General features: G+C 61.5%; 34 protein-coding genes and 7 pseudogenes (1 of these 41 running past the window's edge). 32 read left to right on the top strand and 9 right to left on the bottom strand.

The window, feature by feature from the left end; genetic code table 11:
• The 4 genes and pseudogenes from M0D64_RS07835 to M0D64_RS07820 all read left to right on the top strand — a co-directional run.
• A pseudogene (locus tag M0D64_RS07835) lies at nt 1-314 on the top strand (RND transporter); the annotation flags it as partial.
• An 11-nt stretch (nt 315-325) separates the two neighbouring features.
• Nucleotides 326-1744: a paraquat-inducible protein A gene (locus M0D64_RS07830; protein WP_266257222.1), complete on the top strand. Its 1419-nt coding sequence runs from the start codon at nt 326-328 to the stop codon at nt 1742-1744.
• The gene (locus tag M0D64_RS07825) at nt 1731-3326 is read left to right on the top strand and encodes an intermembrane transport protein PqiB (protein WP_154563401.1); all 1596 of its coding nucleotides are present in this window, start codon (nt 1731-1733) and stop codon (nt 3324-3326) included. The genes M0D64_RS07830 and M0D64_RS07825 overlap by 14 nt, the downstream gene beginning before the upstream one ends.
• Nucleotides 3323-4027: a membrane integrity-associated transporter subunit PqiC gene (locus tag M0D64_RS07820; RefSeq protein WP_266257221.1), complete on the top strand. Its 705-nt coding sequence runs from the start codon at nt 3323-3325 to the stop codon at nt 4025-4027. Before M0D64_RS07825 ends, M0D64_RS07820 begins: the two co-directional genes overlap by 4 nt.
• A gap of 20 nt (nt 4028-4047) precedes the next feature.
• Here the strand turns inward: M0D64_RS07820 and M0D64_RS07815 are convergent, their stop codons facing one another.
• A complete protein-coding gene (locus tag M0D64_RS07815; protein WP_154563397.1) occupies nt 4048-4803 on the bottom strand; it encodes a TetR/AcrR family transcriptional regulator in 756 nt (251 codons plus the stop codon).
• Between the two features lie 349 nt (nt 4804-5152).
• On the opposite strand from M0D64_RS07815, the gene M0D64_RS07810 reads away from it, so the two are divergent.
• From M0D64_RS07810 to M0D64_RS07780, 7 genes are all read left to right on the top strand, one after another.
• A complete protein-coding gene (locus tag M0D64_RS07810) occupies nt 5153-6223 on the top strand; it encodes a VOC family protein (protein WP_266257239.1) in 1071 nt (356 codons plus the stop codon).
• Nucleotides 6224-6257: 34 nt separating this feature from the next.
• Entirely contained in the window at nt 6258-7214 is a 957-nt protein-coding gene (locus M0D64_RS07805; protein WP_266257219.1) for a fumarylacetoacetate hydrolase family protein, read from the top strand.
• Entirely contained in the window at nt 7211-9232 is a 2022-nt protein-coding gene (locus M0D64_RS07800; protein ID WP_266257218.1) for an acyl-CoA synthetase, read from the top strand. The genes M0D64_RS07805 and M0D64_RS07800 overlap by 4 nt, the downstream gene beginning before the upstream one ends.
• 510 nt (nt 9233-9742) lie before the next feature.
• Nucleotides 9743-10483 (top strand): OmpW family protein, encoded by a 741-nt coding sequence (locus M0D64_RS07795; protein ID WP_154563391.1) that lies wholly within the window; start codon nt 9743-9745, stop codon nt 10481-10483.
• 264 nt (nt 10484-10747) lie between these two features.
• Nucleotides 10748-13726 carry a molybdopterin-dependent oxidoreductase gene (locus M0D64_RS07790; RefSeq protein WP_154563446.1) on the top strand — a complete coding sequence of 993 codons (2979 nt, stop codon included), beginning with the start codon at nt 10748-10750 and terminating at the stop codon, nt 13724-13726.
• A gap of 10 nt (nt 13727-13736) precedes the next feature.
• On the top strand, nt 13737-14600 hold the full coding sequence (locus M0D64_RS07785) for a 4Fe-4S dicluster domain-containing protein (protein WP_266257217.1): 864 nt from the start codon (nt 13737-13739) through the stop codon (nt 14598-14600).
• Between the two features lie 2 nt (nt 14601-14602).
• Entirely contained in the window at nt 14603-15646 is a 1044-nt protein-coding gene (locus M0D64_RS07780) for an alcohol dehydrogenase catalytic domain-containing protein (protein ID WP_266257216.1), read from the top strand.
• Nucleotides 15647-15730: 84 nt separating this feature from the next.
• Here M0D64_RS07780 and M0D64_RS07775 read toward each other — a convergent pair.
• From M0D64_RS07775 to M0D64_RS07760, 4 genes and pseudogenes are all read right to left on the bottom strand, one after another.
• Nucleotides 15731-16174 (bottom strand): annotated as a pseudogene (locus M0D64_RS07775) (DDE-type integrase/transposase/recombinase); the annotation flags it as partial.
• Between the two features lie 387 nt (nt 16175-16561).
• Nucleotides 16562-16861, bottom strand: coding sequence for a hypothetical protein (locus tag M0D64_RS07770; protein ID WP_266257215.1), 300 nt, complete (start codon nt 16859-16861; stop codon nt 16562-16564).
• Between the two features lie 79 nt (nt 16862-16940).
• Complete coding sequence (locus M0D64_RS07765) at nt 16941-17327, bottom strand: MAPEG family protein (RefSeq protein ID WP_266257214.1); 387 nt, start codon at nt 17325-17327, stop codon at nt 16941-16943.
• Nucleotides 17328-17352: 25 nt separating this feature from the next.
• A complete protein-coding gene (locus tag M0D64_RS07760) occupies nt 17353-18483 on the bottom strand; it encodes an IS630 family transposase (protein ID WP_266257213.1) in 1131 nt (376 codons plus the stop codon).
• Between the two features lie 682 nt (nt 18484-19165).
• Between M0D64_RS07760 and M0D64_RS07755 the strand changes: the two genes are divergently transcribed.
• From M0D64_RS07755 to M0D64_RS07730, 6 genes and pseudogenes are all read left to right on the top strand, one after another.
• Nucleotides 19166-19705 (top strand): hypothetical protein, encoded by a 540-nt coding sequence (locus M0D64_RS07755; protein ID WP_233464970.1) that lies wholly within the window; start codon nt 19166-19168, stop codon nt 19703-19705.
• 153 nt (nt 19706-19858) lie between these two features.
• Nucleotides 19859-20464 (top strand): annotated as a pseudogene (locus tag M0D64_RS07750) (TetR/AcrR family transcriptional regulator); the annotation flags it as partial.
• 252 nt (nt 20465-20716) lie between these two features.
• Complete coding sequence (locus tag M0D64_RS07745; RefSeq protein ID WP_154563379.1) at nt 20717-20920, top strand: hypothetical protein; 204 nt, start codon at nt 20717-20719, stop codon at nt 20918-20920.
• Between the two features lie 298 nt (nt 20921-21218).
• Nucleotides 21219-21773 carry a hypothetical protein gene (locus tag M0D64_RS07740; protein ID WP_154563377.1) on the top strand — a complete coding sequence of 185 codons (555 nt, stop codon included), beginning with the start codon at nt 21219-21221 and terminating at the stop codon, nt 21771-21773.
• 64 nt (nt 21774-21837) lie between these two features.
• Complete coding sequence (locus tag M0D64_RS07735; RefSeq protein WP_154563375.1) at nt 21838-22656, top strand: SDR family oxidoreductase; 819 nt, start codon at nt 21838-21840, stop codon at nt 22654-22656.
• A 9-nt stretch (nt 22657-22665) separates the two neighbouring features.
• The gene (locus M0D64_RS07730; protein ID WP_154563373.1) at nt 22666-23478 is read left to right on the top strand and encodes a crotonase/enoyl-CoA hydratase family protein; all 813 of its coding nucleotides are present in this window, start codon (nt 22666-22668) and stop codon (nt 23476-23478) included.
• Nucleotides 23479-23767: 289 nt separating this feature from the next.
• Here the strand turns inward: M0D64_RS07730 and M0D64_RS07725 are convergent, their stop codons facing one another.
• Nucleotides 23768-24070 carry a hypothetical protein gene (locus M0D64_RS07725; RefSeq protein WP_154563371.1) on the bottom strand — a complete coding sequence of 101 codons (303 nt, stop codon included), beginning with the start codon at nt 24068-24070 and terminating at the stop codon, nt 23768-23770.
• 143 nt (nt 24071-24213) lie between these two features.
• Nucleotides 24214-24944 (bottom strand): annotated as a pseudogene (locus M0D64_RS07720) (IS6 family transposase).
• 463 nt (nt 24945-25407) lie between these two features.
• Here M0D64_RS07720 and M0D64_RS07715 point away from each other — a divergent pair.
• From M0D64_RS07715 to M0D64_RS07680, 8 genes are all read left to right on the top strand, one after another.
• A complete protein-coding gene (locus tag M0D64_RS07715) occupies nt 25408-27090 on the top strand; it encodes an efflux transporter outer membrane subunit (RefSeq protein WP_266257212.1) in 1683 nt (560 codons plus the stop codon).
• Nucleotides 27087-28178: an efflux RND transporter periplasmic adaptor subunit gene (locus tag M0D64_RS07710; protein ID WP_168435821.1), complete on the top strand. Its 1092-nt coding sequence runs from the start codon at nt 27087-27089 to the stop codon at nt 28176-28178. Before M0D64_RS07715 ends, M0D64_RS07710 begins: the two co-directional genes overlap by 4 nt.
• Before the next feature lie 17 nt (nt 28179-28195).
• Entirely contained in the window at nt 28196-31252 is a 3057-nt protein-coding gene (locus tag M0D64_RS07705; protein WP_266257211.1) for an efflux RND transporter permease subunit, read from the top strand.
• 549 nt (nt 31253-31801) lie between these two features.
• Nucleotides 31802-32827, top strand: coding sequence for an alcohol dehydrogenase AdhP (gene adhP / locus M0D64_RS07700; protein ID WP_266257210.1), 1026 nt, complete (start codon nt 31802-31804; stop codon nt 32825-32827).
• Between the two features lie 59 nt (nt 32828-32886).
• On the top strand, nt 32887-33723 hold the full coding sequence (gene ppk2 / locus M0D64_RS07695) for a polyphosphate kinase 2 (RefSeq protein ID WP_154563434.1): 837 nt from the start codon (nt 32887-32889) through the stop codon (nt 33721-33723).
• 183 nt (nt 33724-33906) lie between these two features.
• Nucleotides 33907-34773 carry a TrkA family potassium uptake protein gene (locus M0D64_RS07690; protein ID WP_266257209.1) on the top strand — a complete coding sequence of 289 codons (867 nt, stop codon included), beginning with the start codon at nt 33907-33909 and terminating at the stop codon, nt 34771-34773.
• Between the two features lie 196 nt (nt 34774-34969).
• On the top strand, nt 34970-35107 hold the full coding sequence (locus M0D64_RS07685; RefSeq protein ID WP_266257208.1) for a hypothetical protein: 138 nt from the start codon (nt 34970-34972) through the stop codon (nt 35105-35107).
• Between the two features lie 24 nt (nt 35108-35131).
• Complete coding sequence (locus M0D64_RS07680) at nt 35132-36853, top strand: SulP family inorganic anion transporter (RefSeq protein ID WP_266257207.1); 1722 nt, start codon at nt 35132-35134, stop codon at nt 36851-36853.
• Nucleotides 36854-37084: 231 nt separating this feature from the next.
• On the opposite strand, the pseudogene M0D64_RS07675 reads toward M0D64_RS07680, so the two are convergent.
• Nucleotides 37085-37338: pseudogene (locus M0D64_RS07675) on the bottom strand (PDDEXK nuclease domain-containing protein); the annotation flags it as partial.
• A gap of 141 nt (nt 37339-37479) precedes the next feature.
• Here M0D64_RS07675 and M0D64_RS07670 point away from each other — a divergent pair.
• Nucleotides 37480-38296: pseudogene (locus M0D64_RS07670) on the top strand (IS5 family transposase).
• Between the two features lie 10 nt (nt 38297-38306).
• Here the strand turns inward: M0D64_RS07670 and M0D64_RS07665 are convergent.
• Nucleotides 38307-38569, bottom strand: a pseudogene (locus M0D64_RS07665) (transposase); the annotation flags it as partial.
• Between the two features lie 365 nt (nt 38570-38934).
• Here M0D64_RS07665 and M0D64_RS07660 point away from each other — a divergent pair.
• The 6 genes in view from M0D64_RS07660 to M0D64_RS07635 are tightly spaced (at most 31 nt apart) and all read left to right on the top strand, a layout consistent with a single transcriptional unit that may run on beyond the window.
• Complete coding sequence (locus tag M0D64_RS07660; RefSeq protein ID WP_266257206.1) at nt 38935-41271, top strand: DUF3141 domain-containing protein; 2337 nt, start codon at nt 38935-38937, stop codon at nt 41269-41271.
• Nucleotides 41272-41302: 31 nt separating this feature from the next.
• Complete coding sequence (locus tag M0D64_RS07655) at nt 41303-42241, top strand: phosphate acetyltransferase (RefSeq protein WP_266257205.1); 939 nt, start codon at nt 41303-41305, stop codon at nt 42239-42241.
• A gap of 4 nt (nt 42242-42245) precedes the next feature.
• Nucleotides 42246-43424: an acetate/propionate family kinase gene (locus M0D64_RS07650; protein WP_266257204.1), complete on the top strand. Its 1179-nt coding sequence runs from the start codon at nt 42246-42248 to the stop codon at nt 43422-43424.
• A gap of 12 nt (nt 43425-43436) precedes the next feature.
• Nucleotides 43437-44228 carry an enoyl-ACP reductase FabI gene (gene fabI / locus M0D64_RS07645; RefSeq protein WP_266257203.1) on the top strand — a complete coding sequence of 264 codons (792 nt, stop codon included), beginning with the start codon at nt 43437-43439 and terminating at the stop codon, nt 44226-44228.
• Between the two features lie 23 nt (nt 44229-44251).
• Nucleotides 44252-44506 (top strand): RNA-binding protein, encoded by a 255-nt coding sequence (locus tag M0D64_RS07640; protein ID WP_154563353.1) that lies wholly within the window; start codon nt 44252-44254, stop codon nt 44504-44506.
• On the top strand, nt 44503-44948 hold the start of the coding sequence (locus M0D64_RS07635) for a hypothetical protein (protein WP_266257202.1). The gene runs 604 nt beyond the window's last position; 446 of the gene's 1050 nt are visible here — the first part of the coding sequence; it begins with the start codon at nt 44503-44505; its stop codon lies off the right edge, out of view. Before M0D64_RS07640 ends, M0D64_RS07635 begins: the two co-directional genes overlap by 4 nt.

The raw sequence follows: 44948 nt of genomic DNA, 5'->3' as shown, positions 1-44948 counted from the left end.
ACTACAAGTCGACAGTTCTGTCGGCATTCCAGGATGTCGCCGATTCGCTTGCCGCGCTGGATAACGACGCACAGTCGCTGGCGTCTACCGAACGAGCGGCACAGGCAGCCCGTGCGGCATTCGACGAAACCGCGTCGCGCGCCCGCCTCGGTTCCTTGCCGTCAACGGCACAGCATGCCAGCGAGCAGCGATTTCTCAATGCACAGCTGGGCGCCGTCCGCGCCGGGAGCCAGCGCATGACCGATACCGCCGCACTGTTCCAGGCGATGGGCGAATTGCCGTCCGCTCAGCAGCACGTGACGTCAAAAGAGTGACGCGTCCCAACATGGAACATCGGAACCTGATTGTCTGCCACGAGTGTGATCTGCTTTTCCGCAAGCCGCCGCGTCTGGGTGGGCTGGTTGCGCGCTGTAAGCGGTGCGGTGCGGGTTTCAAAGGAATGCATCGCAGTGGTCTGTCGCTCGAGGCCATTTGCGCTTTGACCGTCGCGGCATTGATTACTTTCGTTATTGCGCAGGCGTTCCCGGTATTAAGACTGGAAACGAACGGGATTACCTCGCAGACCACGCTGTTCGGTGCAGTGCAATCGTTGTGGGCCGGACACATGCGTGTTGTCGCATGCATGGTGTTCTGCTCGTCCATGCTGTTTCCGCTGACGGAGTTACTCGCCTTTCTTTACGTGCTGGTTCCTGTTCGGATGGGCAAACGGCCATCTGGCTTCAACCAGATGGTTCGCCTCATTCAATTCGTTCGACCGTGGGGAATGATCGAGGTATTCATGCTCGGGGTGCTCATCACGATCGTGAAAATGGTGAGCATCGCGCAGGTGATTCCTGGACCGGGCCTGTTTGCATTCGGCGCATTGACCGTGATGTTGGCCATCGTTGCTGCGTTCGACCCTGCCGTGTTGTGGGAGGTTTGCGACGAAATGAAGGTATTTCGGCCCGCGGACGTTCCCCGGCCAAGCGTCAGTGGCGGCCGCTTTGAGCCGGGTGACGCCTCCGGCTCGCCGGAAACAGGAGCCACGGGTTGGCTCACGGCAAGACATGCAGGACTTCTGGCGTGTCATACCTGCGGCCTGGTTCAGACGGCGATCGCACATCAGCCGCACCAGCACTGTTCTCGATGTGACTCGCCGCTGCACGAGCGCCGTCCGGAGAGTGTGACGCGTTCGCTGAGTCTGCTTGTCGCCGCAGCGATCGCCTATATTCCGGCGAATCTTTTGCCGATCATGCATGCGTCGTCGCTCGGCCGTTCGGAGGACGACACGATTCTCGGCGGTGTCGGCTACTTCTGGAGTTCGGGAGACTGGCCGCTCGCGGTCGTTATCTTCGTGGCGAGCGTCATGGTGCCGATGCTCAAACTCACGGTTCTCGCGCTGCTGACCTTGACTGCCCGGCGGGATTCGGACTGGCGGCCGCTCGAACGCGCGAGGCTGTTTCGTATCGTCGAGCGTGTTGGCCGGTGGTCGATGCTCGATGTCTTCGTTGTTGCACTCACGGTTGCCCTGGTGCACTTCGGCTCCTTCGCCTTCATTACCGCGGGTCCGGGCGCGCTCGCTTTCGGGGCCGTCGTGATCCTCACCATGCTGGCATCGCATCAGTTCGACCCGCGGCTCACCTGGGACAACGTCCGTTGCGCACAGCCGCATCCTGACGATGCCGAGTCCGCACGGGTTCATAGCTCTGTCGCATCCATAAACTCAAATCAGCAAACACTATCCACTAGCGATGCATCTTCCTGATCTACCCCCTCCCGACATCAAACCGCGAAAACGCTGGCTTCCCTCCCTGATCTGGTTAGTTCCGCTGATCTCGGCGTTGATCGGCATTGCGCTAGTGGCCCGATCCGTTTCAGAAAAAGGGCCGACGGTCACGGTTTCGTTCAATAACGCAGACGGAATGGAGGCAGGCAAAACGAAGGTCAAGTACAAGGATGTCGAAATCGGCTCCGTGCAGGCCATTACGCTAACGAAAAATCTCCAGCAAGTGATGGTGAAAATTCAACTCACCAGGGAGGCGGAAAAATTCGCAACACAAGGTACGCGTTTCTGGGTAGTTCGCCCGCGCGTGGGGGCCAACGGCATTTCGGGCCTCGGTACCTTGCTTTCCGGCGCGTACATCGGCGTGGACATCGGGCAATCGTCAGAAAAACGGACGGAGTTTGTCGGACTCGAGAATCCTCCCATCGTCACCAGCGGCCAACCGGGGCACCAGTATACGTTGCGAGGGGATTCGCTGGGGTCGGTCGATATCGGTGCACCTGTCTTTTACCGTCGTGTGCAGGTGGGCCAGGTGGTCGGCTTTTCACTCGACCCGCACGGCTCGGGCGTGATCGTGAACGTCTTTGTCAATGCGCCGTTCGACCAGTATGTCGGGACGAACACCCGGTGGTGGCATGCGAGCGGTGTCGATCTTCGGCTCGACTCGAGCGGGCTCAAGATCAACACACAGTCGCTGGCGACAGTGGTTGTGGGAGGTCTCGCGTTTCAGTCACCGCCGGGTCAGGACGCCGGACAACAGGCCGTTGACAAGGCGGTATTTCGACTCGCGGCGGACGAGTCGGACGCGATGCGCGAGCCGGACGGACAACCCCTCAATGTGGTGATGCGATTCAACCAGTCGCTGCGCGGATTGTCCGTTGGTGCACCTGTGGACCTGCGCGGAATCGCGTTGGGGCAGGTGACGGAGATCGGTATTGAATACAGCGAAATGGACAAGAGTTTCAGCATGAAGGTCTCGATGGCACTTTATCCCGACAGGCTCAGCCGGCGCAGCAGCGAGGCGCTACCGGCCCCCAACACGCCAGGCGGGCATGAGCTGCTTCAGCACCTCGTGATGGAAGGGTTGCGTGGCCAGTTGCGAACCGGCAACCTCCTGACCGGTCAGTTGTACGTCGCGCTGGACATGTTCCCGAAAGCCCCGCGGGCGACCGTGGATGTGCATCAGAATCCGATCGAGCTGCCGACCGTGCCGAACACGCTCGACGAACTGCAGGTGCAGATTGCGGACATTGCCAGGAAACTGAATCAGGTCCCGTTCGACAAGATTGGCGCCAACCTCAATGGCGCGCTGGAAAACGCTAACAAGCTGTTCGGTCATTTGGATACGGAGGTCGTTCCACAGGCTCGGGACACGTTGGCGGCAGCGCAGCGGACTTTCGGCACCGCTGAGGTGACGCTTCAGCAGGCGGCGCCGTTGCAATCGGACGTCCAGGATGCGATGCAGGAACTGACCCGTACCCTGCAGTCTCTCAATGCGCTCGCGGACTATCTGGAACGCCATCCCCAGGCACTTCTGTTCGGCAAGAAAGGAGACCGGCCTTGATTTTCCTTCAGTCTTTTTCGTTGCGCGCTTTCGTTCGTGTGGCCGCGGGCATCAGTCTCGCCGTTCTGGCGGCGTGTGGTTCTCCGCCAAGCCGGTTCTACACGCTTGCCTCCGGCGGCGGTTCGGCCACGGCGAATCGCACGGTAAGCCCCGCCGTTCTGATCGACATGCGCCCCGTTACCGTGCCTTCCGCGCTGGCGAGGAGCCAGCTCGTCGTTCAGGTGAACGCCACTCAGGTCAAGGTGCTGGAGGACGATCGCTGGGCGTCGCCGCTGCCGGATGAAATCCGCACCGCAGTGCTGGCAACGGTGACCCGGCAATCGGGCGCGGTCGACGTGCACGGGATGGCGCGCACGGACGAGGTTCCGCTGTACCGCATTTCGGTGCAAGTGCAGCGCTTTGAGACGTGGCCTGGGTCGCACGTACTGATTGAAGCTGTATGGAGCATACAGCCGTCAAATGGTCAGGAAACGATGACCTGCCACAGCATAGCCAGCCAGCCGGTCTCGCTTGGCTATGATGCAATCGCGGATGGTGACCGGCAGGCATTGCAACGAATCGCCACGGAGATTGCGCGGGGCCTCCGCGAGCTTGCCAGGAGGTCGGAATTGCACGGGAGCCCGCAAGCGGTGACCCGTCCGGTATCCTGCCCGCAAATGGTCTACGCTGAGGCGGGGATCGGGGTGACCCGAAGCCCCTGACGGTCCTTTTCGCGTCCGCCTTATTCCGCCTCGACTTCTGCCTCGATGAGCGGCAATGCTCGCGTCGAAATCTTCTCGGCCTCCGCGCGCTTGAGCCCGAGTGTTTGCAGAAGCGTTGCTGCCGTACGCTCGGCGAAATGCTCTCCGCTGAAGCCGAGCTCGTCGAGCAGGTCTGCCGCCGGCGCGCCCGGCGCGACGAAATTCAGCTCGGCCGCAATTGCCGCGAGCACCGTGCCGCCCACCGAAAGAAAGCCGATGAAGGGGTCAGCGACCACAAAGCGCTTGGCGGCGATGCCGTTTCCGATATCCCGCAGCAGCCGCTGGCCCAGCCCACGGCTCAGGATGTGCGCCGAAAAACCTTCCCGTATCAGGAAGCGTCCCCAAACGGGATCGCGCCGCGCACGCATCAGGGTATGGCGCACCGAGACGGCAATCACCTCGGCCGGGTCGGACAGGCCGCCGGTGAGGCGATCGAGCATGTCGGCGAATTCCTCGAACACGTTGCTGACGAGCGTCGCGTAGATGGCTTCTTTCGACTCGAAGTGGTTATAGAACGAGCCGTAGCCGGTGTCGGCGGCCTCAGTGATTTCGTTGATCGCCACGCCCTCCATGCCCTTTTCCGCCATGAGCCGGAGGGCAGCGTCGAGCAGGCGGGCGCGTGTCTCGCGCTTGCGGCGCGCTCCGCGCGGCTCGCGCTCCTCGGGAACGGCGACCGGAGGAACGGGGGCCGCACGGGTGGAGCGCTTGGGCACGGGCCGGTTTAAAGAGTTCGCCATAACGAGTTCCAGTCTTTGGTCATATCCAAGTATAGATGGAAATGTTTCTATTGACAAAATGATCATCGATGACTTTAATGTCACAAAGGCGCATGCTGACGCCCGATAAACAAATAGACAGATGGAGCGACAGTGGAGACAGGAGCAATGAACACCACCGGGCCGTCCGGCCCGCACAACCCGGTTCAGCCGTCGGCACATGAGGTCGACCGCGCTGAGCCCGTTCGGCAGCGTGAATCTGCCCGGCAGCCTGGATGGCGGTCCGATGCCCGTCACGTCGAATCTCATCGGCGCACGCCGGCTATCGAAGCCGAATACGCCATTCAAACCGTTTGATTTCCGTCCTGCCATGAAACTGACTACCGTACAGCCGGCCCGTCACCCCAATCCCACGGCGAAAGCCTCGGCATTGACCTACCTGATATTCGATCGGCCGGATCTTGTGAAAGCCGAGGAATTTCTCAATGATTTCGGTCTCCGAACTGTGTCGCGGACAGAAGAGCTTGTCCTATTGCGAGGAACGGGTGCTTCGCATTTTTGCTATGTGATCCAAAAGGCGCCGAAATCCCGGTTCGTTGGCCTCGGGCTGCAGGTCGACACCAAGGCCGCGCTCGATGCGCTTGCGGGGCTGCCTGGGGCATCTGCGGTCGAACGATCGCCCTTGCCGGGCGGCGGCTATACCGTACGATTGACTGATCCTTCCGGTTTTCGCGTCGATGCGATATGGGATCAGGCGCCGGCTTCGGCGCTATCTCATCGGCCACCGTTGCCGTTCAATTCCGTGGACGCGGCCGTGCGCATTAACGGAACGCAGCGGCCGCCCGAATGCGCGCCGGAAATCATCCGGCTCGGACATGTGGTGCTCGAACTCGTCGACTATCAGGAAACCTGCGCGTGGTATACGCAGCACTTCGGCTTTATTCCAAGCGATGTGCAGGTACTTCCGGATGGTTCGCCCGTCGTTGCATTCATGCGGCTCGATCTGGGCGGCAGGCCGGCCGATCACCATACGCTCGCGCTCGCACAAGGTTTCGTGCCGACCTACAGCCATAGCGCGTACGAAGTCGTCGACGCTGACGCGATTGGCATGGGGCAGCGCGTGTTGCGCGACAAGGGTTGGACGCACGCGTGGGGCATCGGCCGGCATATCCTGGGCAGCCAGATTTTCGACTACTGGCAGGATCCGTGGGGCGACAAGCATGAACACTATTGCGACGGCGATCTTTTTACAGCCGACACGCCCGCGGGCGTGCATGCGGTGAGTCGCGAAGCGATGGCGCAGTGGGGACCGGCAATGCCGCGCAGCTTCACCAAACCAAAATTCACGCCCGCGAGCATCGTGGCGCTCGTCAAAAACCTGCGCCGCAGCCCCGACCTGACGTTCGCCAAGCTGCGCAGGCTGGCAAAGATTTTCGCCTGAACCAATCCCTTCCATAAAATCCGGAGATCGATAAATGGCACTTCACGTTCTGCATTACCTGCATCACGGCCACGCCCAGTGGGGCGTGGTCGCTAATGGCGCTATCACGCCGATTCCCGGCGAATTCAGGTCGACCGCTGAGTTTATCGAGGCCAACCCGATCGAACGGCTGTTCCTGCCACGCGGTCTGACGATTCCCGAATCGGAAGTGCAATGGTTGTCGCCCGTGACTGCCAATCAGCAGTTCATCTGCCAGGGCGCAAATTATCGCCAGCATATGATCGAGTCCGGGATGGACCCGGATGTGAAGAAATTCAACATGATCTTCACGAAGGCGACGAGCTGCATTGTTCCGGCCGACTCGCCTGTGGTTAAGCCAAACGGGGTGCAGTTCCTCGACTACGAGATCGAACTCGGTCTCGTCCTCAAACGCGACATTACGTCCCGCGAATCTGTCACCGAAGAGAATCTGCATGACTACATCGCAGGCGCCGTGATCGTCAACGACTATTCCGCGCGCGATATCCAGATTCCGCAAATGCAGTTCTACAAGGGCAAAAGCTATCGCACGTTTGGCCCCGTCGGCCCTTATCTTTGCCTCCTGGAGAAACAGGATATTCCGAAGCTAAAGGAACTCGTGCTGACGCTGACGGTAAACGGAACGGTCCGCCAGAATGACTCCACGGCGGGCCTCGTCTACGGCCCGGTAGAGACCTTAACGGAGCTTTCCGCCGTTCACGACCTGCACGCCGGCGATTTGCTCGCCACCGGGACACCTTCCGGTTGTGCGCTGAGCATCCCGTCGCCCGAAAAGCAGCGCGCCGCGGCGCAACTGCCCGAAGCAGAAAAGTGGCGCCTTTTTCTGAAGATGCAGGAGGACAGGCCGCAATACCTGCGGGCGGGGGACCTCGTGGAGGCGCATATCGTCAGCTGCGACGGCGCCATCAATCTGGGCGTGCAGCGGAACGTTGTTGTTGACGAGGCAGCATGACAGGCGTCGCGAACATGGACGATGTCCAGGCCATCGAAACGCAAAGTCAGTTGACGGACCTGCCGTCGAGTACCTACGAGATGATCTGCCGGGGCGCCGCCATCAATCCATCGGCACCCGCGCTTTCGTTCATTGCAACGGCCGACGAGTACCGGAACGGCGAGTGCTGGACCTATGGCCAACTGGTGCGCGACATCACGCGAACCGCGAACATGTTTTCGCGGCTGGGAGTGCGACGCGACTCAGTTGTCGCCTATGTACTGCCCAACCTCCCGGAGGCACACTTCGTGATCTGGGGCGCTGAGGCGGCGGGAATCGTCTGCGCGATCAATCCGCTGCTTGAGGGGGAGGCTATCGGCGAACTGCTCAACGCTTCGGGGGCCAGCGTGCTCGTCACACTGGCGCCATTTCCAGGCACTGATCTTTGGCAAAAAGTGCAAGCGGTGCTGCATAAAGTGCCTTCCCTGAAGGATCTTGTGCTCGTCAATCTGGCCGACCGGATGCCGCGCGAAAAGCGTTCCGCGGCCCGGACGCTGCACCGTGACGAGTGTTCAAGATTGCATGGGCCTGGCGGCATTCACAGTGCCGTTCCTTCACATGTGGGCATTCACGATTTCAGCACCGCGATTGCCAAGGAAGACGAGGCGCTCGGCAGCGTGCATGGGATGGGTGTCGACGATCTATCGTCCTTCTTCTGCACGGGCGGCACCACCGGACTGCCGAAGATTGCGATTCGACGGCACGGCAATGAGGTGGCCAATGCGTGGAACGCGGGTCAATTCTTCGGCGAAAGCATTGGGCCGGGGAAAACGATTTTTTGCGGATTGCCGCTTTTCCACGTCAACGCCGTACTGGTGACAGGTCTGCTGGCGTTCTCGCGTGGTGCCCACGTCGTGCTCGGCACACCGCAAGGTTATCGGGGCGAGGGCGTAGTCAAGCGTTTCTGGGAAATTGTCGAGCATTACCGCATCAATTTCTTCAGCGGTGTCCCGACACTCTATGGGTCTCTGCTGGACGTTCCGGTTGGCGAGCACGATATCAGTTCGCTCGAGTATGGGCTGTGCGGCGCCGCCCCCATGCCGGTGGAACTGCTCCGCACATTCCAGGAGCGTACCGGCGTAAGAATCCTGGAGGGCTACGGCCTCACGGAAGGTACCTGCGTCAGCAGCGTCAATCCTCCGCTTGGCGAGCGTAGGGTCGGTTCGATTGGGCTTCGTCTGCCCGGTCAGGCAATGAAAGCGGTGGTGGTCGACGAAACCGGCCGCTATGTACGGGATTGCGTTGCGGATGAGGTCGGCCAACTGGTTATCTCCGGGCCAAACGTGTTCGTTGGCTATACCCGCCCGGAGCAGAACAGCGGCCTCTGGATGGAAGGCGGTGACGGCACGCGCTGGCTCAACACCGGCGATCTCGGACGGTGCGACCCCGACGGTTACTTCTGGCTCACCGGCCGGCAGAAGGAACTGATCATCCGCGGGGGGCACAACATCGACCCGGCGGCAATCGAAGAACCACTGCATCGGCATCCCGCAGTCCAGATCGCCGCAGCGATAGGGCGCCCGGATATGCACGCCGGTGAGTTGCCGGTTGCCTATGTTCAGTTGAAACCAGGCACCACCGCAACCGAAGCAGAATTGGCCGAGTTTCTGCGCCACGAGATAAACGAACGTGCCGCGTTGCCGAAGGGCATACGGATCGTGGATGCGATACCTCTGACGGGCGTTGGCAAGATCTTCAAGCCCGCACTGAAGCGGCGCGAAATGACGGACGCCCTGCAGTCGGCACTCGCGGAAGCAGGCGTCGAGGATGCAACCGTTAGCCTGATTGATGACACCTCGCGCGGCATTTCGCTTCACGTCGAACTTTCCAACCCCGCGCTCAAAGCATTGGCGACTTCCGTGCTCGGGCGCTTTCCGTTCGCATTTTCGATCTCGGCCGCCGCCGCGAGGCCCTCACGGGCAGAGCAACCGACTGTGATGGACCCGGCAGCGATAGATGCGCGCGGCAGGCCAGCGTAACACGAACCGCGAGATCAAAAGGGCGCGTTCAGTCATGCGCGCGGAATAAAGGTTAATCACCCGTACGCACGCGTCCCGATGCGTATTTCCAATGCCTGACGGTGCTATGAGTTTAGGATATCTAATTTGTGGAAGAACAGGATGAGCGTTGTATCAGAAAGGTCTTTGCGTTCGCAGGTTGAAAAATGGCTCGGGTCGACTTCTTCGACGCCGGTTCGGGTTACCCGGCTCGGCCGCGCGCGCTCGAATCAGAGACCCTGTGTTCGTATCGAGCTACTGCTACCGACAGGCCCAGTTGGATTCTTCTTCTTCCGGCACCGCGACGGCGCGTGGTGCGTGTTCCCGCCTGAGACGGAGCGCTTCGCGATGCACGCTTACTAGAGTGCAGGGCGATTGGGGCTTGCGGCATCCGTGACGATACGAAAGGCAGGAAAACTATCAATTGATCAGTTCCAAAGGCAACACCACTGATTCATAAAAATTTCCAGACAAAGAGACAGGAGAAGACACATGAGAAATTGCAAACGCGCGATCAGTTCGGTTGGTATGGCAGCTTGCGTCTGCTCGGCTGGGCTTATCGACAATGCCAATGCACAGTCGGCCGGAAGCGTGACACTGTCGACAGGATGGCTTCACGTTGCGCCACAGGGCGACGCAACACCACTGACCGTGGAAAGCATTGGCGGCGTAGCGGTGAATCGGCAGGTGGCTGGTAGCGGGGCGCACGCCAGCTCAACCGATACGGTGGGGATTACCACTGAGTACTACGTCACCGACAACATTGGTATCGCCATGCTGTTTGGACTGCCACTGAAGGTAAATCTGGTCGGCGATGGCACGCTGCAGAAGTATGGCAACCTCGGTTCGACGAGACCGATGCCGCCCGCCATCGAACTTCGATACCACCTGTTTTCAGCCGAATCGAAATTCCGTCCGTTCGTCGGACTCGGCGTGAACTATACGTGGTTCACCCAGGTTCGGACAACCAATAGCCAGTTTGTCACTGATAGCCTTGGTCCAGGCGGCTCGGCACGTGCGACACTCAGTTCATCGTGGAATCCGGTATTCGAGATCGGGGCAAATTACGCGATTACAAAACACTGGTCGGTCGGAACCTCTCTCGGCTACGTTCCGGTGAAGACCCACCTTACGTTATACGGGCAGACCGCAACGGGAACGCAGATCGTTTCGAAATCGACGCTCCGACTCAATCCGATTAACGTCTTCCTGAACGTCGCCTATACGTTCTAGCGCGTGCAGGTCCTCAATGCGTCAATCAAGAGGTTTGAACGCTCATTGAAGAAATGGACGTTTTTTTTCGGCACCCGGACCTGGCTGCGGTCGGCAACTTCACTGTCGAGTACGACATGTGGTGACACACGCTGATGCATTGGAGCCCGGCGTTGCCGGGTCTCTGCGCCACAGCCCGGCATGACTGCGCTGCTGCTCGGGGAAGCGGTCGGTCATGCAGTCATGCCACCGCTTGCGCAACAAAGCTTCTCTTTGGATCGAATAATGAAACGACAGGTCCTCAAGACCATTCTTTTTGCCTTGCCCAAGCTCCTTGAGCTGACGGCACGCCGGTTTCCCGCCTATCGTGATCGCCTGAAGGAGCGCGATCTCGTCGTCTCGATTGGGCTCATGGACGGAAGCATCAATCGGGTCATCGAGTTCAAGAATGGCCACATTCGGTCGCGTGCCGGCAATCATCGGCGATCCGACGTGCGCATGGCCTTCAAGGATGTCGCTACCGCGCTGAAGTTCTTTTCCTCCAAGCCGGACCAGGGCGAGATTATCCACGCTGCCAAGAACTTCAAGGTGGTCACCGAGGGCGAAGACGAACTGCTGGTTTGGGTCATGCAAACCCTGAGCATGATGCAGACCGTCGGTTTGCCGATGGGCACGCCGATGCGCGACGGCACCCGCCGCTACACCACCTGCACAAACGGCGGGCCGCTGTTCGTCTACGTCAAGGGTGGCCGCGTCATTCGGGTGACGCCCATCGACCTGGACAGCACCGATGCGCCAAGCTGGGTAATCGAAGCGCGCGGACGCCGCTTCAGGCCGCCACGGCGTGGATTGGTTGCGCCCCACGCGTTGACGCTCAAGTCGCTCGTCTATTCGGACAAGCGCATCCTTCATCCCATGAAGCGGGTCGATTTCGACCCTGACGGCGAACGCAATCCCCAGAACCGGGGCAAGTCCGGCTATGTGCGTATCAGTTGGGACGAGGCGCTGGACATTGTCGCCAAAGAAATCAACCGGCAGAAGCGCGTTCACGGTCCGGGTTCGATTACCTTCCCGCTGTCGTCCCACCACCAGTGGGGCAATGTGGGCTATTACCTCAGCGCGCTGACGCGCTTTGCCAACCTGATCGGCTTCACCCGGGTCGCCGCGAATCCGGACAGCTGGGAGGGCTGGTACTGGGGCGCCATGCATCATTTCGGCAACTCGATGCGCATCGGCGTGCCATCCGGCTATGGGGGTGTCGAGGATTGCCTCAAGGAAGCGGACATGATCGTCTTCTGGTCCTGCGATCCCGAAAGCACCAACGGCGCCTATGCGGGATTCGAGGGGACGCCGCGGCGCCTGTGGGCCAAAGAACTCGGCATCGAGTTCGTTCATATCGACCCGCACTGCAACCCCACCGCGCAATTGCTCGGCGGGCGCTGGATCCCGGTCCGACCGCAAACCGACGCTGCGCTCGCAACCGCCATCATGTACGTGTGGGCCGTGGAAAACCTGTACGACAAGGATTACGTCGGCACCCGCACGACCGGGTTCGACGAGTGGAAAGCCTACCTTCTCGGCGAAACCGACGGCGTTCCCAAGACGCCCGAGTGGCAGGAAAGCGAGACCGGCGTGCCCGCCAAGGACGTCCGCGCGCTTGCGCGCCGATGGGGGAACAGGAAGGTCCATCTGGCTGTCGGGATGACCGGTGCGGGATTTGGTGGCGCGGGCCGAGGCGCAACGGGAGCGCAATGGGCGCGCTGCATGATCATGATGATGGGGATGCAGGGCTGGGGTAAGCCAGGCGTGAATTTCGGCTGCCTTGAAGTCGGTGTCCCTCACGACCTCCATTTTTATTTCCCCGGCTACGCGGACGGCGGCATTTCCGGCGACCTGGCGTGGACCGCCAATGCGGTGAACAATTACCAGCGCATGCCGCACATCCTGACCATGAATCCCGTCAAGCAGATGGTCCCGCGGCAGCAACTGCCCGACGCCATCATCAACGGTCATGCCACGGGCTACCTGTGGGACGGCATGTCGCAGGAAGCCCAGTTCGCGCCGTTCACCTATCCCATGCCCGGGTATTCGCCGATCCACATGATCTACCGTTACGGCGGGTCCGCCTTCAGCACGGTGACGAATTCCGGACGCTGGGCCGACGCCTACCGACACTCGAGCATCGAGTTCGTGGTCAACCAGTCCATCTGGATGGAGGGTGAGGCTCAATTTGCCGACATCATCCTGCCTGCATGCACTTCTCTGGAGCGCTGGGACATCGGGGAATGGTCGAATTCCGGCGGCTACGCCCATCATGGGTACAGCACGGTCAATCATCGCATCATGACGCTGCAGCACAAGTGCATCGAGCCTATGGGCGAGTCCCGTTCCGACTACGACATCTTCACCGCGATCCTGACCCGGTTGGGCCTGGGCGCTGTGTTCACCGAGGGATGCAGCGAGCTTGACTGGGTCAAGCGGGTCTTCGACTCGTCGGATCTGCCCGATCACATTTCGTGGCGCGAGTTCTGCCGCAAGGGCTATTTTGTCGTGCCGCCCGAAAAGCCCGAGTTGCGCCATCCGGTGGACATGCGCTGGTTTGCGGAGGGCCGGCGAAAGGACCTGCAGGAACCACATCCGCTGCCGTCGCAGTTCGCTGAAAAATTCGGCACGGGCCTGCAGACGCCGAGCGGCAAGCTGGAGTTCGTGCCCGAGTTGCTGAAGCGGCATACGGCGGACAATCCCGAGCGGCCGCCGCTCAACCGCTATATCCCCTCCTGGGAGGGGCTGCGTTCGGAGCTGGCCCAGCGTTATCCGCTGCAGTTGATTGCCACTCACAGTCGTTACAGCTTCCATACCCATTGCGACGGCAAGAATTCCTCGGTTAACAGCATCGAGGACCATCGCGCGCTAATCGGCGGGCACCGCTTCTGGCTGCTGAGGCTTGGTCGGGCAGACGCGGCCATTCGAGGCATTGTCCATCGCGACCTTGTCAAGGTTTACAACGACCGGGGCGCAGTGATCTGCGCGGCCGACGTCTCACCGCTGGTCAACGCGGGAGTGGTCAAGTCGTACGAGGCGAGCGCCGAATTCAAACTGATTGAAATCGATGGCGAGCGCGTCGAAATCGGCGGTTGCATGAATATGCTGACCCCCGACCGGCCTCAAACCGCCGGCACGAGCAGCATGAGCCCTAACTCCTGTCTGGTGCAGGTCGAAAAATGGAGAAGTGCCGAGGCGTTCATGCTCGGTCGCGCAGCATGAGGAACATGGAATGAGCAAGTGGAATATGGTTATCAAGGTTGGGCGTTGCGAGAACTGCCAGAACTGCGTCATTGCCGCGCGCGACGAGCACGTCGGCAACGACTTCCCCGGTTATGCCGCGCCCGCCGCGGCCGATGCCGAGAGCCCCGTGCGCATCCTGCGCCGTGTTCAGGGCGACTCACATATGGTCGAGACCACGTATCTGCCGGTCATGTGCAATCACTGCGACGAAGCGCCGTGCATGCGTGTCGGCGGTAGCGCGATCCGCAAGCGCGCCGACGGCATCGTCATTATTGACCCGGACAAGGCGCGGGGCCGGAAGGACATCGTGAAGTCGTGCCCGTACAAGGCGATCGTCTGGAATGAAGAGCTTCAACTGCCACAGACCTGGATCTTCGATGCCCATCTGCTCGATCAGGGGTGGCCCCGGCCGCGTTGCCAGCAGTCCTGTCCCACCGATGTCTTCGAGACGGTCAAGCTGGATGACGCAGCGATGGCCGAGAAGGCCCGGCGCGAGGGGCTCAAGGTATTGCGGCCCAACCTCGGCACGAAGCCACGCGTGTGGTACAGCGACTTTGAGCGCTGGGAAACCTGCTTCATTGGCGGAAGCATCAGCGCGCAGATGGGCGAAGTGGTCGAGTGCATCACGGATGCGGTCGTCGCTCTGTACGTGGGCAATCAGAAGGTGGCCGAAACCGTCTCGGACAGCTTCGGTGATTTCCGGTTCGGTGGCCTTGTCAAGGGAAGCGGCCTCTACCGGGTCGAAATCCGTCATGACCTCGGCAACGCCTGGCGCAATTGCGTACTGGACGAAAGCGTTTACCTGGGCGACATCAGGCTCGCCCAGTCGACAAACGGCGTGGGAGTCGCGTGATCATGAGCACTGCAACGAAGCTGCTTTGCCTGGGACCGGAGGACCCGATCCGACTGGAGACACGAAAGACCGCGATGCCCCGACCGGGAAAAGGCGAGGTTCTGGTCCGGGTCGAGGCGACGTCGGTCAATCCCATCGACGTCAAGCGCGCCGAGGGGTACGGCCGGCGTCTCCTGAGCCTCAAGGGAGCAGGAACGTTTCCTTTGGTCCTCGGCAACGATTTTGCTGGAGAGATCGTTTCCGTTGGCGCTGGTGTCAGCGCGTGGCAACCAGGCGACCGGGTCATGGGATTGGTGCCGACTGGCAAGAAGGGCGGTGCGCATGCCACGCACCTGACGGTGGACGCTCGCCTGGTGCGGCCGGCGGTCCGCGGGCTTGCTTCCAAGGCTCTGGCGGCTTTTCCCTATACTTTTACCACGCTCTGGCTGGCGCTACGTGGTGCGGGAATCAGCGAAGGCAATGCAACGGGCAAGAACGTGCTGGTGCACGGTGCATCGGGGGGCCTCGGCCAATTGGCGCTTCAGGTCCTGGGAGCATGGGGAGCATCAGTCACCGCTATCTGCAGCACGGCAAATATTGACCTCTGCCGGAATCTCGGCGCGACGGCAGTCTGGGACAGAACCCACCGCCGTCTGGAGGAACTGCCTGATCATTTCGACGCCGGCGTGAATTTCGGCGCCTGGGAGGATGAGGCAACCCTTCTGTGCCGCCTCCGGCAAGGAGCCCTGGGATACGCCACGACCGTTCATCCCCTCCTGGGGAACATCGACCGTTGCGGTCTTCTGTCGGGAGCCTGGCGTTCACGCCAGGACTGGCGGCATATGCAATCGCTGGCCGACGCAAGGGGCGCACGCTACCGCTGGATCATCTTCCAACCGGACGAAGGCGCTCTCGACATGCTGCACCAGTTCCTCACGAGGGGCACGCTGACCCTGCCCGTGGGCGTCTCGGTACCTTTTTCCAATGCAGACCTGGCGTTCGAGCACACTGCCCGGCACATGAAAGGGCGCGCGATCTTGCTTCCCACGGGGGCCCTGTCAAGTTGACGAGCGTGGACTACCTGTCTGGCTCAAGCGTAGTTATCCTTATCAGATAGCTTTCTCGACCGGGGAAGAAACAGTCCAACCATGTCATATTGCAAAGCGTTCTTTGAGTATGGCGCGATGATGTACCCGCGTTCATCTGAAGTCTTGGCAACGCGAAGTGCTAGCGGATAGGGCCGAAGCATGAGAGAAACGCCTGCGGGTCGGCTGGTGGCTGATTTCGGCGTGGTTGTTCACGCGTGCCGCCGCTTTGACGAAAACGTGCTTTACCTGAGCGAGCCCCGGAATATCAGCCTTCGCCGCCGGATAACCGCGCAGTTGGTCGGTACCGATCCTGCGCGGCACCGGGTTTGAACGCAGCACCCGCCGGAATAAGCGCTTCGCCATGGCCTTGTCGCGTCGCTTTTGTACCAGCACGCCGAGTTCGGCACCGTGCTCGTCGACCGCTCGCCACAACAGATACTGCTCTCCGCGCAGCGTCGCGAACATCTCGTCCAGATGCCAGGTGCTGCCCGGCTTGCGTCGCGCCGACGACAGCAGTCCCCACAACCTGCGCCCTCAGCCCCTCGTGGAACCCGACGTTCGAGGTCGGATTCAACCTTGCGCGCAGCAAGCATCTTATCAACGCCTCGGTGACCTATATTCCGATGTCGACCTCACTCACGACCGACGCATTGAGTGCCATGGGTATGCACGGCGTGACGAAGTTGCACATCCGTACGCATCCGCTCATCAGGCACCTGGAGTTCGTCTACACATTCTAAAGATGGCTGCTGGTTACGCTCCAAGGGAGGTTGGCTGGACCGCAGATGGACAAATGGGACGAGCCACATCGACTGGGCAGTACGGCGCGAGACTCGCGCCGTACTCCGCACGGACTGCGCAGGCGGGACCTAGTACAATATCCCGTAAATAAATTTAATAATTGTCGGGCTGCAAGTAAGGCTGCAGGAGCGTAACGACCACCTCGGCCATCTCCTCGAGCGAACCTGTGCCTGGCAGAGGTTCCCAGCGGCCATTATGGCTGCGAAAGGCGGCGCTGTATCGATTGCGGCCGAGCTCGGTGAGGCGCGCCACGACGATGGGCTCCTCATCGTCCAGGCGTTTGATCAGCAGGTGACACCCGTAGCCTTGCGTGACGATCTGCTCGTGGCCGAGCAGGCTGCGCAGTTGACGCTGGAGTTCGGTAGCGTAATGTTTGGTGGGTAAAGCTGGCATGTCGTTCTCTCGATTACGATGCGCCGGTTTGCAGCGGATAGCCCCGGAAACTCACGCTATCTCGTCTGTCCGTCGCATCTCAACGCAGCAGCATCGCACATAGCGCCACGCCGGTCAGGTAGGTCCCAAGTGCGCCGACGAACCGGAAAGAGTTGGGTTTTGCCATCGTTGGCCATGCGATCAGTCCGACGACGAGCAAACAGCGGCACACGGTTGCCGCGACGATCAGCGACACTGTCGCCGTCGAAGGCGATCGCGCGCCAAGATAGAGAAACAGCAACGCGAGGAACGGCGCATATTCGGCGGTATTGGCATGAGCCCGGACGAGCTTGTGTAGCCGGTTCGCGGGGTTCGGCTCGCAGCCTGAGCTGGTGCCTTCGCGAAAACGCATTGCCGAGATGGATAATCCGAGGCCGAAAAGTAGTAGCCCTAGAACGACCACGCATGTGAGAGCAACGTTGTTCACTTGAACGAGCCTCCTTGGCAGGGAATCAACGAACGCCGGCTTGGTGGGTAGAGCTGGCATGTCGGTCACTCGATTCCGATGCGCCGGTTTGCAGCGGATAGCCCCGGAAACTCCATTTGAACGGGCGTGCCGCCTGATTGTGCGCGCGAATAAATTGCTCGGTGCGCTCGCGCAGGTGCGCGGTGCTGGTATGGCTGGTATGGCGCAGCACACGGCGCGTGTAGCGGGCAAACCACAGTTCGATCTGATTGACCCAGCTCGCGTGCAACGGCGTGAAGTGGAAGTGAAACCGCTCGCCGTGCCGCGCGTTGAACGCCTGCCAGACCGCCCGGGCGCAATGCGTATTGAGATTGTCCCAAATGACGTGCACCTGCCTGCCCGGGTACGCGGCCGCCACGCGCTCCATGAAGGTGACCAGATCTTCCTGCGTGCGCCGCTCGCGGCAGTCTGCCAGCACCCGTCCGGTATGCACGTCAAGCGCGGCAATCAGTGCCTGCGTGCCATGGCGGATGTATTCGAACTCACGACGTCGCAGCCGTCCCGGCGCCGGCGCGCGTCCCGGATGCTTGCGCTCGATGGCCTGAATGCCGGTTTTCTCGTCGATACTGAGCACCACCGCGCTTCGCGGCGCCTTGCGGTACAGCTTGCAGATCACGTTGACTTTCTCGCGAAACGCCGGGTCTGGACTGTGTAGCCATTGCTGGACCCGGTGCGGACGAACGTCACCGGCCTGCAGAATGCGCTGCACATGGCTGCGGCTGATCTGTTCGACGACGCCGCGCTCCACGGCGCGTGCCACGATCTCGTCGAGCGTCGGCGTGACCCGCCCCTCGGGTTCCTGCCCTTCACACGCCAGCGCGATCAACTGCAGTCGCGCTTCCTGCGTGATGCGCGGTGGACGACCACTGCGCTCACCCTCGCGAATGCCTTGCGCACCCTGCTGGGCAATGCGCTTGCGCCACGCGCTGACCGTTTGCACCGATACACCCAGTTCGCGCGCAATCTCCGTATTCGAGTGGCCCTCATCGGCCCACAACACGATGCGCGCCCGCATCACATCCCGCTGCGCGGCCGTCTTGCGCCCGATCAGCAATAGCAGTTCCTGTTTTTCTTTCTTCGCCAGCTTCACCGGCTTTGCATGACGGCCTCGGCTCATTTCGCCATGGTAACCGAGGCAGTTATTTATTCAAGCTATTTAAGGGAGGTTGTACTAGGTCGCCTGCATGCGGGGCGGTTTGATATTACATGGCGACACGCAGCGTGCAGCAGCAGTGAGTGGCTTCGTTTGCTGCACCAGGCTGCCGACGTCGGCTTCGACTTTCGCCCGTTTCGGCGCCTGTCATGGTGCGTCCGGGATGGGGCGCTTCTGCGCCCGGTGATTCCGCTGTTTGGTATGACGATTCCGCTTTTCGCCTTCACCTCGGTGTAGATTTTATCGTCTTGATTGACATAAACATCAATATTGAGTTTAATGTCACTGTAGAAGTTTGGCCGATGCCGCAATAGAGGGCGTTGTCATGCACGGAGCCACGCGGCAGGCGCGTAGTCGGGAAGTTATCGGGAACATCAGGCACGTACCGCAAAGCATGCACGTGACGCGCTCGAGTTGTGAAAAACGATAGTGCAGAACCCTCGATATCGGGGGCAATCGCAGCCATGGCGTCAAGTCGTTCGTGGCATCACTCACTCCTCGGAGCAGTTGGCATGAGGCCGTTGAACTCGCGCATCGGCCCCTCCGTTTCTGGGGCACTCGCCTCGCGCCCGCTGTGCGGGCTTTGCTCGACTTACCTCGGGGCGCTGGTCGACGCAACCTCCAGCCGCGCGCGAGGTGAGTTCGTGTGCGTCGTCGAGCAACGTCATTTTTACGCCCTCGAATACCCTGGCAGAAAGCCGAACTGCATCAAATTCAGCAGGTTGATAGAGTTCGCCGAGGCAACATGATGAACACAACGCTCCTGTCAGCAATGGCAGCACTGTTCGGTGCAACGATCGCCGGCCTGACATCCGTTGTCACGCAACGAACGCAGGCTAAGGCAGAGTGGCTTGCGCACGACCGCATTCGCCGGCAGGACCTCTATAAGGAGTTCATCGAGGAGGCGTCGCATTGCTATGTCCACGCGCTTCAGCACGATGAGCCGGACCTCGCTGCTCTCGTCAGTCTGTTCGCAAAGATAAGCCGTATGCGCGTCCAATCCTCGACAGAGGTTGCGAACGAAGCCGATCAGGTTGGACGAAAGATTGTGGATACCTATCACGCCCCGGAAAAGACGTTCCTTCAACTACGTGAAATGCTCGCCGACGGTTCGATCGACATCCTCGGCCGCTTCAGCGACGTTTGCCGCGCCGAATTCGATTCGCTGCGAGCGCAGCAATTCTGAGTGAAGAATCAACCCGGAGTTTGCGCGAACCGCCGGGGTTGGGGCCTGACATTGTCAAATCCCCTGTCGAGAGAATCATTGCGAAATCCGTCGTCTGACACGCGCGTGCATGTGATGGCGCCGCAGATGGCGATCTGACCGGTACGTTATGCCATGAAACGGGAACGCCTGACACACGCACAGCGCAGGGAGCAGACGCGAGAGCGCCTGCTCGAGGCTGCGCGGAAGACGTTCGTCAAAAAGGGATTGGCCGCTACAAGTGTGGAGGACATCGCTGAGGCGGCCGGCTACACGCGCGGCGCGTTCTATTCGAACTTCGACGGTAAGCCGGAACTGCTGCTTGAGTTGCTGCGCCGGGACCACGATAGCGCGCAGGTCAATCTGAGGGCGATCATGGAAGAGGGCGGCACGCCCGCGGAAATGAAGGCGCGCGCCATCGCGTACTACAGCCGGTATTTTCGTGATCGAGACTTCTTTCTACTTTGGGTCGAAGCCAAACTATTCGCGCATCGGGACGCCGGGTTTCAGGTGCGCTTTAACGCGTTCCGGCAAGAAAAGCTCGACCAGATCAGCGCGTACATCCGCACGGTGTCGGAGCGCGACGGCAGGCCATTGCCCCTACAGGCGGACGCGCTCGCGCTCGGCTTGGTGAGCCTGCGCGATGGTGTGCAGTTCTCCAGACTATGCGATCCGCAGACGGCGGGCGACGAGGTGATGCAGACAGTGCTTGCCGGATTTTTTTCGTGCGTATTGTGGCGACAACCGGAAGAAATACAGCACGCCGATCATCGCGCGGGCGTACCCGGCCGCAGACGTCGGACGCCCACCGCGGACGCCGACAATATCCGTGACCAGGGTCCAGCACGATGAAATTGAAGGCAACTGCCTGGGCAACGCCCTGTACCCCGCTCAGCCTTTCGGTCGTCAGAACTCGGCGCCCCGACAGAGCCCCGAGTCTCGTACTGGTTGGCGCGGGCAGTTGTGTATGTAAACCCCTCAAAGGAGATGACCATGTTTAACGACCACACGGATTTCCAAAATAGCGATCGCGGAAGCGGCACGAATGATCGGAGCGACGTGGGTTGGGCGTCGAACCATGTCGTCGAGGTGATTAATCCCACTCCGGCAAGGAACTGGGCATGGGCGCACCATAGCGACTTATACGACTGGATGGACTGGCACAGTCCGTTTCCTGCGGCAGGCCCGTCGGAGTGAACGCGGTATGGCGGCGCTACGCTATTGCGGAGGCGAAGCTTCCGCTCGACTCCTTTCGCGAGCTATGAAAGGATCTCGACCAGCTCGACGGGCAGATCTCAGACATCGAACGGCGTGTGCGGACCTGGATGAAGTAAGACGAGCGGTCCAAAGAGAGCGCTGGCCATGTCGGGCCGTGCCAGCCACGAATGATATCCATGATGGTATCAATGCCGTCTGGAGTGTCGTTCGGTGATCGCCGGGTTTTAGCAGTACCTTCGTGCCCCCCTACTTCAGAGGGTAGTCGTCCATTTCGTACATGTATGGCCCCGACGCCTTTTGCAATCTTCTTGTTCGTGATGTCGAAACGGTCTGCAGGCGTGTATCCGGCTCGCCAGATGGTGGAGGCTGCCTTCACTCGGTGCCCATCCGTCGCACCGGCAGCCGTAGTGGGCCAACCCAATCCCTATGCGGCGAGTTCCCCGTTGTCTATGTGACGCTTGCAGCAGGAAAGACGGCAATCGAAGCGGAAGCGATCGAGTTCGCACGTGAATATATCGCGGAGCGGCCTGCGTGGCCGAAGCGGGTGTACATCGTCGACGCATTGCCGCTGACTGAGTTGGGGAATGTCCATGAGCCTTCGCTGCGCGCCGATGCGGCGGTCCGACTGCTTGGCCGAACGCTGGCGGAACGCGTTCAAGATACTTCGTTCGAGATCGAGGCGAAGCAGGGCGGCAAACGCGGCTTCGCCGTTTCCGTCACGATGTTTGGTTCCAATGGTGCAATCGTGGACAAAGTCGATGCCGAACTGAAGGAGCTCCTTTTTGAATACACGATTCAGCGGGTGACCGCCCCCGTACAAAGCGCTTCGTAACCCTGGCGGTGATGCCTCCCGTATCAGCGAAGCAAGATTAAATTCGAGCCTTTGGAGACACACCATGCTCGTTACTCAGTATTTCTCGAAGGATCTGTACAAAGGCAAAACCGTTTTTGTCACCGGCGGCGGCAGCGGCATCAATCTCGGCGTAGCGAAGAATTTCGCTGCACTTGGCGCTAACGTCGCCATTTGTGGACGCACTCAGGAAATGCTCGATGCTGCGGCTGCAGAGTTACGGGCGTTCGGCACCAAGGTCAGCGCGGACGTGCGCGACAGTGCCCCACTCGAAGCGGCGCTCGAAAAATCCAGGGCAGCGCTGGGTGCAATGGACGTCCTCGTCTGTGGAGCAGCCGGCAACTTTCTCGTGCCTGCCGAAAAACTCTCTCCCAACGGGTTCAAGACAGTGATCGACATCGATCTGCTTGGATCCTTCAATGCCACTCGCAGTGCGTTCGAGCAACTCAAGGAAACGAAGGGCACGATCCTGTACATTTCGGCCGGCATGGCTTACATGCCTCATGCCTTTCAAGTTCATGTGGGTGCGGCCAAGGCTGGCATCGACATGATGATGAAGAACATCGCTCTGGAATGGGGACGATTCGGCATCCGTGCCAACAGCATCGTGCCCGGACCCATCGAGGAAACCGAAGGGTTGAAGCGCCTCTCCGATCCCGCGGAAAAGAAAAAGCTGATCAACGCCGTGCCGCTGCGCCGCACCGGAACCGTTGACGACATCGGCCAGGTCGCGGCATTTCTTGCCCCGCCGCTCGCCTCCTACATTACGGGTTGCGTGGTCGTTTGCGATGGTGGCCAGAACCTGCCCGGTTCGGCGCTGTTCAACATGGGTGCCGAGCAGATGTTGCGCGCCCAGCAAGGATGAACCCCGATCATGAACTTCGAAACACTTAGCGTCGCGCTCGCCGACGGCATTGCCACAATTGAGCTGAATCGTCCCGACTACGCCAATGCCATGAGCGAGCAGATGTGGCTGGACATCCGCGACGCATTTCGCTGGGTGGACGAGACGGCGGAGGCTCGGGTGGCCGTCATCAGTGGAGGGGGCACGCATTTTTCGTCGGGTATCGACCTCGCCATGCTCGCTGGCATAAAGAACGAGATCCAGGACCAGTGTGACGGGCGAGCGCGAGACAAGCTGCGCCGCCGGATTCTCGAGCTGCAGGACACGCTGACCAGCATCGAGCGCTGCCGCAAGCCTGTCCTGGCCGCGATCCACGGCGCCTGCATCGGCGGCGCCATCGACCTCGTCACCTGCTGCGACATGCGTTACGCGTCGGCCGGCGCCTACTTCTCGATCAGGGAAATCGATGTGGGCATGACCGCCGACGTTGGAACGCTGCAGCGCATGCCCAAGCTGGTGCCGGACGGCATCGTTCGCGAACTGGCCTACACCGGCCGCCGGTTCGATGCCGAGGAGGCGAGGCAAGTCGGTCTGGTGAATCGTGTCTATGATTCGCCCGAAGATCTGCGGAGGGGAGTGTCGGAGATCGCCGCCACCATCGCTGCCAAGTCGCCGCTGTCGATTCGCGGTATCAAGGAAATGGTGGTTTATTCGCGCGACCATTCGGTGGCCGACGGCCTGAACTATATTGCCACGTGGAATGCGGCGATGCTTCTGTCGGAAGACCTGACCGAGGTGATGACCGCCGCGAGGGAGAAGCGGCCAGCCAAATTCAAAAATTAGAGCGCGTAGCCCCAAGGCTGGCCGAGAGCGTGCAAAAGTTGGGGAGGTCGATTTCGTCAGGTTTCCTTATCTTGCGGCAGGGTTGAATGGTCTGTTCTTTCCGTCGGTCGGTGCCGGCCTGACAATGCGACCCCGATGTTACGGCTTCGCAAATCGCCGCAGCGTCGTTAGCATCGTTCTTCCCGCGTTTGCCCGACATCCTGTATGGCGCTACAAAGAGGGGCGGCCGGGATTCGCAAATATCTTAAGCTTAAGATATGGCAGAGGTCCTTTTGGTTGGCGATCGCGGCTACGGGCGCATGGACAGGTCGATCGAGGTCGGCCCGCGATCGGTAACCAAAAAAACCTCTGCCTTATGCTCTGCAGAGCATAATTGCGAATCCCGGCCATCCTTCAGCCACTTGGGGTTGGTGATTTCGGTCTCCACCGATTCCCGTTCCAGCGAGGCGATCATCTTGCTGCCGAACACGGAACGCTGCTCCGCCTTGAACTTTATCGCGATGTGGAACCAGTCGAGGATCCGGCCGCGAGCCAGCTGACTGCCCTGGACGGCCTTCTCAAATTCACCAACGTCGTCGCTGATAACGGTCACGCGTTCATCGCTCGCCACTCCTTTTTGACTGAAGAACTGATCGAGTCACGCGGAAGCCGAGGTGACTTCCTGGTGCACATAGGAGTATACGGCGTTGTCAACTTGCCATGCGTGAGACAAAACGCTGGAGGAGTGACGATGATTTAGAAACCAGTCGACGGATCTGGGGCGAGGTCGGTGAATTCGCGCCAGGCAACGAACCTTGCTGCAAGCTGTTTGCGATAAAGTGAAGCGCGTAGCAGATGCCGCTTGAGCGCGAAGTGTTGCCGGATCAGTCCGAAGCTCGACAGGAAGGCCTGCGTGCGTTTCGGATTGCGGAAACCGCGCATGCGACGCTCGCGTTCGCGTGTCGGGTGGTGGGTGTTTTCAGCTCGGTTGTTCAGTCGGCTGCCGCTTTGACAGACACGTGCTTTACGCTCGCCAGCTCTGGAATCTCAGCTTTGGCGGCCGGATAGCCGCGCAGCTCATCGGTGATGATCTTGCGCGGCACTGGGCTCGAGCGCAGCACACGCTTAATGCGCTTGGCCGCGGCCTTATCGCGCCGCGTTTGCAGTAGGATGTCGAGTTCGGCGCCGCGCTCGCCCACTGCGCGCCATAGCAGGTAAGGTTCGCCGCGCAACGTCACGAACATCTCGTCAAGGTGCCATCTGCCGCCTGGCTTGCGACGCGCCGCTTTCACCCGACGAGCAAAGTCTGCGCCAAACTTATCGCACCAGCATCGGATCGTCTTGTAGGTCACGATCACGCTACGTTCAAAGAGCAGTTCTTCGATGTCACGCAAGCTGAATTGATACCAGTGGTACCAGCGCACGGCGCAACTGATCGCGCCCGCTGGAAAACGGTGACCGCGATACAGCGATTTCCATTTCTTCATTGCGTCATCTTACGTGAGACGACCAGCAACCTGACAACGCCCGTCGGATACCGGCCTCGTCGCCTTAGCCGACGGAGGTCCAAAGTGCCAGTTTCATGACCTGCATCAAGGCGTTGCGGAAACAGGCGAGTAGCTTGAATTCAAACGTGCCAGGTCGGCTTGTCGTTTTTATGCGCGATCAGCCGGCACATTAAAACGGAGTCGTTGCTCAGCGATTTGTGCAGTGGGACATCGAGTGCTCGGCAGGCGCCTTATGAGACACACACGTATCGTCGCGATTCACTACGGTGGTCCCAACGCGCTCGCGGTAGTTAAGGAGGAATGCTCCGAGCCCAAGGATGGCGAAATGCCGGTCAAAATGCCGGCCGCAGGTGTCAGCTTGACGGACTTGATGATGCGCGAGAGTGTTCCTCCCGAAACGCCGCGACTGCCTTTCACGCCGGGGTGCGGTCTGGTCGGCGTTGTGGATTCGCTCGGCGGTGGGGCCTTTGCCGCGATGCCGATCACCGGCGCGTACACGCACTCGCAGTATGTGTGTCTGCAGCACCGTGAATCCCGCTCCTGGCCGGCCTTCCGCCGCGCCGTTTGCAAATCAGATTTACTCAACCCGAAACCGATGCCGTCGTTTGCAACCGTTGCCCAGACGACGGGGCTGCCGCCTCGCCTTGCAGAGGTGTCAGGGCGCGGGCCGGCCGCCACGCTGGTCGTGTTGCTGGCGCTTGCTCTGGCGAGTTGCGCGACACCGGTCATGCAGCCCTCCATCGAGGTTCCCGGCCGGTTCGCGGCCGCGTCCGCATCTGCGGAGGAGCCCGAGACCGCTTGGTGGGATAGCTTCGGCGATCCGGTGCTTTCGGATCTGGTCCGTCGGGCGGCGCAGGAGAACCGGGACGTCCGGATCGCGGCGGAGCGCGTGCGGGCCGCGAGAGCCGGAGAAACAATCAGCCGCTCGTGGCTCCTGCCAACCTTGAGCATTGGCGCTAACGGCTTCGATCACAGGACCAATTACGACACAGTCCTCAAAAACGTCGTTCCTGAAGCGGCAAATACACGGGCCGGACAGGTCGGTATTGCTGCCTCGTGGGAAGTCGACCTCTTCGGCCGTCTGCGGGCGGGTGCGGCCGCGGCTGCAGCCGACACGATCGCGGTCGAAAATACCGCGCGCGGCGTGCGCCTTCTTGTGTTGACCGATGTCGCCACGAACTACTTCACGCTCGCCGGGGCGTTGCGTCAGCTGGAGACCGTGCGCGCGATATCAGCCGCGCAGGACGAGACGCTGCGCTTGGTGACGGCCCGCGAACGCGTCGGCCTCGCGACGCCGTTCGACGTCGAGCGCGTGAAGACCGAAGCTTCGAAAACGCGCGCGGCCATACCGCCGCTCGAGGCCCTTGCCGCCGTTTCGCGCCATCACATTGCGGTCCTCTTGGGAGATCAGGCCTTCAATGCCGGGAGCATCACGCCATCGGGCGTCGAAGCAATCGTTCCGCCCGCGCATCCGGGACAACCGGCCGCCCTGTTGCAGCGGAGGCCGGATCTGCTGGTCGCAAGCGCGCAGCTTGACGCGGCCAACGCGCGCAGGCAACAGGCGGTGGCGGAATGGTTTCCGCGGCTAATTCTCGGTGCAGTGTTCGGCCGTGAGTCCATCGATCTCAACGGGATTGCCCTCGGTCCGGCGCGCTTCAGCAACGTCGCCGGCCTCATCGCAATGCCGATCTTCAATGCCGGGCGGACGCAGGCGATCAACGACATCGCCGAGAGCGGTCAAAAGGAAGCGGTCCTTCATTATGAGGACGCGATCGTTCGCGCGCTCGAAGACGTCGAGAACGCGCTGGTTGTGCTCGACGACGAACGCCAACGTGCGCAGCTGCTGCAGAACGCAGCGACTTCGGCCGAAGCGGCGCTGGGCCACGCACAATCCCTTTACAACCGCGGCCAGATCGACCTTTTGCCGCTGCTCGACGCTCAGCGGACGCGGTTGGCCGTCCGTGCGATCGCTAACGACAGCAGCACGCAATTGCTGCTCGACAGCGTCCAGCTGTACAAGGCGCTTGGCGGAGGTTGGGAGGTGTTCGAGCCCGTTGCCGCGCCTGTCGGCACCGCGGTTTCGCGCAATTCATCAAACGTGGATCGACACGAGGAACCATCGTGAAAACCTCTCTCACTGCACTGTTCGCAGCCGCGCCTGTCGCAGCTATGCTGGTTGCCTGCGGGTCGAAGCCCGCCCCCGAGGCGCTTCGAGCAGTCCGCACTGCCGAGATCCGCTATGACAAGACCCCGGTGACCGACCGTTACGTCGGCACCGTGCAGTCGCGCCACGAAGTCAATGAGGCATTTCGTGTTGGCGGCAAGGTTGTCAAGCGCAAGGTCGACGTCGGCCAGAAGGTTCGCGAGGGCGACGTGCTGGCGGTGCTCGACGATACCGACTTTCGGCTCGCCGAGGAAGCAGCACGGCAGCAACTGACCGCCGCCAGTTCGCAGGCCCGACTGGCCGAGTCCGATCGGCAGCGGCTCAATTTGCTCAAAACCGACGGCTCGGTGAGCGTATCCGACGACGAGAAGGCGCAGACCGGTGCGCAGACAACGTCGGCGACGGCCCAAGCCGAGGGGAAGAAACTCGAGCTCGTACGCAATCGGTTGAAATATACGGTGCTGCGCGCGTCGCAGAGTGGCGTCGTCACCGCCGTGCGTTTCGAAGTGGGGGAGGTCGTCGCCGAGGGCCAGCCGATGGTTTCGATCGCCAACGAAGGCGAGCCCGAGATCGTCGCCGACCTGCCGGAAGATCGTCTCGCGACGTTCAAGACGGCCCGGTACAAGGCGTGGCTCGCTAGCGCGCCCGAGCAAAGTTTCGACGTCGTGTTGAGGGAACTCTCGCCCCAGGCGGCCGCGCAAACCCGAACTTACCGTGCCCGCCTGAAACCCGCGGTGCCCCGGGCGCTGCCGCTCGGTGCGACCGCCACGCTGTTGGTCGAGCGTCCGGTCGGCGAAGCGCCGGCAGCAGTCATCCCTGCCTCGGCCATCACGCAGAACAAGGGCCAGCCCGCCGTCTGGGTGGTTCGTCGTGCGGGTTCCGAGCCGGTGGGTACGGTCGACCTGACCGGCGTTTCGGTGCACGGCTATCGCAACGACGAGGTGCTCGTGTCGGGACCGCCGGCAGGCGAGCTGATCGTCACCGCGGGTGTGCAGAAGATGGCCCCTGGCCTGAAGGTCGCGCTCGCCGGCGCGCCGCGCACCTTCTAAACCGGGTAATCTGCTCGATGAAGTCGTTCAACCTCACCGAATGGGCGCTGAACCACCGCGCCATCGTGCTATTCCTGATCCTTGTGATTGGCATTGGCGGCTCGCTCAGCTTCACAAGGCTCGGCCAGCTCGAGGATCCGAACTTCTCAGTGCCGTCGATGACCGCGCTCGTGATCTGGCCCGGCGCCACGGCGCAACAGATCCAGGACGAGGTGCTCAACCGCATGGAGAAGAAGTTCGAGCAGCTCGATCACTTCGAGAAGGTCGTGACCTATGCGCGCCAAGGGTACGGCGGCATGACGATCACCGTGAAGGGCGGCACGTCCCGTGCGGACCAGCGCGAGGCTTGGTATCAGGCGCGCAAGAAGTTCAACGACATCAAGCTCGAGCTCCCCGACGGCGTCATCGGCCCGATCTTCAACGACGAATACGGCGACGTGACCGGGTTGCTCTATGCCGTCAAGGGCGACGGCATCAGCCAGTGGGAGCTATCTGACGTCGCCGAAGACATCAAGCGGCAACTCCTTAAGGTGCCGATGGTGAAAAAGGTCGACATCTATGGCAAGCAGGCCAAGAAGGTTTACGTCGAGTTCTCGAACGGGCGGCTGGCGGCGCTTGGAATCACGCCGCTGCAGATCGCCGAAAGCCTCAAAAATCAGAACAGCGTATTGGCAAGCGGACAGATCGACACGCATGGCGATCGCGTGCTCGTGCGCGTCAGCGGCCAGTTCAACAGCTTGGACGATATCCGCAACGTTCCGATCGCCGCCGGCGGCCGTCTGCTGAAGCTCGGCGACTTCACGTCGATCACGCGTGGATACGAAGACCCTCCAATTTATACGGTACGCCAGAATGGGCAGCAAGTGCTGATGCTCGGCATCACAATGACCGACGACGGCAACATAGTCGACCTCGGCAAGGCGATCGAACAGGCAGTCGCCAAGGTGCAGCTCGAGCTGCCCTATGGCGTCGAACTCGAGCGGGTGGCCGATCAGCCGACCGTCGTCAGCGAATCGATCTGGGAGTTTGAGCGCTCGCTGCTGGAAGCGCTGACCATCGTGCTCGCGGTTTGCCTGATCACTCTCGGCTGGCGCACGGGAATCGTGGTCGGGATCTCGGTGCCGATCGTGCTTGGTGTCGTCGCCCTGGTAATGCTTGCGATGGGCTGGAATCTCGAGCGCGTCTCGCTTGGGTCCCTGATCATCGCCCTCGGTCTGCTGGTGGACGACGGCATCATCGCGGTAGAGATGACGGTCGTGAAGATGGAAGAAGGGTGGGACCGCGTGAAAGCGGCCACCTACTCGTACACGGCGACCGCGATGCCGCGGCTGACTGGCGCGCTCATCACGGCCGCCGCCTTCATGCCGATCGGGTTCGCCAAGTCGACCACCGGCGAGTATGCGGGCGGCATTTTCTGGATCGTCGGCACCGCAGTGCTTTTCTCGTGGGTCGTCTCGGGGCTGATCACGCCGTACCTCGCCGTCAACATGCTGCCAAAGGACTTCGGCAGGCAGCACCATGGTGGCGACCCATATGACACAGCCTTCTACCGCAAGCTGCGCGGCTGGATCGATCTCGCCCTCGAGCGGCGCTGGTGGGTCATCGGGGCGACGGTGGCCGCACTCGCCGCTGCGATTGCCGGAATCAGGTTCGTGCCACAGCAGTTCTTCCCCAACAGCGCGCGGCCCGAGCTGATTGTCGAGTTGCGACTGAAGGAAGGCGCTTCGTTCGCTGCGACCACCGAGCAGGTGAAGAAAATGGAAGCGGTTCTGAAGAAGGACGAAGACGTGCGTTTCTTCACGGCTTACACGGGCGCAGGCCAGCCACGCTTCTATCTCGCTCTTAATCCCGAACTGCCGAATCCGGGCTACGCTGTCTTCGTCGTCGTGACGAAGGACACGCAGGCTCGTGAGCGCGTGCGGTCGCGCCTGATGGAGAGTGTTAACGAGGAATTCCCGCAAGTGTGGGTTCGCGTCACCCGCCTCGAACTCGGTCCGCCGGTCGGTTTCCCGGTACAGTTCCGTGTCGTTGGCTCCGAGACGCAGAAGGTCCGCGAAATCGCCCGCGAGGTCGAAGCGGTGGTGGCGTCCAGCCCCAAAGTGCGCGACGTCCAGCTCGACTGGAACGACCCGGTTCGTACCCTGAGAGTCGACCTGGACCAGGACAAGGCGCGCGCGCTCGGCCTGGCGCCGGCCGACGTCGCCTTCGTGACCCAGACCTTCATGAACGGCGTGACACTGTCCCACTTGCGCGAACACGAGGATTTGATCGACATCGTCGCCCGCGCCGTATCTTCCGAGCGGCTCGATCTGGACTCGCTGAAGGACGTCAATCTCTACACACGCGAGGGAACGGTGGTGCCGCTGTCGCAGGTCGCGCGCGTGCGCTACGAACTCGAAGAGCCGGTGCTCTGGCGCCGCAACCGTGACATGGCGATCACTGTGCGCGCGGACGTCAAGGACGGCGAGCAGGGCGTGTCGGTGACCCAGGAGATTCGGCCGCTCCTGAAGGACATTGAGGCGAAGCTGCCCTTCGGTTACCGCATCGACGTCGGCGGCGCAGTCGAGGAAAGCGACAAGGCCAACCGCGCGCTGATGGCGGTGTTTCCGGTGATGCTGATTACGATCCTCACGATCCTGATGCTGCAACTTCAGAGCTTCTCGCGCGTGACGATGGTGTTCCTGACGGCACCGCTGGGGCTCATCGGCGTTGTCGCCGGGCTGCTTATTTTCCAAGCGCCGCTCGGTTTCGTCGCCATTCTTGGGGTCACCGCTTTGAGCGGGATGATCATGCGCAACTCGGTGATCCTGGTCGACCAGGTGCAGGCGGAAATTGCGCAAGGGCGTGACACCTGGAGCGCGGTCGTTGATGCGGCCGTCCACCGGACGCGTCCGGTGGCGCTGACCGCGGCGGCTACGGTGCTCGCCATGATCCCGCTGACGCGGAGCATCTTCTGGGCCCCGATGGCGATCGCCATCATGGGCGGCCTCACGGTCGCGACCTTGCTGACAATTTTTTTCATGCCGGCCCTTTACGCGGCATGGTTCAAGGTCCGACGCAACGCTGAATCGTAACGCGCGGCGCGATTACCCAGCAGCGTCCTCGCGACCATGAAGCGATGCGGCGCGATACTCGTCGCTGGCTGCACCATCGGCAGAAGCAGCCTCACATCATCGCGAAATACTTTGCGGCTCCGCACGTCGCTTACGCCCCCGACGGAGCATAAGACGCGACCTTTTTAACCATCTGGCTTAAACGGCGGCTGTTCGCGCATGCATTGCCCGCACGCTCGAACCCTGCTGTCTCATGCTTGCGATCGTCACGCGTCCTTCAGGTTGAAGCTTTTGGTAAGTTTTTTTTGCATCGGCGCACCCTACACGAGGTAAGGTGTTGCACTTCAAATCTGATGGCGCCGTTCATTCTTTTGTCCACTCCGGCTGGCTAGATAATCAGGTTGAGAAGTACGCTGAACCGCCTGGAGCGGGCTTATGCGCGGGACGGCGCCTTAATCCCGATACGCATCACGTCGCTTCGATATCGGGTTCGAGGCCAGTTGACCTATGTCAAGACGCATTGTGTTCACGCATGCATACTACAGTCACAGAGGATTGTCGGAGAGTCCCATGGCACAGTTGATGAAGGCCGCTATCGTACACGCATTTGGCGAACCGCTACGCGTCCAGGAGGTGCAGGTGCCCGCGCCGGGCCCAGGCCAGATCCTCGTCAATATCAAGGCGTCGGGCGTCTGCCATACCGACCTGCATGCTGCTGACGGTGATTGGCCCGTCAAGCCGACGTTGCCGTTCATCCCCGGTCACGAAGGCGTCGGTTTTGTCGCAGCAGTCGGCGATGGCGTCAAGGTCGTCAAGGAAGGCGATCGCGTCGGCGTGCCGTGGCTCTATACAGCGTGCGGGCACTGCGAGCACTGCCTAAGCGGTTGGGAGACGCTCTGTCATGATCAACAGAACACAGGCTACTCCGTGAATGGCGCCTATGCGGAATATGTGCTCGCTGATCCGAACTATGTCGGACACCTCCCGCCGCAGGTCAGCTTCGACGAAATCGCTCCAATCCTTTGCGCTGGCGTCACCGTCTATAAGGGGATTCGCGTGACTGACACACGTCCCGGGCAATGGCTTGCGATCTCCGGGATCGGCGGCCTTGGTCATGTGGCGATCCAATACGCAATCGCGATGGGACTTCATGTTGTCGCAGTGGATGTTTCAGCAGACAAACTTGCTCTCGCTCGCGAACTCGGCGCGAAGCTCGCTATCGACGCGTCGACTACCGATCCGGCCGCGGTCATTCAAAAGGAGATTGGGGGAGCGCATGGCGTACTCGTGACCGCCGTATCGCGCGGCGCGTTTGCGCAAGCGCTCGGCATGGTCCGCCGCGGCGGCACTGTGGCGCTGAACGGGTTGCCGCCGGGCGATTTCCCTTTGCCGATATTTTCAACCGTGCTCAACGGCATCACCGTGCGTGGTTCGATTGTCGGGACACGCCGCGACTTGCAGGAGTCGCTCGAATTCGCCGCAGAAGGCCGTGTACACGCACGCATTCATCGGGACCGGTTGGAAAACATTAACGCGGTACTCGCCGATCTGAAGGGGGGAAAGATCGACGGACGCGTGGTGCTGGCGCTCGATTGATCGGCGCCGACGCCTGGTGCAGTCAGGCACGGTTTGACGGTTGTTTGGGGGACAAAGCAATGTCAGAGATCCGGAAAGAGGCGCAGGTCGCCGGTTCCAAATCGGGCAACAAGCCAGGGAACAAGGAACTAGGCAGCAAGGCATACCAGAAGGAACTGGCCCTGCTGCATGGTGAACTGGTCAAGTTGCAGGAATGGGTAGTGAAGACCGGCGCCAAGATCTGCATTGTGTTCGAAGGACGCGATGGCGCGGGCAAGGGTGGGGTGATCAAGACCATCACCGAACGCGTGAGCCCGCGAATTTTCCGGGTGGTCGCGCTGCCAGCGCCCACGGATCGGGAAAAGACCCAGATGTACTTGCAGCGCTATCTTCCGCACCTGCCGGCGGCTGGGGAAGTCGTGCTGTTCGACCGCAGTTGGTACAACCGCGCATGTGTCGAGCGGGTCATGGGCTTCTGCACGGAGGCGGATGTGCAGATGTTCATGATGACTACACCGCTCGTGGAGCGTGCCGTCATCGACTCCGGAGTCATCCTCATCAAGTACTGGCTCGAAATCAGCTCAGAAGAGCAGACGCGCAGGCTCGAAGCCCGGATTCACGATGAGCGCAAAATCTGGAAACTTTCGCCGATGGACATCGAATCCTATCGCCGCTGGTACGACTATTCGCGGGCGCGCGACGCGATGTTCAGCATGACCGACACTGAGTTCTCGCCGTGGTATGTTGCACGGGCGGACCGCAAGAAGCGCGCCCGCCTGAACATCATCAGCCACCTGCTCAGCGTGGTTCCGTACGAGACTGTGCCGCGGGAGAAGGTGTCGTTGCCCCAACGACAGAAGGCCGGGGGGTATCGCGAATCGGACCATCACTTCAGGTATGTGCCCGAGAAATTCTGAGCAATGCCGCATTGCGTCTGGCAGGGAACGAGGATTGCGGAACGCCCGCTGAAAACTCCGATGACGCGCGCCCGGATGCCCCTTTTTGTTCCTGCAACGCGTCGACGCGCAGGACCAAAGTCCAATTCCGCTGGCGTGCCCGAGTGACATGATGTAATCGGGAAAGCGGGACGGATGGAGAGCATGTTGTGCGAGAGTGCTTCCTCCGAATGGTTCGAACTGCGATTCGAAGAACGGATTCGAGGAACGATCGGGATGTACCGGATCGAAGAACCCCGGCTTGGCGGGCTGCGTATCAAGGAATGGCGGCGCCGCGCGCGCCTGGCGGTCGGCCTGTTGTTTCTGGTGCTGCTAGGATCGTCGGCGGGGCTTGTGCTGCTCGACCACTCGGATGCGCCGTTGCCCACGAAGATGTTCACGGCCTTATGGGATGCGGTCAATCTTGTCACGACGCTGGGCGACTTCTCGGACTTCAATCCGGACCAGAAGATATTCATGCTGGTCGCCATACTTGCAACGGTGGTGGTTGCCGGCTACGCGTTGCGCCAGCTGACGGGGATACTGTCGGGCGACGACGTGATGGTCTTCTGGGAGAACAGGGCCATGGAGCACAAGCTGGAAACGCTGAGCAACCATGTCACGATCTGCCCGTTTGGTCCGGTCGGCCAGCTGGTCGCCGCCCGTCTGCGAGATGAGGGAGTGACGGTGCTCGTGCTGGATACGGACGCAAAGCAGGCCGAAAAAGCATCCGGACTGGGATACATGGTTATCCTGGGCGATCAGAACTCGTTCGACGACGTACTGGAGCGTGCCAGGCTGGATACCGCCAGTGCGCTGTTCGTGACGGGCACCGATCCGAACAGCAATCTGGAGATCACGCTGGTGGCGCACACGCTCAATCCCGCGCTCCAGATCGTAGTGTCAGGTGAGAACGATCTGCGCAGAATGTTGCTCGAGAAGGCCGGCGCATCGACCGTTATCGACCAGAACGACATCGTTGCGTGCGCCATGGTTAGGCAGATCGATGCACCACAGGCGCGACGGACATGAAGCAGGGTGCTCGACAAGCACAATCTGCTGGCGGTCTGCCGCCTGTACCGGCGCGGTTACGCATCGGCTGCACCGACTGGCCTCATAGCTTCGGGGGTAGCATACGTTCGCGCGATGCGGGCGTCCGAATGTACGCCGTGACGCTTTGGACTTGCTCACTGCCCGTCAGGAAGGAGGTTTCACACTGGAGTCGGCCATGCACGTGGACATGCTGAAGCCGGTTGGCGGAGGCGAACAGGCAGGATCCGACAATGGCACGGTCTTCTCCGGCTTCCGATTCGTGGACACGCATCCGGTATCGCTGGGGCGACCTGTGAACGATCTGGGGATTTGATGACAATAGGGAATCCGCGCGACTATGGGACACGATTCATCAACACATCCCACTGGCGGCTTTCGCATTCCGGTGCTGGAGTGGGTCCGCGATTATCAGAAGGAGTGGATCAAGCCAGATATCATTGCCGGTGTGACCGCTGCGGCGGTCGTTCTTCCGAAGGCCTTGGCATACGCGACTGTCGCGGGGCTGCCCGTGCAGGTCGGGCTGTATACTGCCTTCCTTCCGATGGTGATCTACGCGTTCCTGGGATCGTCGCGGCCGCTCAGCGTGAGCACCAGCGCAACGATCGCCATCCTCACCGCAGCGGCCCTGGCCCGGGCGGTCCCGGATGGAGGGACGGCAGACCTGCTGAGAGCCTCTGCAACGCTGACGCTACTGGTCGGGGCCATCCTCACGCTCGCCGCGCTCCTGCGGTTGGGATTCGTTGCCAACTTCATCTCCGATCCTGTGCTGACCGGATTCAAGGCCGGTGTCGCGGTCGTCATCGTGCTGGATCAGGTGCCGAAGCTGCTCGGCATTCACTTTCCCAGGGGGGCGTTTTTCCACAACGTACTAGCCCTCGTCACGGGTATTCCACACGCGTCAGCGACGACAGTCGCTGTGGGGGCGATTACGGTGGGTATTCTGGTGGCAATCGAGCATTTCTTTCCACGCGCACCCGCGCCGCTGATCGCGGTGGCTTGCGGGATCGGCGGCGTGAGCCTGCTCGGCCTGCAGTCTCACGGGGTCGACATTGTCGGCCACGTGCCGACGGGCTTCCCTTCCGTCACCATGCCGGACCTTTCGCTTGTCGCGTCGCTTGGGCCAGTTGCCGCGGGCATTGCACTGATGAGCTTTACCGAAACGATCGCGTCCGGGCGAGCGTTCGTTGTGAGCGGAGAACCTGCGCCACAGGCGAATCGGGAGTTGCTGGCGATCGGTCTTGCCAATGTGGGCGGCGCGCTGCTGGGCTCCATGCCGGCGGGAGGAGGAACGACCCAGACGGCCGTGAACCGTCTCGTGGGCGCTCGCAGCCAGCTTGCCGAACTGGTCACGGCTGCCGTCACGCTGGGCACGATGCTGCTGCTCGCGCCGTTCATCGGACTGATGCCGCACGCCACGCTGGCAGCGGTTGTCATCGTCTATTCGATCGGCCTGATCAAGCCCTCGGAATTTCGCGCGATTGTCGCTGTGCGACGCACAGAGTTCGTGTGGGCGCTGGTTGCGGTCTCCGGCGTCGTGCTCTTCGGCACCCTGCTGGGCATCCTCGTCGCCATTGTCGTGTCGCTCCTGGCGCTTGCTCACCAGACGTCCGATCCACCGGTATATGTGCTGCGCCGCAAGCTTGGCACGAACGTGTTCCGTCCTGTGTCCGCGGAGCACCCCGATGACGAGGCTTTTCCCGACCTCCTCCTGTTGAGGCCGGAAGGGCCCGTTTTTTTTGCCAACGCCGAGCACGTCGGCCAGAAGATCCGCATGCTGATCGAGCAAACTCATCCCCAGACTGTCGTGCTTCATATGCGCGCAGTAATCGATCTCGAGTACACGGCGCTCAAGATGCTGACGGAAGCGGAAAAGGAGCTGCGCAGGCAGGGCATAACCCTCTGGCTCGTGGGTCTCAACCCGGGCGTACTGGCGATGGTGCAGCATTCACCGCTCGGCGAGACGCTCGGGCGCGACCGGATGTTCTTCAATCTGGATCGGGCGGTCGCGGCATGGGAGGCGCAGCAACAACCGGGGGCCGTGCGGGGAGCGACGCACTGAGTTCGCCGAATGCCTGCTCACACATTCGTGCCGCCTGGCCCTCGCGTACCCGGCGGCCATTTCTTCCACGTAGGCATCCCCGTGATTTCAATGCAGATTACGACGGTAGCACGACCTATGCACGACAAGGGGGCTGCCTTTCCACATGACGATGCGGTACGGACTCGCGGCCTCGCCTTCGGATGACCGGGATCTGTCGGGCGGCGGGGCCAGACCTAACGAAGCCCTGATACGCCGGTCCAGTTCCGCTATCGTGCGCTCCAACTCCTGCACGATCATCGCCTCCTCTGGCAACACTGTCTGGTATTCCGCCGCGAGAACCTTGTTCGGCAGGTTGTCCAGCGCGTAGTGTGCTTCGGCCGCACGTTTTTCGGCGCAAAGGATTAGACCGACAGGTGGATTCTCCCCAGACTTTATCCCGTGCTCGACGCGTAGTTCAGATAGAGATGCATCTGCCCTGCGTCCGCATGGCTGTAGCGGCCCAATAACATAAATCTCCGGGACCGACTACATCGGTGGTTTCGAGACCACATTGGCTAGGAGGCCAGTTCAAAAGCCCCTGAGGGGGCTGTTTACTTCTCCGGTATTTTGTTAACCTCAGGCATCTGAACAACTGATACCAAGGGATGGAAGCGCCGATCATCGATGATGACTTGTGGACACTGATCGAACCGTTGCTGCCTCTACCGAAGCCGCGTCGCACGACAGGCCCTGGCCGTCCGCTTGTGCCGGATCGGGTGGCACTCAACGGCATCCTGTCGTGATGAAGACAGGCGTGCGCTGGAACCACCTGCCAACGCGATTGGGCTTCGGCTCAGGCGCAACCTGCTGGCGACGACTGCGCGACTGGCAGGAGGCCGGCGTGTGGGATCGGCTGCACGAGCTGCTGCTCGCGAAAACGCGCGAAGCAGGCCAACTCGACTTCTCGCGTGCTGCCGTAGATTCGTCGTCGGTACGGACCGTTGGGGCGGGGAAAAACTGACCCGAACCCCACGGATCGCGCGCGACCAGGTTCGAAGCACCACATCCTCGTAGACGCCAACGGAGTGCCAGTCAGTGCGATCCTGACCGGCGCCAATACCCACGATGTCACCCAACTGCTGCCGCTCGTTGAGGCAATTCCACCGATTCGCGGCATGCGCGGCCGCCCGCTTCGCACGCCCAGGTTCATCTACGCGAATCTCGCGGTTGCAACTCCGATGCACATCGCCGGGCGCTCGCGCGCGCAACATAACCCCGGTGATCGCGAGGCGCCGAAGTACACATGGCAGGGGCCTTGGCAGATTTCGATGGGTCGTCGAATGGACTCACTCCTGGCTATACAATTTTCGTCGTCTTCGCATTCGCTTCGAACGTCGCGCCGACATTCACGAAGCATTCTTGAAACTAGGTTGCTGCCTTGTCTGCTGGAACTGCTTCAGACGCACGCAACTACCTTTTTGAACTGGCCTCTTAGTAAATCACGCTCCATCTTCACTTCAGCCAGCTCACGCTTGGCCCGCGCCAGTTCAGCTCCGATTCCGTCAGCGGCCTCCGATGTTGACCTACGTGCGCCAGCCTGCCGGTGTTCCCGGCACGCACCCAGTTCGCTAATGTCTTCATCGATATCGACAGCCGACGCGCAGCCTCCGATACGCCCATACCATCGGTCATCGCCAGCTTCACGGCCTCTTCACGACATTCCTTCGTATAGACAGCCTTCGGGATTCGATTCACCAATACCTCCATTCCTTCATTTTACGGAATGTTGGCGTCCACTTTTTTCAACCGGCCTCAGCCTAGCTACCGACCCAAGTGATGCAAAAGTCATCGATGATAATATTGTCAATACTGGCTTTTAGTTCTATACTTGTTCCCCATGTCGACAATCGCGCGGAGTGCCCGATCCAATCTGCAGACGTTGGGCGGAGGTGTCGAAATATGGCCACGATTGACCTATGTCACAACTCGTGAATGGCGCACGAGCATGCTGCACGAGTTGCACGCGTATCCGGTGTGCGCACGCACGGGTGAGCCCGTGAGCAAACAGCGGGGCGGCCGCGGGCGCGGCCTTAATCAATGTCGCAATGGAGGACGGTGTCATGGACGCAGCCACGCAATTGGCGCGCAGTCAGGAAATTGCCGGAAACATCTTGCTCGGGCTGCAAAAGCGCGTGCAGGGCGCGATGGAGCGGTATGAGAAACGGTTGCGTGGAGCCCTGGATGGCGAGGCCAGCCCTAACGAGGGCATCGCTTCGTTCGCATCGGGATTCAACTCATGGAACACATGGCATTACGCCGTCGACGTTGCGCAACGCTCCATCCTGTTCTGGGATACCTTGCGCGAGCGCGGCACCGGGTTCGTCGAGAGCACTGCACAGGGCCTCAAGCCCGCGCTGCATTTCGACTATGAGATCGTGCTCGACGGCAGGCAATTCGGGCGGCCTGTCAACTATGCGCTGTTATGCATTAAAGCGCCCGAGGGCGTGGCCATCGACGCGAAGAAGCGCCCCTATCTGATCATCGATCCGCGCGCCGGCCACGGCCCAGGGATCGGCGGCTTCAAGGACGATTCGCAGGTCGGCGTCGCGTTGCGTGCGGGCCATCCCGTCTACTTTGTCGTGTTCTTCCAGAATCCGGAGCCCGGCCAGACCTTGCTCGACGTGTGCGCCGTCGAGCAGGAGTTCGTCAGGAAGGTACGCGCGCTGCATCCGGATAGCCCCAAACCGGCGATCATCGGCAACTGCCAGGGTGGCTGGGCCGCGATGATGCTCGCGAGTTCCTCTGCAGAAGACACGGGACCGATCGTGATCAACGGCACACCGATGTCTTACTGGAGCGGCGCGTTCAGCGAAGGCGCGGGCGACAATCCGATGCGCTACGCTGGCGGCATACTGGGCGGCACCTGGCTCGCGTCGTTCTCATCGGATCTCGGTAACGGCAAGTTCGACGGCGCGCACCTCGTGCAGAACTTCGAGTATCTGAACCCCGCCAACACGCTGTGGGACAAGTACTACCACCTGTACAAAGACATCGATACGGAGTCGCCGCGTTTTCTGGCGTTCGAGCGCTGGTGGGGCGGCTACTATCTGATGAACCGCGAAGAGATCGAGTGGATAACGCGCAACCTGTTCATCGGGAACAAGCTCTGGTCGGGCGAAGTGCGCGGCGTGTCGGGCAAGGCGTTCGACCTGCGGGATATCCGCTCGCCGATCATCCTGTTCGCCTCGATGGGCGACAATATTACGCCGCCGCAGCAGGCGTTCAACTGGGTGGCCGACCTCTACGGCAGCACTGAGGAAATCAAGGCGCGCGGGCAGGTCATCATCGGACTGATGGACGAGGAGGCCGGACATCTTGGCGTGTTCGTGTCGGGCAAGGTGGCGAAGAAGCAGCATGCGCAGATCGTCAACGTGCTCGAAACAATCGAGACGCTCGCGCCGGGCCTCTACGCGATGTTGATCGATGAGGCGAAGGGCGCCGACGGGAAGGTGGCCTACAAGGTGACATTCGTCGAGCAGCGTCTCGAGGAGGTCGTCAACCGTTTCAACCGCTTCAGGCGCGAGGACGAAAAGCCATTTGAGGCCGTGCTCGAGCTTTCCGAATTTAACCAGCGCCTCTACGAACTGTTTGCCCAGCCATACGTGCAGTTGGCGTCGAACGAGACCACGGCGCATCTGCTGCGCGAATTTCATCCGCTGCGCTTTCAGCGCTGGGCCTTTTCGGACCTGAATCCGTGGCTTGCATGGCTGCGGCCGACGGCCAGCGCGGTCAGGGCGAACCGGCAGCACAACGGCGACATCGAGCCGTGGCGCAAGGCCGAGCAGCGTGGATCGGAAGTCATCAGCGCCTCGCTCGATCACTACCGGGCGATGCGCGATGCCGTCGCCGAGACGCTTTTCTTTGCCATCTACACGCATCCCTGGCTGGCCCATTTCGCCGACCGGCACCGCAGTCGCGAAGCGGCCGCGTCCGTCTCCACCGATCCGCGCGAGCTGCCTTTCGTGAAGGACGCGCTTTCATCGATCCAGCAGGGCGGCTACGCCGAAGCGGTGGCGCGCACGGCATTCCTCCTGTTCGCGCGCAAAGGGGAGCCGTTGCCGTTTGCGCTGCTTGCGACGGCGCGGGAAGTGGTGGACAGCTACGCCGGGTATCTGCCGAGCTTGCCGCCCGACCAGTGGCGGCGCATCCGCGGCGAACAGGAACTGATCGCCACCTACGAGCCGCAGCAGGCGATTGCGACGCTGCCGGCGTTGCTCGCCAAACCGGAAGACCGCGAGCGGCTACTGGCGCTGATGGACAGGTTGCTGGCCGACGAGCGCGTACAAGGCGTGACGCCGACCGCGCAGCAATGGGAGGCGTTACAGCGCATTCGCGCGGTGCTCGGCGTGCCGCCCGCAGCGCGCCCTGTTGCGGTGCTCGAGCGTGCGCCGTCGTGAAAGTGCCCGTCTTTTCGTAAAGGGATCAGCCATGGAAGCCAGACACGCGAAATATCACGAGCTCATTGCCCGCTGCCGGATGCTGGCGCCGATGCCCACGGCCGTTGCTCACCCATGCGACAGGAGCTCGCTGGAAGGCGCCGTGGAAGCGGCGCAGAAAGGCCTGATCGCACCGATCCTGGTCGGGCCGCGCGCGCGCATCGAATCGATTGCCGCGCAGTGCAACCTGTCGATCGGCGATTATCCGATCGTCGATGCGCCGTTCAGTGAGGCTTCGGCGGCAGCGGCCGTGCAACTGGTGCGCGAGGGCAAGGCCGAGGCGCTGATGAAAGGCAGCCTTCACACCGACGAGCTCATGGCGGCGGCGGTCCGGCGCGATGCCGGGCTGCGCACCGGCCGGCGCATCAGTCACTGCTTCGTCATGGACGTGCCTGCGCACGCAGACCCGCTGATCGTGACCGACGCCGCCGTGAACATCGCGCCGACGCTGGAGGAGAAGGCCGACATCCTGCAGAACGCGATCGACCTCGCGCACGCGCTGCAGTTTCCGCAGGTGCGCGTGGCGATCCTTTCGGCGATGGAGACTGTCAATCCGAAAGTGCCTTCGACGATCGAAGCCGCAGCGCTGTGCAAGATGGTGGACCGGCGGCAGATCACGGGAGCACTCGTCGACGGCCCGCTTGCGCTCGATAATGCCATCGACCCCGAGGCCGTGCGCATCAAGCAGATCGATTCGCCCGTGGCCGGGCGGGCCAACGTCCTGATGGTGCCGGACCTCGAAGCGGGCAACATGCTCGCCAAGAGCCTCTCGTTCCTCGCGGGCGCGGACGCGGCCGGCATCGTGCTCGGTGCGCGCGTGCCGATCATCCTGACGAGCCGTGCCGATTCGCTCATTACGCGGCTCGCCTCGTGCGCGGTGGCGGTACTCGTCGCGCTTGCGCGGCGCGAAGCCGCAAAGATCGTCGGGTGATGCCATGGCAGACGTGATTCTGGTATTGAATGCCGGCTCGTCGAGCATCAAGTTTTCCGCATTCGAAGAGCAGGGCGACGGGCTCGAACTGGTCGTGCATGGGCAGGTCGACGGCCTGTACACGGCAAGCGCGCGGTTCGAAGCCGTCGACGGTCACGGCGAGCACCATGCGAGGGAATGGAGCGACGGCGGCGAGCTGGATCATCGCGAAGGCCTTGAGCAAATCGGTGCGTTCCTGAGCGAGCACCGCGAAGGACACGAGCTTGTCGCGGTCGGCCATCGCGTCGTGCACGGCGGGCAGCGCTTCGGCGGTCCGGTGCGAGTCACGCCCGCGGTAGCGGACGAGCTGGCGAAGCTCACGCCGCTCGCGCCGCTGCATCAGCCGCACAACCTGACGCCCATACGCATCCTCGAAGAGATGCAACCGGACGTGCCGCAGGTGGCGTGCTTCGACACGGCTTTCCATCACACGCAACCCGAGGTGGCCCAGGCGTTCGCGCTACCTGCGTCGATCACCAGCCGGGGCGTGCGCCGCTACGGCTTTCATGGGCTGTCCTACGAGTACATCGCGAGCGTGCTGCCCGACATCGATCCGAAAGCGGCCAGCGGACGCACTGTCGTCGCGCACCTTGGCAATGGCGCGAGCATGTGTGCGCTCGTGGCGGGCAAGAGCGTAGGGAGCACGATGGGCTTCACGGCCGTGGACGGATTGCCCATGGGCACGCGCTGCGGCAACCTGGACCCGGGCGTGGTGCTCTACCTGATGGAAGAACTCGGCATGGATGCGCGTGCCGTCGAGGATCTGATCTATCGCCACTCGGGGCTGCTCGGCGTGTCTGGCATATCGAGCGACATGCGCACGCTGCTCGCGAGCGACGATCCTCACGCCCGCTTCGCCATTGAGCTCTATATCTACCGCATAGCGCGCGAACTCGGCTCGCTTGTCGCGGCCATGGAGGGCATCGACGCGCTCGTTTTCACGGCGGGAATCGGCGAGCATGCGGCGGCGATCCGCGAGGGCGTGGTGCGGCATGCGGCGTGGCTCGGAGCGGAGCTCGACGCCGAAGCGAACGGCAAGGGCGCTCCCCTCATCACCGCCGCGTCGAGCCGGATAGCGGCGTGGGTTATCCCGACCAATGAAGAGCTGATGATCGCGCGCCATACGCGTGCGGTCCTCGAATGAAGGAGAAATGCCATGTCGCCCGAAAGCACTGATCGAACACGTCCGGTACTTGCGGGCATGAAAGCGCTGATCACCGGCATTGCCAACGAACACTCGATTGCATACGGTTGCGCGAAAGCGTTTCGCGAGCTTGGTGCGGATCTGGCCATCACCTACGCGGCGGAAAAGACCAGGCCCTATGTCGAGCCGTTGGCGAGCGAGCTTGAAGCAGAGCTGTTCCTGCCGCTCGACGTCGGCGACGCGGCGCAGATGGAAGCGGTATTCGGGCAGATCCGGCAGCGCTGGGGACGTCTCGACATCCTGCTGCACTCCATCGCATGGGCGCCGAAAGACGATCTGCAAGGCGGGCTGTTGCATTGCTCCGGCGAGGGCTTTGCGCGCGCGATGGACATTTCGTGTCATTCGTTGGTGCGCATGGCGGCGCTTGCCGCGCCGCTCATGGACAAAGGCGGCACATTGCTCACGATGAGCTACTACGGCGCCAACAAGGTCGTGCCGAACTATAGCGTGATGGGGCCGGTAAAGGCCGCGCTCGAAGCCTGTGCGCGCTATCTCGCTTACGAGCTTGGGCCGAAGGGCATTCGCGTGCATGCGATTTCGCCGGGTCCGCTCAAGACGCGGGCGGCTTCCGGCCTCAAGAACTTCGACCTGCTGCTCAACGAGGCGGCCGAGCGCGCGCCGCTCGGCGAGCTGGTCGACATCATGGACGTCGGCTACACCTGCGCGTTTCTCGCCACCCCCTACGCGCGGCGGGTTTCGGGCGAAACGCTGTATGTCGACGGCGGCGTCAACATCATGGCCTGACATGGCTTCGGAAAGGAAACACCATGGCTCAACTTTTACTGGGTAATGTCGAAGAAAACGTGCCTGACGAGGAAATCAACGAGTTCCTGCAGAGATACGGATTCCCTCCGTTCGATTCGATCGAGCGCGTGCCCGCGGGAAGCGGACAACCCATCGCGCTGCTCAGGTTCAGCGACCTCTCGTCTGAGGCGCTGAACCTGCTTCGTTCGAGGATTCACAACATGTTCTGGAAGGACCACACGATCAGTGCGCAGATCCTGCCGGAAAGGCAAGATTGAGCCTCAAGGAGGCGAGCATGAGCATTCTGGATAGGCTGTTTCATCGCGAGGGCATATCGGAAAAGAGCGCCCCGGGTTCCGAGCAGGTGAGTGACGCCATCGAGCGCATTGCAAGACTGAGTCCGCAGTTGCGGCTGGCGGAGCGCTATCAGGAACGCCTCGCGCCCGCGGTCAGGGCCTCGCTCGACTATGTCGGGGCATTGGTGGACGACATGCCGCCGGCTCGCGAGGCGAGCGCATCCGCCTGGACGACGGACCCGTACATCCAGATCTTTTTCGCCACCCCGGAAGACGTGCCGCGCGCGTTGAGTCATTCGACCGAAGTGCGTGCGCATTTCGCCGCCAACCCCCTGGCAAACGAGGCCTTTGCCGTGCTCGGCATGGCGATGACCGAGCGGCTGACAATCGGCGTCCAGCAACATGGCTCGGCCGCGCGCACCGA

It is taken from the genome of Paraburkholderia sp. WS6 (assembly GCF_030464835.1).
Lineage (GTDB): Bacteria > Pseudomonadota > Gammaproteobacteria > Burkholderiales > Burkholderiaceae > Paraburkholderia > Paraburkholderia madseniana.
The sequence above is the reverse complement of the archived record's forward strand: the minus strand, read 5'-3'. Positions and strand labels throughout refer to the sequence as shown.

Bases quoted from the DNA above. Each gene is read 5' to 3' on its own strand.
- M0D64_RS07830 (WP_266257222.1), top strand. From the start codon at position 326: ATGGAACATCGGAACCTGATTGTCTGCCACGAGTGTGATCTGCTTTTC.
- M0D64_RS07825 (WP_154563401.1), top strand. From the start codon at position 1,731: ATGCATCTTCCTGATCTACCCCCTCCCGACATCAAACCGCGAAAACGC.
- M0D64_RS07815 (WP_154563397.1), bottom strand. From the start codon at position 4,803: ATGGCGAACTCTTTAAACCGGCCCGTGCCCAAGCGCTCCACCCGTGCG.
- M0D64_RS07810 (WP_266257239.1), top strand. From the start codon at position 5,153: ATGAAACTGACTACCGTACAGCCGGCCCGTCACCCCAATCCCACGGCG.
- M0D64_RS07805 (WP_266257219.1), top strand. From the start codon at position 6,258: ATGGCACTTCACGTTCTGCATTACCTGCATCACGGCCACGCCCAGTGG.
- M0D64_RS07800 (WP_266257218.1), top strand. From the start codon at position 7,211: ATGACAGGCGTCGCGAACATGGACGATGTCCAGGCCATCGAAACGCAA.
- M0D64_RS07795 (WP_154563391.1), top strand. From the start codon at position 9,743: ATGAGAAATTGCAAACGCGCGATCAGTTCGGTTGGTATGGCAGCTTGC.
- M0D64_RS07790 (WP_154563446.1), top strand. From the start codon at position 10,748: ATGAAACGACAGGTCCTCAAGACCATTCTTTTTGCCTTGCCCAAGCTC.
- M0D64_RS07785 (WP_266257217.1), top strand. From the start codon at position 13,737: ATGAGCAAGTGGAATATGGTTATCAAGGTTGGGCGTTGCGAGAACTGC.
- M0D64_RS07780 (WP_266257216.1), top strand. From the start codon at position 14,603: ATGAGCACTGCAACGAAGCTGCTTTGCCTGGGACCGGAGGACCCGATC.
- M0D64_RS07770 (WP_266257215.1), bottom strand. From the start codon at position 16,861: ATGCCAGCTTTACCCACCAAACATTACGCTACCGAACTCCAGCGTCAA.
- M0D64_RS07760 (WP_266257213.1), bottom strand. From the start codon at position 18,483: ATGAGCCGAGGCCGTCATGCAAAGCCGGTGAAGCTGGCGAAGAAAGAA.
- M0D64_RS07745 (WP_154563379.1), top strand. From the start codon at position 20,717: ATGTTTAACGACCACACGGATTTCCAAAATAGCGATCGCGGAAGCGGC.
- M0D64_RS07740 (WP_154563377.1), top strand. From the start codon at position 21,219: ATGTATGGCCCCGACGCCTTTTGCAATCTTCTTGTTCGTGATGTCGAA.
- M0D64_RS07735 (WP_154563375.1), top strand. From the start codon at position 21,838: ATGCTCGTTACTCAGTATTTCTCGAAGGATCTGTACAAAGGCAAAACC.
- M0D64_RS07730 (WP_154563373.1), top strand. From the start codon at position 22,666: ATGAACTTCGAAACACTTAGCGTCGCGCTCGCCGACGGCATTGCCACA.
- M0D64_RS07705 (WP_266257211.1), top strand. From the start codon at position 28,196: ATGAAGTCGTTCAACCTCACCGAATGGGCGCTGAACCACCGCGCCATC.
- adhP (WP_266257210.1), top strand. From the start codon at position 31,802: ATGGCACAGTTGATGAAGGCCGCTATCGTACACGCATTTGGCGAACCG.
- ppk2 (WP_154563434.1), top strand. From the start codon at position 32,887: ATGTCAGAGATCCGGAAAGAGGCGCAGGTCGCCGGTTCCAAATCGGGC.
- M0D64_RS07690 (WP_266257209.1), top strand. From the start codon at position 33,907: ATGTTGTGCGAGAGTGCTTCCTCCGAATGGTTCGAACTGCGATTCGAA.
- M0D64_RS07685 (WP_266257208.1), top strand. From the start codon at position 34,970: ATGCACGTGGACATGCTGAAGCCGGTTGGCGGAGGCGAACAGGCAGGA.
- M0D64_RS07680 (WP_266257207.1), top strand. From the start codon at position 35,132: ATGGGACACGATTCATCAACACATCCCACTGGCGGCTTTCGCATTCCG.
- M0D64_RS07660 (WP_266257206.1), top strand. From the start codon at position 38,935: ATGGACGCAGCCACGCAATTGGCGCGCAGTCAGGAAATTGCCGGAAAC.
- M0D64_RS07655 (WP_266257205.1), top strand. From the start codon at position 41,303: ATGGAAGCCAGACACGCGAAATATCACGAGCTCATTGCCCGCTGCCGG.
- M0D64_RS07650 (WP_266257204.1), top strand. From the start codon at position 42,246: ATGGCAGACGTGATTCTGGTATTGAATGCCGGCTCGTCGAGCATCAAG.
- fabI (WP_266257203.1), top strand. From the start codon at position 43,437: ATGTCGCCCGAAAGCACTGATCGAACACGTCCGGTACTTGCGGGCATG.
- M0D64_RS07640 (WP_154563353.1), top strand. From the start codon at position 44,252: ATGGCTCAACTTTTACTGGGTAATGTCGAAGAAAACGTGCCTGACGAG.